Consider the following 57,671-nt stretch of genomic DNA (forward strand, 5'->3'; position numbering starts at 1 on the left):
GTGCTGTGGTCAGAACGCGCCGCGTATTGCTCGATCCCCGGTCGCCATAAAGCCTCATGCTGGCCCCCCTGAAAACGTTGTGTGCGCCAGCTCGAGCCGGCAGTTGGTGAGTCATGCGGCAGGATGCTTTAGCTTGAACGCCACGCACCCGTTATTTCGCTAGCTTGACGGACCGACTGGTAAACCGCATTGACCATCGGTGCCGCCAGGTAGGAGGCGATGCCCGCAGTCCAGATACGTTCGGGCTCGCTCGCTTCGGGCAGCCAGACGCGAAGGTCCTGCGATACGCGTGGCGCCGTGACAGGCAACAGAGGGTCCCCCGTCAACTCGAGCGAATCGTATGTCGCATGGAAACGCTGTTTCTGAAAACCCGTCGCGCAGATCACGGCGTCGAAGCTGTCAAGTGTGCCGCTGCTCCACTGGACGCGCCAAAGCTCATCCCGACGCAAGCGCTCGGGCACGGCCGGCATCACCTGCAATCGGCCCTCGTTCATGTAACTCAGAAGCTTCTCTGCGGTTTCGAGCGGCAATGCAAACAGATACCGACCGACCGCGGTGGCGCAGTTGGCGAGCGCCAGGGTTCGCGCCCCGGGCGTGCCAGCGCGCAACAACTGCTCGGCAAGGTCCATGTAGCGCACCAGGAGGTTCTGCCAGTCGGTCGCGCCACGCCGGGCCAAACCGGCTTCTCGTGCGAGCCGTTCCGGCGCATAGGTGGAACGGTCGATCTGGGTGCGCAACGGCCGTCCGGCGACCGCCTCGGCCGACCGTGCAACCTGTCGCAGCAGACGGCGGTAAAGCAATGGGCTCGATAAATCGAGCCGCGCAAATGCTGCTTCGTCGATCGCGACGGGACATTGTCGCGGCGTTGCGGTGCGTACAGCGGGTAACCGGCCCGATGGCGACGCCATCACCACGGAATGCCCCGCCCCGCACGCGAGCAGTGCCGCGTCGACCGCCGACAGCCGGCTGCCCACGACCAGAACGCGGGACGGCGTCGCCAGGTACTCAATCACGCGCCGCTCCGGGTACAGACATTCGAAGAGTGCCGGCGCGCCGGTATGCGATCGCAGCGCGTCCGGCAGGAACGGTGCACCGCTACCAGTGCAGATCAGGACTTCGCTCGCTTCGAGCGAAGTGCCGTCGTCGAGCAACACGCGATACCCGCCCGTGGGCTGCTTCTCGATCGTACGCGCCGTCGCCCGCAAATGACGATGCCCGACACCGACGTCGCGCGCCAGCATCCGATAGTGCGCATAGCGGTCGGCAAGGTAGCGTGAAACGTGAAAGCGCGGAACAAATGCGTCAGGCGAAACGGTGATTGCCTGCGCGCGAAGGTAGCGCAGAAAATCGTCTGGATCGTCGGCGAGCAAGGACATCGTCTCGACGGACGTATTACACAGCAGCGCGGGATCGGTCGTGGCAAACGCGATCCCATTGCCGATACCGCGCGGATCGACGATATCGATGCGCGATACGCTCCGGTTGCTGACTGCGCTGACAAAGGCCGCGATTCCCGCTACGCCCCCTCCTACGATGACCACCTTGCGCTTGCCAGTCGCATTGACCATGGCCTTCCTTTTACCCGAACGGATAATTACCTCAGTGCATCGGCGGGCAGCGCATTTACACCCGCGCTGAATGCGCTCAGATTGCGCTCGCGTTGCTGCGTGCGAGCGCAGGCGTCAACAGCCGCACGCCGTACCACCCCCAATAGACGCGATGGCATTGAATCAGGCCGTGTCCAATCTCCATCATCTCCATGAGATCGACCTGCTCGCCTTTCGGTACCTGGCGTGGGTACTCCCACGTCAATTGCTGACCATTTGCGAAAAACACACCGGTTCGATACCACTGTGCAAGGTCGCTGGGGAATTTGCGAAGACTGTCTTCGAAGAATGTCTTGATCGCGATGCGTCCACGGATCAGGCCCGACTGACGTTCTGGATAGACGACCAGCGCTAGCGGTGTTTCGAGGAGGGCGTCTTTTGCATAGAGCGCGGCAGTGCCGGCCAGATCCTTCTTGCGCACTGTGTCGTGCCAAGCCTCATAAATGTGGGAGATGGAGGGATCGATAGTCTGGTTCATGGCACATCCGCGCTCAAATATATCAGGGCGCCACACAATGTTATTCGCTGCACGCCGACGCCAACTATAAAGGCACCCCGTCGGCCAATGTTTCGATGCGTATCGAAGTGTGCTGGAACCGAGTGAGAGCGAATTTTGGTTTCTGGCAAGAATTGCGGGAACGCCGTTCACAGGCGATGTTCCTGGTCCACGTATCACAATGGTCCACCAAGGGCGCTGTACGATGATATGGAGGTAAGTTGGACTGGACTAGACTGGACGGCCAGAAAAGCTGGGAGGGGATTGACGAAGAGTTGTCTTTGACAGCGACGATAACTTCATTGGGTAAAGTAACATTGGTCGTAAGAACGGGCGCTGATGATGGCGATTACACCGCTGGCAGCGGTGCTAAGACTCGAAGCGGGTCGTCACGCTCGCATCGCGGACGACATTCGCTCCTTGTTCTCGACTTGACCGCCTGGATGCCCGTGCCAATACGTTTCGGCGCGACGAGCGATCGGCAGGCTTTCTGCTGCGTACAAGTTAGAGGCTGCGGGGCAATCGTTGACGATCCAGGCCAATCGGCTGAACGGCCGATATGGCCGGACAGCGCACTTGGGTCAACGATCTCCCCACTCCGGCGGTTGCCGGAAGCACGAATAGGAGCGCAGCTCAGATTGCAGATGGCCGTTTCGCCTGCTCCGTGGGCACTACCACTCCGACCCATCCGGCGAACGCTGCACCGGGCTCCGGTTCAAGCGGTCGGCCACTCCGGCAAAACGGTCGGAGGGGCTCTCTGTGCAAAGCGCATGTCCTTAATCCATCGGTCGAGTGTTCGAGTCACTCACGCCCCACCAATGAAGTCAATAAAGATTCAACGGGCTAAAGGGGCCTTCTCCCCGGTCAGCGGGTGCAACAGCGTCGCCCCTAGCTCCCGCGATAAGTCGCACGCCAGCGAAGGAGCGCTGCGTCAGCAGACGTCTAAACGTCACTCCCTCTCGAAAACAGTCTGCATTAGTCTGCGGTTGACGACGACCTGCCTCAAACCCCAGGGTACCCGTCAGCGATCGGCACGGCTTGATGCTATAATTGATGCTTAAATGCATCAAGCAAGGAGCCGCCCGCCATGAGAACCACTGTTACGATCGACGACGCGCTCTATCTGGAGGCGCTGGAGCTCGCCGACCCTGGCACGGACAAGACCGACCTCTTCCGGACGGCGATACAGACGTTCGTCCGCGTCCAGGCAGCCAAGCGCCTCGCCGCGCTCGGCGGTACCGTCCCCGAAATGGCGGATGTCCCACGGCGTCGACCCGAGGCAAACAGACGGTGAACGTGCTTATCGATACCTCGGTGTGGGTCGACCATTTTCGCCGACGCAACGAGCCCCTCGTTCATCTGATCACCACCGATCAGGCACTTATCCATCCACTTGTGCTTGTTGAACTCGCGTGTGGGACCCCGCCGGCGCCGCGGGCACGCGCCCTCCACGATATCGGTCTGTTGCGCCATGCACAGCAGGCGACATGGAACGAGGTCATGCAGTTCATCGAAACCGAGCAACTGTATGGCCAGGGTTGCGGCGGAGTCGACCTGACCTTGCTGGCCTCGACGTTGATGACCCCTGGCGCTCAGATCTGGACGCTGGACAACCGGCTCGCCACGCTGGCGCGCCGACTCGGCGTTGACTACCCGCGCGACGCACATTGAATACTCACCCAACCCCCTTCGCACCATCCTGACAACGCGCCTGTCGACGCCGTCTTTTTGCGCCGGAAAGTGCCATAGCAGGCTGTTGAATTTGGATCCCGTGTAAACGGGGTTTGAGGGACGGGCGTTATGGATATCGTGTTCATGATCTTTGGCAGCGGATACGATGCGCGGAATGGATGAGATGCAGGAGCCCCTGTTCACGACAGTCAAGCAGGAAGACTTCGTCCCGACAGATCACCCGCTGCGACCGATCCGGTTGCTGGTGAATGATGCGTTGAAACGGCTCAACGGGCTGTTTAGCATCATCTACGCGGACACCAGCCGGACCTCTTGTGCCCGAGAAGCTGATGCAGGTGTTCTACTCGGTGCGCAGCGAGCGCATGCTGGTGGAGCAGATGCGCTACAACCTGCTGTTCCACTGGTTCGTCGGGCTGGCGATTGAGGACGCCGTGTGGGACCACTTGGTGTTCTCGAAGAACCGCGACCGGTTGCTGGAGCATAAAGTCGTGGAAGCGTTCTTCATCGAAGTCATGAGCCCGGCGGACAGGCGGGGCTTGCTGTCGAGAGACCATTTCCCGGTGGACGACACGCTGATTCAGGCATGGGCCAGTCACAAGAGCTTCCGCCGCAAGGACGGCCCGGACAATGGCCTGCCGGCCGGCGGTGGCCGCAACGCCGACACTGACTGGAAAGGCGAGCGACGTAGCAATGCCACGCACGAGTCGACTACTGATCCGGAGGCACGATTGTTCAAGAAGAGCCGCAAGAGCCCGGCCATCCTGTGCTATCACGGGCACATCCTGATGGAGAACCGCTCGGGGCCGGTGGTCGATGCCGTGGTCAGTCACGCAGATGGTTTCGCCGAGCGGGCCAACGCGTTGCGATTGCTCGATTGCGTGCCAGGCGCTCATGCGAAGACAGTCAGTGCCGACAAGGCCTATGACACCCGCGACTTCGTGAACGATTGCCGCGCTCGCAACGTGACACCGCATGTCGCGCGCAACGGTGATCGCCAAGGTGGTAGCGCGATCGACGGTCGCACTTCGCGGCATGCGGGCTACAGGATCAGCCAGATCATCCGCAAACGTATCGAAGAGCATTTCGGCTGGGGCAAAACGGTCGGCCGGATACGTCAAACCGTCTATCGCGGCATCCAGCGCGTCGACCAGCACTTCAAGCTGGCGATGGTTGCGAGCAATCTGACCCGCATGGCGCGAATGCCAGGGGTAGTGCCGCAAGGAGCGACGCGATGAGCCGCCACGGCGTGAAGACTTCACGGCACAAGGGCTGCATGCGTGCGCATGCCCCGCGCAGATCGTGCGGCGAACCGGCAACTCAGCGGGAAATCGCACGCGCAAGCCTCCTGAACACAGCTTTGGTCGTCATGACGGGCGCTTTTCAACAGCCTGCTAGAGCCCGTCGACTACACCTGGCTTATTGCAAACGACTGCGCATATCGTCGAGCAACTTGCCGACATCCGCAGGCGAGGCCGCCGTGCCGAAAACGTAATGATCCGGCCTGACCAGCGCGGCCACACAGTCGTTCGCTTTCATCCAGCGGGCTACGACGCCGTCAACTTCTTGCAAACCACGATCGAGTTGCACGATCGTCACCCCCTCAACGACGGGCGAATCTTCCAGAGCTGTCGCTACCAGTCGCCAGCCACTACCAGCCACGTCGTCGAGTCGTACGCGTTTGCTGTCCCCCCGGATGACCCACGGCTGCGGAAATAAAGTGCCTCGTGCGGTACCTGGCTGATCCGAGAGCAACCCGCGATCCAGGCCGGGCAGCACGGCCTGGCGCGGTTGGTCCTTGACGGTCCCGGCTTGCTCGGCCAGCAATTGTGCGTCGCGAGCTCGAGCGCGCGTCGGATCACGCTCGCAGATAACCGCGCCGATCTGCTTGATGCGCGTGGTCAGTTCGCGGACGTGCTCCTTGCGTTCCTCCCCGTAACTGTCGAGCAGACGCTCGACCGCCAGCCCCGTCACTTCGCCGTTCAGGACGGCGGCCAGTTTCCAGCTCAAGTTCGCAACGTCGCGCAGCCCCTGGCACATACCCTGTCCGAGAAACGGGGGCTGCTGATGGGCCGCATCCCCAGCGATGAAAATGCGACCATTACGCCAGCGGTTGGCCACCAACGCGTGGAAGCGATAGCTCGCCTGCCGCCAAAGTTCTCCATCCTCCGGGCCGATCCAGCGAGAAAGTAGCTCCCACGTGCGTGCTGGTGTGGCGGCTTCAATCGGATCTTCGTCGTCATGCAACGAAATCTCCCACCGCCGGTGATTTCCCGGACCGATGACGAATGTGCATGGACGATTCGGGTCGCAATACTGAACGCTTGTGGCTGGTAGCTTCCCGAGTCCCTTCTCGTTGACGACGACGTCAACCACGAGCCAAGGCTCGTCAAATTCGAGATCTTCAAGCTGGATACCCGCAAATTCCCGTACGGCACTCCTCGCACCATCACAGCCAATGACATAGCGCGCGGCGACTTCCGATTTGCTACCGTCTTCGAGCTTGATATGAAGTACGGCGTATGCATCATCCTGCGCGACATTCACTACTTCGACACCGAGGTTCACGTGTGCGTTTGGCATGCTGAGCACGTGCCGACGCAGCACCGCCTCAATGGCCGGTTGCGTAAACACATTCGATGGTGTGTAACCGAGTGGATAAGGTGGCTCCACCATGGCCAACCGCTTGATCAGTTGCCCATCGACACCGTAATACTCCGAGGGCGTGAACGGCTCAACGTATGGCAATACCTCGTCAATCACGCCCAGTTGCTGGAAAACACGCAAGATTTCGTGATCCAGAGCAATCGCACGCGGCTTGTCGTAGATATCGTGGGCCTGATCTCCCACCCAAACCTTGAGCCCGTGCTGCGCTAGCAATGCCGCGGCAACGGCACCCGACGGGCCGAAGCCGACAATGGCGACGTCATACATCTCCGGTTGCAGCGACACCTCCATATCAAGCCTCGTCAACGATAGTGTTGGCAAGAACGCCAATGTCGCCGATTTCGACTTCAACCCGGTCCCCGGCTTTCATCCAGACGGGAGGCGTGCGACTCTGACCGACTCCCGCCGGAGTACCCATCACGATCACGTCGCCCGGCTCCAGCGTCAGGCATTCGGTCAGCAACGAGATCGTCTCGGCAACGCTCCAGATCATGTCTTTCGTGTTGGCATCCTGCATAACCCGGCCATTCAAACGGCACTGAATCGGCAATCCAATTGCACCGGCCGGCAACACATCTGCGGTCACAAGCACGGGACCAAAGCCACCGGTAGCATCGAAATTCTTTCCGATCGTCCATTGCGGCGTGCGTTTCTGGTAATCACGCACCGAAATATCGTTGAAACAGGTATAGCCGAATACCAGGTCAAGGGCTGCATCCTGCGAAACATGCTTGCCGCGCTTGCCAATCACGACGGCCAACTCGGCCTCATAGTCGAACCGTTCTGATACCTTGGGGCGCAGCGCTTCCTTGCCGTGCGCCAGCAATGAGCTCGCGCCACGGAAGAAGAACCAGGGATATTCGGGCTTCTCGCGACCGCTTTCCTGGGCATGATCGTAATAGTTCAGGCCCAGACAAACGATCTTGCCTGGTTCCGGCACCAGCGGCGCGAATTCGGCCCGGGCGACGGGCACGCGCGGAGCATCAGAGCGCAACGCCGCATCAGCAGCAGCGGCCAGATCGACACCGTCGAGCAACGCCTTCCGCAAATCCGTCGGCACCTGAGGTGAAGCGTCGGCCAGGTCGATGAGCGCGTCACCGTCGACGACGGCCAGGCGGGCGGCACCATTTCGAATGTAGGTAGCAAACTTCATTTGGTTATCTCTGGTTGGAATTGGACGGCGCGTTGTGCGTCTTTCAGGCTCGTGCCGGGAATCTGTGAAATGCCCCACTGGTCAATTCGTCCAGGCGGCCATTTCCAGTCGTCGGGACCTCCTGCCTGATAGCTATCATCGATCTGCTGGACTTCGGCCGTGTACTCGATCACGACGCCATCAGGGCCAACGAAATAGTTAAACGCATTGTTGCCGGGGCCGTGGCGGCCTGGGCCCCACTCGATCACGTAGCCCGCATCGCGCATGCGGCCGCCACCACGCATGACCGATTCGAGATCGGGCATCAGGAATGCGATGTGGTTGAGCGCATCGTTGTCGGTGTCCCCGATCGCCACGCTGTGGTGGTCGTTATTGCAATTCATGAAAGCCATGATCCGGGTGCGGTCCGACAGCCGGAAACCGAGTGCCTGTTCGAAAAAATGCTGCGTGGCGGCGACATCGTGACTGTTCAGCACGACGTGCGCGAGGCGGATGGGAGAATCGTCCGTTACGTATGCGTCGCTATGGCGCTGGTCGCCATGCACAACGCGGAACACACGCCCCATCGGATCACGAAGCGTGACGCCGACGCCACCGCCGGGTTCATCAATTGCGCCAGGGGATGTGTCGATCCGGCCACCTGCGGCGACCGTAGCATGCGCAATCTCCTGGAGAGCGTCGGCGCTACGGGCCGTAAATGTGACGTCGCGCAGGGCGACGCTGTCACCGGGATGCAGCGATAGAACATGGTGCGCATCGCCAGTGGCGCGCAGATAGACAGAGGTCTCGCTTCTCGCAGCGACAGTGAGATGCCAGGTGTCGATATAGAAGCGCGTGGACGCTTCGACGTCCGGAACGATTAGTGCAACGCTGCGCAGCGCCGCAATCCAGGGTGAACTCATCGTCAGGTCTCCAGGCCGAGGAAACGCTCGGCATTGTGGTAGATCAGCGCGTCGACAACATCGGCACCGAGGCCGGCAGAGGCGATGCGCTGGATCGGCGTACGATCGTGGAAGTTGAACGGATAGTCCGTCCCGACCATTAGCTGTGACGCGCCCAAACTGGCTACGAGGTGGCGCAGCGTCAGGGCGTCAAAAACAAGCGTGTCGTAATACAGCTTGCGTGCCTGCTCGGCCGGTGATGGCCTGACTGAGTCCTTTAACGCCGGAAAAGTCTGCCAGCCCTGCTCCAGGCGCGGGAGCAGCGTGGCAAGCGTGCCACCACCATGGCTGAACGCGATGCGCAGACGGGGAAAGCGCACCATCAGGTTGGTCGTGATGCAGGACGCTGCGGCCAGGCCCACATCAGTGGGATAGGCGAGCACCTGTTGCAGCGGCGCAGGACCCACGAGGCGGTCCATGCCGGTCGGCTTGAGCGCATGCACGAAAACGGCTGCGCCTAACGCTTCGCATGCCTCGAAAAACGGATCGAAGCGCCAGTCGCCGATTGGCACGCCGTTAACGTTGCTGCCGATCTCCACGCCCGCAAACGACAGTGAATCCATCACATAGCGTAGTTCGTCAATGGCGGCGTCGACATCCTGCAGCGGCACTGCGCCGAGTCCCACCAGCCTGCCGCTTGACTCTGCGGACATCCGCGCAATCTCCTCGTTCAGGTAGCGAATCAGCGGACCTGCTTGCGACGCCGACATCCAGTACGAGAGCAGTTCCGGCATGGGTGACAGCGCCTGCGCACGCAGCCCCATTTCGCCCAGATCGGCTAGCCGTTCAGCGACGTCCCAGCACTTCTGTGAGACCGTCCGGTAGACCTTGCCGTCGATCATTACGTGGCAATGACAGGCATGGGCGGGAGCCATCGACGGCCAGGCAGGCGGTGTTGCGCCAGCCCCGAGCCAGGCAGGAAACGTAGACGGTACGACGTGCGCATGGACGTCGATACCGAGAGATTGAGGGTGGGTATCCAGTTGCATGGCTGCAAGTATCAAAGTATCCTCAACATCCATCAATGCAATGCCACGGATAAACAGTATTTGTTTGCTGGATATAATGGTTTGAGAGAGTAAGCAGCCAAATGGACTTGCGCAGTGTTGACCTGAACCTGCTGGTCGTGTTCGAAGCAATGGCTGAACACGGCAGCGTGACCCGCACCTCTGAGGCAATCGGCCTGAGCCAGCCGGCTACGAGCGCGGCGCTGTCGCGGCTGCGCAAGCTGCTAGGCGATCCCCTGTTCGTAAAAGTGGGCGCGGAAATGCGGCCGACGCCACGTGCGGAAGCGTTGATTGAGCCGGTAAGGCGAGTACTGGCCGCGGTCAAGGAGGAGATCCTGCCCCGCGGCGATTTTGATCCGGGAACAACCACACGCACCTTCACGGTGATGACGCCGGACATCGGCGAGATCAACCTGATTCCAAAGCTTTATGCGAGGCTCGTGAAGGACGCACCCGGCGTGAACCTGAAGGCAATGTCAATGCCGCGCAATGCGGCATCCGAAGCGCTCGAATCAGGCGTAGTCGATCTGGCGCTCGGCTACTATCCCGACCTGCAGAAGGCCAACGTTTTCCAGCAACGGCTGTTTCGCAACAAATACGTGGTCGTCGTGCGCGACCACCATCCGGCGATCGGGACCTCCCTCACGATGGATGAGTTTCTGGCGGCCGATCACGTGATCGTGCGCCCCGACGGTCGGGCGCACCTGTTCGAACAGTTTCTCCTGACCGAAGGCATTGAGCGCAAGGTAAGGCTCGAGGTGTCGCACTTCATGGCTTTGTTGCCCAGCATCTCGTCGACCGATCTGATCGCCACCGTGCCGCTCGATCTCGCAGACGTGATGCGGCAGTACGGCAAGATTCGCTCGCTGCCAACTCCGATGGAGTCACCGATCATCGATCTGCATCAGTTCTGGCATCGCCGGTTCCATCACGATCCGGCGCATATGTGGTTACGCAAAGTCGTATCGGACCTGTTCGGCCCGACCTGATACGTCGCCAGGACACCACCATGCAGGCATCTATAGCGTCCGGCGCGACGACTCCGGCGAGAGCAAAATGACGACAAACGCACACACGGCGATGGCCTCGAAATACCAGACTACCGATGTGAGGCTGCCACCATGCCCCATCAACGCCGTCGCGACCAGCGGTGCGCACCCGCCACCGAGCACGATACCGAGTTGCTTGCCAAGCGAGCCCCCGCTGCTACGGACCTCGGTCGGAAACTGTTCGGCAGTGAACGCTGCTTCCGGCGCAAACATCAACGCATGAACGAGTCCGATCGACACAACCATGCCCGCAATCAATAGTGGGATATTGCGCGCGTCTACAATGTGCAGGAACACCGGAAACCAGAATGCGGCGACGGCGATGCCAAGAAGGATCAAAGGCCGGCGTCCCCACTTGTCGCTCGTCATCGCCAGTAGCGGTACCGCAATGAATTCAACAACGTTGGCCAATGTCGTGCCGGTTGTGATGCCTGCGGCCGACATGCCGAGTTGCTTCACCGCATATCCCAATACGAACACCGTGCACAGGTACTGGAACGAGCTGTGGACCATATTGATCAGGACAGCCCGGAACGTGGCGATCTTCCACGAACGCATGACGTCGAGCATCGGTATGCGAGCGACCTGCTTACTGGCCTGAAGCTGGCGAAACAGCGTGGACTCATCCACTTGAGAACGTACGTACGTTCCGATCACCACCATCACGATGCTAAGCAGAAACGGCAGGCGCCAGCCCCACTCCTGGAATGCCTGATTGCCGAACACCCCGGTCAGCATGGCGATCAGGCCTGATGCCGCGATAATGCCGGCTGGCCCGGACGCGTTGATCGCCGAAGCGAACAAACCTCTGCGTTGGGTCGGTGCGCCTTCCAGCATGAGAGTAACGGCGTTCATGTACTCACCACCGAACGCGAATCCTTGCAGAAAGCGAAGCAGCACCAGTAAGGCCGGCGCCCAGAGTCCCGCACTGGCGTATGTCGGCAGGCAACCGATCAGGAAGCTCGCGCCCCCCATTAGTAGCAGCGTTAGCAGCAGCACGAACTTCCGACCGATACGGTCACCGAAGTGTCCAAAGACCATCCCACCCAATGGGCGCGCAATGAATCCGATGGCGAACGTCGTATAAACGGCGAGTGTGCCCGTGAGGGAATCCATGCGCGGGAAAAACGCTACGCCGAATACAACTGGCGCCACAAAAGCGTAGCAAAAGAAGTCGTAGTGCTCGATCGCCGTGCCGATGGACGCAGCAGCCAGCAATCGTTTAGTACCACCGCGCTCGTGTGATTCGGCCGAGGCAGAAATCACGTCGACGGGAGCAACCGGCGGTTGTCTCATGGCATTTGTCTCCAGGTATTTTTGTCATTCGCGCCTCGGCCTGCAGGCCGCATGCGGCGGTCACGTCTGCGGCATACCGGTTAAGTAAGACCCAGCTTAACTGGGGCGCGGCGTGTGACAAATCCTAGGGGCCGCCGGGCTATCCGTCCACATTATTGAACGAATAATCCGAATCCATGAAATGGATACAGCCGCTTGCCTTCCCGCGGTGCCAACTATTTCGTCTGCCCTCCCTTTCGCGCCTATTTTTATTTGTTTGGTGGATTTAATGTATCCAGCCAATCGAATTGACGAATGAAAAACCAGCCCCGAGAATCCGCTCGTAGTCGAGTTGCCACCGAGGCAACCATCGGATCGTAAGTTATCCGATAGAAAAGGAGATGGATCCTTGAGTAATAACAAAGGCCGTATCGTGGCCAACAGGGGACAATAATGAAACTCAAATACGCACCGTTCCCGGTGCTCGGAATCGCTGTGGCATTGACCGTACCTTCGGCAGCCTTTGCTCAGAGTTCGATCACGCTGTACGGGATCATCGATGCGGCCGTGCAGTACGGCAATACCGGTGGACGCACCACGATCCGGGAAGATTCCAGTGCGGTTGCGCCTTCGCGCTGGGGGTTGACGGGCAAGGAGGACCTGGGCGGCGGTTACGCGGCGGTGTTCAAGCTGGAGGACGGTTTCAACGTCAACAGCGGCGCCATTGCTGGCAATGGCGCACTCTTCAACCGGGAAGCCTGGGTCGGGATCAAGGGACCCTTCGGTCAGGTTCAACTGGGCAACAATTACACGCCCGTCTTCACTACCTATGTGACCTATTCACAGGGGGAGCTGAATACGCTTGGCTGGGGTAACGCGGCCAACAACTACGTATTCATACCGGTGGCCCGCACCGCCAACTCCATCCGCTACGTATCGTCCCCTGTCGCCGGCTTCACGCTGCGAGCTTTATATGCCCGCGGCACCAATGGGACAAGTGGAATGCCCGGCACGCTAGGCGACACACTTTCGGCAGGCGTCAATTTCAAGGTTGGCCAATTCTCCGCTGATGCCGACTACCTGCAACAACGCTTCGCGAATACAGCCACTATCACATCACAAACAGAAGTTCAGACAGGCAAATACTACGTGTTCGGTGCGTCCTACGATTTCGGATTCGTCAAGCCTGCCGTGCTCTATCAGATCCATCGGAACGCGGCGGGCGTCGACACTTCAATCTCAAGCGCCTATGCATCGCCAGACCACGACTTCTACGAGGTAAATGCACTGATTCCCAATATTGTTGGCGGCACCGTGCTTGTAAGTTTCGGCCAGTACCTGCTCAAATCCAATGGAAGCGGCGACTCGACATCATACGCTGTCCGATATGACTATCACCTCTCGAAACGCACTGGTGTGTATGTTGGAATCTCGGAAGTCCGCAATCACAGTAGCGCTTCCTTCAGTGTCAGTGATGCAGCCGGACCTGGCATTCCCGTCGCGGCCGGGAAAAATCTGACCGCCGGGATTGTGGGTATGGTCCACAAGTTTTAGTTGCGCCGCCCCTCTACGATGCTCAAAAACATTCGCATTCCCACCGCTCTGACGTTGTCCACTGCGATGGGCGCGTGCGGCGTCGTGATGGTCTCGATTCTCGCAGGCACTTACGCCTGTCTGACTGCTGATATGCTGGCGTACGCTAGCGCAGCGGCGCGCCGGGTGCATGACTTTCCGGAGCTCACGCGAATCGACGAACTGACGCACGTCCTGCGTCTTATTGATGCAGGCCTCGCTGTGTCGATTGTCGGCGGCGTCAGTGGGGCCGTTGTCATGCGTCGCTGGCTCGGCTTCAAGGTGGTGCGCCCGCTTGACGCGGCGATGCGCACGGTCAGTGCCATCGCTGACGGCCAGCTTCGAGACCCGGTCATCGTCAACGAGAAAACCCAGGCGCGACGGCTGTTTACCTCTCTGGCAGAGTTACAACGTGAACTCGCGCAGACAGTCTCGACCGCCAAGACGGCAGCGCTTGCCATCAACGCAAGCGCAGGCGAGCTGGCCCGGGAAAATTTCGAACTTTCTGCCAGGACGGAGCAGCAGGCCGCAGCCATCCAGGAAACGGCGGCTACGACCCAGCAGATTGCCGAAACAGTGCAGCGCAATGCTCGTCTTGCGGAGCAAACCAGTGGTGTGGCGGCCGACACTTCAGCGCTCATCGCGCAAGGCAGTGCCCTCGTGCAGCAAGTGGTCGAGGCGATGGCGTCAATCAACAATGATTCGAGCAGAATCAGCGAAGTGGTCGCCATTGTCGACGATCTCGCCTTCCAGACCAACATTCTCGCGCTGAACGCGGCCGTGGAAGCGGCACGTGCCGGCCAGGAAGGCAAAGGGTTCGCGGTGGTGGCCGCGGAAGTGCGCAGCCTCGCCCAACGCAGCGCGGGTGCTGCGCACGAAATCGGGACGCTGGTGAAGAAGGCAGGCAGGTCGGTCCATGAGGGTGCGCGGCTCAGCTCGGAGGTGGGGGTCACGATCACCGGCCTGGTTGATTCGGTGCAACAGGTCGTCACGCTAAGCGGTGAGATGAGCCAGTCCGCCAATGAGCAAAATCAGGCTGTTCGTGAACTCAACGACGTGATGCGGCAGATCGACGACGTGACCCAGCAGAACGCGCGGATGGTGCAGAGCTTTATCGAAGCCACCGACAAAATGGGCGGCCGCTCCAACGCGCTCACCGATGCGATGGAGGCGTGGAAGCTGCCGCTGGGTTCGGCTTAGTACCTTAGTACTACAGCCGTAGATATGCCGGAGGCACGCCGCTGCCGGCTTATCTGACGGAGAAAACCATCATGGCCAACCGCATCCGCATGACCGTGCTCGCCACCCATGCCGAAGGCTCGCCGGACCTCTACCTGACTTTCGTCGAGGCGACTGACCTCCAATACGACGAAGGGCGACACTACGACATGGCGCTCGCCCGCGCCGAAGACGAAGGCTACCGCGCACCGACGATTGCCTTCGACCAGAACGACGCGGCAGCAGACATGCTCCGCCACGCCGCCGGGTTCGTGGAAGGCGAGACCGATAAGGTGCAGGCTGACCGGGCAGACGGCGAACCGTCTGCCCGCGCAGAATAGGTGCTCGCCCACCAACCCGCCAGCCCGCCAACGCCCACCGCCAGCATCATCACCACCAGCCCGCCGATTGCCAGCCCGTAGCACACCCTAACGAAACGGCGCGCAGCAACCCGTTCATACGACGCCACGGCTGCATCGAGCCGTTGCCGCTGATCGCGTGCCGCGATAGCCATCGCACCCACAAGGCGGTTGCCTGCTGCATGGGCAATCCGGTTCGCGGCCCGCTCCGACAGCAACATCAACGCCTCGCTGTTCAATTCCGCGAGCGCGGCCCGATAGCGCGTTTCGTGCTCGCTGATCATCCGTTCGGCCAGTTCAATCGTCGCCTTGCAGCGCGCGAGCGCGTCGTGATGCTGCGTCATCAGCGCATCCGCCGCCGTGCGCGTCTCGGCCCGCACCGCATCGAGACTGCCGGCGCCCGCCTGCCGGATGCGTTCCGGCATCGCCTCATAGAGCCGCCCGTAGTATTCGAGCATGACCAGCACAGACCACAGCGCATCGTTGTCGCGCAGGTTCAGTGCCCCCGACACCCGCCGCATCCGCAAGATACTGGCGTCGTCGGGTAATTCGCCCGTGACGTCGAGAAACAGGCGGGCAAGTGCGTCCGGCGGTCTGCCCCGCCTGTTAGCCATCGACCATCACCCCGGCAAACATCGTTTCGCACAGCGCGCGCCATCGCAGCAGCTCCGCCCGTTCGCCGATATGCATCGTCTCCACAGCCTTGCGTATCGACAGACGCTGACCGCGCAGTTCGTCGGCAACCCGATCCGCGAGTTCGGGAAAATCAAGCGACTTGCCCTTCGTCTCGATCGTTTTGCGAAGCGCCGACGTCTGATACAGCGTGAACTTGTCCGGCGAGCCGAAGTACCCGTTGCGTACAACGTGCGTTACCGCATCGGGGAAGGTCCGGCTGAAACCATGCAGCAGTTCCAGACTGTCGCGCTGCCGGTTAATCACCCACAGGACGACAAGCCGGCGCTCAAGCTCGCCCAGCGTACCGGCCAGCATCGCACCAAATCGCGCAACACCCGCCTGGTTGCGTGCCGCTGTGTTGACGATCACTGCCGCGTCACGATGTCCATCGCAGAAGTTGACGAGACCAATCCAGCCGTCTGCATCGTCCAGACTATAGGCCACGCAATGAATCTCGTCCTGAACCGCCTTCATGACGTCCGGATTCGCGGTATCGGTTTCCACCAGCGCGGCATGCCTGTCCTGCCGCTGGAGATAATCGGCCAGCGCAAGCGATACAAAGCTCTTGCCCACACCGCCCTTGCTGCCGCCAACCAGATAGATGGGGGGAATCGTCGTGTCCATTTAAGCCCTCTACAAGTTTTCAACATCGGGCGTGATCTCGAACGAGAACGCGTCCCGAATCACCATTGATCCCTGCTGACTGACTGCCCTTCCCCCGTCCTGCGTTTTCCCGGCAGGCTTGTTGCCAGCATCTGATGACCGTTCCTGACTACCCTTCTTCGCGCGTGTTGCCGTTATCGTCCTGTGCACTGCGGTCGCTTCCGCCTGCGCAGGTCGATTCTCTTTCGCCGCGCGCCGCATCGCGTATCTCAACGTGCTTGCGCTGATTTCGACGCCCTCCTGGGCAAGCTGATGAACGATCTCTTCCAGCGTGTACCCCTTTTTCTGGGCGCTGCTGATCTGGGTTTGCATCGACCTGATTGCATCCCGGACATTGACGCGATGCTCATGGGCGGGCTTTGCCGGCAGCGTATCGAGACGGCGCGAGGCGGCGTCCCATTGCGCCTGGGTAAAGCGCTTCACCATCGGCATGATTCGCTCCGGTGTACGGCCTGAATGCCATCTTGCAAACGGTTCCCGGCGATCGTCAAGACTCGGAATCCTGCTTGAAGCAAGGCACGGGAACACGGCGGAACACAGAGGAACGGGCCGGAACAGCAAATTTTTTTGCGGCGTTGTGCATGGGCAACGCGCAGGGATTCGTGCGAGAAGGCACGACCGTCCAGGCTAACCAGTGGTGGCAATCAACGGTTGCGCGCCGATACAGGTTTGACTGACAGGAACATTGCTCACCACAGGAAGCTGCGGTCGCGCACGTTGCGCCGGGCAATCGCAGGATTCGATTTAATCCGCTTCGCCATGCAGGTTTTTCCTGCGCTGCGCGTCAACACCGTGCATCTGCAAGTTGCGAAAGAGGCTGCCTTCTCGCGTAGAAATCCAACAGGTCATCTGGATTTTACTGCGCGGAGCACCGAACCCTGCGCTCTCCATATTGCGCCAGCGCCTACGGGTTTCGTTCTCCAGACTGGTCGGTCAATTTGCGCGAGCAGGGAAATCTACCCGCAGGATGTCACACACCTTCCCCCGCGAGAGGTTCAATTTGTTGCGTACCGCAGATGGTTTTTCTGCGACAGTCGATCGCTTTTCTTGCGCTGGGCAACCGCTCTTTTTGCGCGGCAGCGGCTAGCCCGCTCACGGGATCTGCGGACGACAACATGGACAACGAAAAAACAAGGGATGGAATATCAGGGACTTTCGCCCCGGTACTGACATGCGCAAACGGGCGCACCATGTGCCGTCTTCTCCTGAACGAAGAGGTGAACCCCATGAACAGCCCCATCACGGTTGGCATCGATCTGGCCAAGGAAGTCTTCGCGATCTGCGTACTCGACGAACGCGGTGCCGTCCGCGAACGGCGGGTGTTGCGCCGCGCAGCATTCGAGCGCTGGGCCGCGCAGGTATCCGAGGGCATCATAGCGATGGAATCGTGCAGTTCCGCTCATCACTGGGGCCGCTGGTTTGCAGCTCGCGGCCATACCGTTCACCTGATCGCACCCGAATTCGTCGCTCCATTTCGCAAAGGCGGAAAAAACGATGCGGCAGACGCCGAAGCCATCGCCGTGGCGGCCCGCCAACCAACGATGCGGTTCGTCACCGTCAAGACGGTCGAGCAGCAGGCCATCCTGAGCTGGCACCGCGCCCGCCTCGGATGGATCGAGGAGCGTACCGCGCTGATCAATCGCCTGCGAGGGTTACTCGCCGAATTTGGCATCGCGCTCAGCCGCTCCCGCACGACGTTGCAAGCTGCATTGCCCCGACTCGCCGACGACGAGCGACTACCCGCGCCGATCCGGGCGCTCCTGCTGGAAGCGCGCGAGCAATTCGTCGCTCTTGAAGCGCGTGTCACGCGCTGTGATGCCGAAATTGCGGCACATCTTGCTGGTAACGGTCCCGCCCGGCGCTTGCGGGAACTGCTCGGCATCGGACCGCTTACCGCCAGCGCGCTGGTAGCCACCGTTTCCAATGCATCCAGCTTCAGGAACGGCCGGCAGTTTGGCGCCTGGCTCGGCCTGACGCCCCAGCAGCATAGCTCCGGCGGCAAGTCCCGACTGGGCAAGGTGACCCGGCACGGTGATGGCTATCTACGCAGCCTGCTGGTACAGGGTGCGCGCAGTGCCCTGCAGTCAGCCTTGCGCTGTCCACCTGACAAGCTCTCCCGCCTCGGGCGCTGGATCGTCGACCTGTTCCACCGCAAGGGCTATCACAAGACGCTCGTCGCAATCGCCAACAAGCACGCCCGCATGTTGTGGGCAATGCTGGCTCACGACGAAGCCTACGATCCGCTCGCCTGGCAGCGCTATCGCGCGCCGGCGGCGACCGTGTAGTACCAGGCACTTCCCCCACGCTGCAACGTGCAATAGCAACATGAGGTCAGACCGAACGGGAGCAAACCCCGGCTATCCTGCTGGCCAGCCCCATTGCGCGGCGGTTGATCCCCGTCGCGCAGGCTGCGTCTCGGATGGAATTGGGAGTTCCCGTGCGGCTTCGATATGGTGGCCCGCGCCAGCAGTTCCGGCGTGACAAGGCCGGTTACAGGGATGCAGTCTGTTACCTCCAGGGCTAGGCACACGCACAGCATCTACCGCTTCGCGGCAAAGGAATCGCAAATCACGCGAACATTAAAAACCAGGTCATACACCGTACCGGGCAGACGTCGTGCGCAGAGGTTCACTCCTCCGCGCAAATCCCGTGTGCGCCTGTGAAGTCGGCAGGTAGCGGCCCGCGCAAATACGACGAGCATCGAACGCACATGGTATCCACGTGCTGCGCAGAAAAAACGTGTCACGCGGACAGCAACCCTGCGTAACCAGGAAGATGAAGGCGCAAATAGATTGAGTAACCCGTGTGCATCAAGACACAAACAGAGACGATCACCTAAGGCCCATAAACCGTAGTTGACATACAGCGAAAGTCCTTACAGCAGGATAGGTTACCGCCGGTTTTGGGCGCCATGTGCAATGCAGTCCTTCCCCATAACCTTGATCGAGGCCTCAGCCATGAAGCCTTCAGCACGTGTGAGATCAGCATCACGGCATCGACTGTCTCGCTGTAAATCTACATGTACAGCACCGCAAACGCTCACCACGCCCACCGCCTTGAACGCATTCGCCCAGTTCAACTGCTCGGTCACTGTCGGGATAAAAACCGGTGTAAGCCTATGGTCCCTGAGCTGCTTTAGGTTCTCAATGGCGACGTCGACAGAACCTCTTCATAGTGCCTTTTTTGTCGTTGTGCCCAATCTGCATTCAATGCGGACAAGATCGATATCGCTTTCGCGAAAGCCACGCTGCGCGGATCGACCGCACGTGGCATCTGATTCATCTCGAATTCGAAAGCCATTGCAGACGCCACGTTGCGGAATAATTCGAACATGAGATCGTCACGAGACTTCGTCGTCGTCCTGTACTGCTCGGCCCCTTTCTCGACAACGATCAAGTGGTATCCATCGGCATCGACTTCGACATGCGGTCGTCCCATGTCCTCCGATGATCCAAAGGTCGGCAGTAGACTCGACGGTGCTGATATGCGAACCGCCATTTGTTCGACCATCGTTTTGATCTGGTCAAGCTCGACCTGAAACTGGTTGGACATGGGTGCTTTACTTTAACGGAGGCTTTGGCAAGGAAACAGGAGCCAGAATACGCTGCTCCAACAAACTGTTTACGCTCTGGGGCAACTGGAATTGCATACCTGTCGTAGAGCCAAACCACGACATCACGTAACTCTGCTGAACCGTGACGGGAGAGGCCACTTGGTAGGCGTTATAAGGAGTGTCATAGGCTCCAGCGGGCAACCCTCGGGTATTGAACGGTGCTCCTGCAGCTGCAGTATAGGTACCCATCGGATTCCCAAATCGATCAATCAGGGTCCCCGGTTGCAACGTAATCGATTCGGCCACGCCCCAAACCCCGCCGTTCGGCGGCCACTGTAATGTGGCAAGCGCGGTCGACTGGCTAGTCCCACCTGCACTGTTTGTGGCAACAAGGCTACGTCCTCAATCTGGGCCTGTTGATCAGATCAAGTAATCTCTCCAGCTCTAGCCCGTACTCGTTGGGTTCGAAGGTCGGCAATACACCTTCCATCATGAACTCTGCGTTTATCAGCCCGCAAATCTCATCAATCTCAGCGAAGGTCATTTCCCCCGCGTCAAGGCTATCGAACGTCGACGTGTTTTTCCCTGCGTCTTTGACACGAAGGTTGCTCACGATTTGCTTTTGACGATCAGTTAGTGCCAGTTTCATTTTCCGACTCCCGCTGCACTTGTTCCCCATGTAGTGACCACATTGCCCTGTGGATTGACCACTACGGTTGCATTCTGTCCGATGTATTTAAATGTCGGACCGTACGCACTTGGAACATATTGGATGGCCGTCCGATTCGCAAACGCATCATCAACCGCCGCTTGGCTAACGCCGATTCCACCGTCTCGGCCCGCAATCTGTTGAAGGGCGTGGTTTGAATAACTGGAGATCGATGTCGGTGCTTGAGCTCCAGCCGCCTCCTCTGCCGAAAGCTGCATCCCGATGCCTAGCACCGTTTACTGAATTCGCGGTTCCCTCCGCCGTGTTTGTGGCTACTCGATGTCAAGCGTGTGGCCGCCTTTAGCGAAGTCAGCTTTTATATCGTCCAATATGAGTTGCTTCTCTGTCGGCGAAATCGGAATGGCCTGATCTGGCGGGCTCCAGAAACTGATGGTATCCGAGTAGACGACAAAACCGAGTTTGTCGTTTCCGGGGAAGAACATCTCCCCACCCACTGTTGCAACTCGGTCCAAGATTTTCACCTTGATGTGACCTCGCGATACCTCAAGAATCATTGCTTGCCTCGCGTAAAGATAACTTTGCTTGCACCCGTTGCAGGGTCGATAGTGGTGATTTTGGTAACATTGGGATTATTCATCAACGCCGGCAATTCTGCAGTTTCCCAAACGTTGCCGAGCCTGAGATTCGAGCCGATAACCGCGCGCACTGATCCCGATGCTCCTGCCGCATACTGAGCGGAAATGTTTTGCCAAGCTTGCACCACTGCAGGATTCGATGCGTCCCACGCTGGCATCTGAATTCCGTTTTGCGCGATCAATGTTTCGAGCGTCGTGCCGTTGTTCAACTGAGCGATTTGGGCTGCAATCTCTTGGCCGCCAAGTCCATTGGTTCGGCCTGACCAAAAGAATGCCGTATTTGGTTCCGTCGCAACTGGGTTGCTGTTTGTGGCTCCGGACGAACCAAATCCAAGCAGGGAACCAACCTTGCCCCACACCTGGGACAGTCCATCGGCCACCCCTCCACCGCCACTTCCACCCGCTGGCTTAAGTACGACAATCGGATTGCCTTCCGGATCGTCGCCCTCAATCTCGGTTCCCGACAGGCCGGCGTGCGCATCGAACTGCGACATCTCCTTCTTGTTTTCGTCCACAGCTTCGTGAACGCTGTTGTGGATCGCCTCTGAGTTGTTCAGGGCTTCATTTTCGGCTGACGTCGCCCCGCCTGTCGCGTTCTGCCCCAGCAGCCCGGCTGCCGTTCCGCCAGATAGCATCGCAATCGCGGTAATCATCGCCCGGTCGGCATCCGTCAGATTCGCGGCTCCGCCCGCCTGGTCAACCAGAAATGGCGAGATCAGCGCACTCGTTGCCCCACCAATGGCACCACCGGCACACCCGGTCCCGAGAACCGCGGAACTGGCACAACCCAACGCCGCATGCGCCGCGATGTATTCAAACTCGTTGAGGTCAGGCTGCGCATCACCAATCGCATACGCCCCCGATGCCGCAAGTTCCCCTGTCAACGCATTCGTGAACGCATTGGCAAGACTTCCGCCTTCGATCGTCGTGCCAACTCCGGCCGTGATACCCGCCTCCGCGAGAATCGCAAGGCCTCGCTGCTCGAGCGTCGAAGCCGTAGAAGCGGTCGCCTGGTTCGCGTTGTTGCCTATCGCAGGATTAACCCCCGCAAGACTCGCGAGAGAGTTTGTCCCCTGGCCGAGCATTAGAGGCTGAGTCGTGAAGTCGAGCCCCGAACTGCTGTTGTATGTGATGCCATTCGTGAGCCCGGCCGAAATTGCCGCCACGCCCGCCGCCTCGAACGCATTCGCCCAGTTCAACTGCCCGGTCATCGTGAGCTGTGACGCAATGCTCGATGTAAATCCGGCAAAACCGGCAGAGAGCGCCAGATTGCCGAGCCCAGCTGTCACAGCGGGCATCGCTACGCCTTCGGCAGTTGTCGTCGCGGCCGTCGCAGCGACAAACGTGCCACCTTCCGCGCCCGCCGCCGCACCGATAGCTGCGCTCGCCGCGCCGAACGACATGATCGATACGACAACCGCAAACGCGAGCCCGACGATCTCTGATAACCCGAACCCACCCATCGCGGTGAAGCTCGTATCGAGGTGGTCGCTAACTGCCGTCTGCATGAAGTTCGTGCCAAGTTGCTGCTGCAAATCGGCAATCAACTGCTGTGTGCCGGCCTGGTCGACCGTACCATCGTTCCCCAGCACCTGCAGCGCGCCACCGATCTGGTTGAGCGTCTGCACGTTCAGGTTCATGTCAGCCGCGCTCATGAACCCGCCCGGCTGGACCGTTGTGCCGCTCGTTTTTTCGTATCCGGTCGCGGCAATGTATTGCCAGATATCTCCCACGTTGACCTGGTTCGCCTGATTGGTCAGCGTACCGGTATTGACGGTCAGCGTATTCGACGCAGCAATGTTGCCGGTGTTGAGAATGCTGCCCTGCCCGTCCTGGTTGAAGTTGAGCGTGACGTCTTGACCGGCGATGTTGCCGCCCGCCGACATCGCGCTCCAGTCAGGTGGCAAGTAGACTTGCGGCATTAGCGCAGTAACGGTCGGACACGTCACCACACCCGTCGAGATGCAACCCGGATCAGGCACCGACTGCTGCACGTACCACAACATCGGCTGGGTCAACGCGTTGACCTGTGTTTGCGATAGCGCATCGCCAAGCTGCAGATTGTTCTGCTCTGCGTAGTTGATGGCGTTCTGATACAGGATCGCCTTTTCCTGATCGGTGACCGACAGGCTCGTTTTGCTGTCGTAAGTCAGCCCGCTTAGGAAGCTGGCCTGGCCCGTCTGCTGAAGCGCCGCTTGCTGCAACATCAGGTCTTCGGCCTGCGGGTTGTAGTAGAAGAGTGTCGAAGACGGCTGCAGGCTCGACGGCAGGTTGTCCAGCAACGTTTGCGGGCCGAGCGCGCCCAGTGTCGAGCCGCTGAGCGAGCCGGTAATGTACGACGCCGTGCCCGCCACTGAAGCGGGCAGCGGCGCGCCTACCGAACGCGGGGTCGAGAGGGTCAGCCCCGGTAGATTCACCATGCTCAATGAAATGACCTGTGACGGCGCATTCACGCGTGGCGTATAGGTGTTCGCGGTGGTGATGCCGTTGATGAGCTTCTGCCCCGTCAACGAGACGGACGTGCCGATCACGTTGCCGACATTCTGAATCTCTCCGTTCGATGTAATCGACAGGTTCGGCGCCTGGATCGTCGCGGCGATGTTGCCCACCGGTGTTGGCGGATCTATCGTACCTCCCGCACTTGTGTATGCACTCCCGTACAGCGCCGTGCATTCAGCCGCGGAACCACAGGCCCAGACGTCGTGACGCTTGTCGGGGCTGAAGTCACCAGTCTCCTGCACCCAGTGCGAGTGCCAGTAAGCGTTCAGCGTCTGGGCTTCGTTCACCACCGGACCGGCGACATTGATCGACGCATTCGCACCGGCTGAGATCAGACTGCCGATGTTGGTGAGGCTTCCCGCGTTGATCTGCAGGTTGTTGCCCGCGCTGATCACCGACGAGTTACCCGATTGCTGGTCGACGTAACCTTCGCAGTAGCTTTCCTTGTATCCGCCAGCTGTCATGCAACCGCTGTACTGCTCCGTTGCTCCGTAGTTCTGGTGAACCGGCACGGGTGGCGGCAGGTTATTCGTGATTGCGCCCGATACATTGAGCGTGATGTTGTTGCCCGCGACAATGTTGCCCGACGTGTTGTTCAGGCTGCCAGCGGGTGTAGTGGAACTCGCTGTGGTTCCGACTCCGCCGATAACAATGTTGTGACCTGCAAGCAGGCTGCCATATGTATTGTCGATTTGCCCCGCGGCTATCACCAGATCGTTACCGGCGAACACCGTGGCGCTCTGCTGGGCATAGGAAAATGTCGTCGTATTCGGATTGCCACCGCGCATGGCATTGCCGGGCTGCGTCGTTGAGACCGAGTTGTACTGCCCCTGGTTGCTGAACGACTGTGCTGCACTGGCGTTGAAGTTGTTGCCGGCGTAGAGCAGGCCACCGTTAACCAGATTTCCGCCCGACAACGTCATGTTCCGGCCGGCTACGATCTGCCCTTGCGACCCGAACGTCGTGATTGTACTGACTGAGCTGGGAGGCACATTCACCGTGGTATCGAATGTAACGGTGTGCTCCGGAAGCACAGTTCCCGATATGCCAATGCCGACGGTGCCGTAAATCCCTACACCTCCCAGCGCATTCATCTGCGCCATGAACGCATCGAGCTGCGCCTTGTCGACGGTATCGACAATCGTCGCGGTTCCGCTGTTCAATGGCGCGTTGTTAAGCGACTGCAAGTTCAGGTTGACATCGAGACCGGCCGAAATGGTGCTGCCGGCGTTGGACAACGTACCAGCCGAGATATTGACACTGCCGCCAGCGGCAATTACACCCGGCGACACCGATCCCGGCGTCGTAATGGTCCGATCGATCCCAGGCAGGGAAATATACTGGTGTTGTCCCGGTTGAGAATTCCCGACTTCTACGTTTTGACACGCGCTGGGATCGCCATAGCACGTGCTCCCGCCGGTATTGACATCGACGTACCCGTTGGTGACATCCGGCTCTAGCGAGGCAATCGTGGCGGAAGACGAAAATGCTGCCGGGTAGCAGTCACCATGGCTCAACGTCGTACAGCTCCAGTAAGTGAGCGTCCCCACGACGATCTGGGTCACAAGATCGGGATCTGCCGATGCACCGACCAGTTGTGTCGACGTTTGAGTCAGCCCCTGCAGCGCGTCATTAATCACAGCGCCTGCATTAATGCTGATATTGCCGCCAGCTATAATCGACCCAACCGTGTTGTACACATTCGCACCGGTATTGAGCGCGATGTTGCCGTTTGCCTGGGTCAGGCCGTACTGATTGTCGTAATTTCCACCACCGTTGAACGCGAGGTTCCCAGCACTTTCAATCGTTCCCCGATTGGTCACACTGCCGTTTAGCGTTAGCAAATCGCTGGCATGCATCACCGCCCCGGCAACGTTACTCAACGTCCCGTTGAACGCCACGTCGTTACCCGTGACCTGCCCGAAGTTCGTGAAAGTGCCGTTCGTGGAGAGCGTCAGCGCCGCCGTCCCCGTCATCGTTCCATAGTTATTGATCCCGTTCAGCCCCGTCAACGTCACACCCTGGCCGCCGTAATTCCACGTCCCGGTATTAGTGATCGACGCCGCGGTAATCGAAAGCTGCCCACCCTGGCTAATCGTCCCCTGCGACGGATCGAACGCCGCATTGACGGCGCTGACGCCCATATTGCGCTGCGCGAGCAGCTGGCCGCCAGCATTGTAGAAGGCGCTACCGCCTCCGTTGACCGTGAGCGAAACATCGCCTGTCACGGGCCCGCTGGGCGTATTCGGATTGCCCGCGAAGATGATCCCGTTCTGGTTGTTCAGCGAACCCGTGTTGATCGTCAGGCCGTTCACCGCCATCAACGACCCACCCGTATTGTTTAAACCACCTGCAACGGTCACATTAGTCGTCGAGCCATTCACCAGGCCCGCATTAGTGAAGTTCGTCGCATTGATCGTCGTGGTGGTCGTCGATGCCAGCGACGCATTCGCCGCATTGGTCACGTTCGGCGCCGACACGTAAAGCGCACCGCCCGATAGCACCTGGCTGGCGTTATAGAAGCCATTGCCGGCAGTCAACGTCGCGGCCCCTACCGCGTCCACCGCTGCCCCCATCAGCGACAGCTGACTGGTAGCCGTTGCCGTCAACGTCCCACCGACAATCGCCGTTCCCAGCGTCACATTCGTGCCGCTGAACTGCATGTTCCCCGTCGACACCATCAACGCCTGACTCGCATCGAGCGTGCCCTGCGCGGTCACGGTCAGATTTTTCGAACCGCCTTGCGAGCCACTCAACGTGACGTTGCCGCCGCTCAGCGCGAACTGCCCAGCCACCGTGCTCGTGCCGCTCAAGGTGAACGTTTGCCCGGCGCTCATCGTCGTATCGCCGTTCGACGACACGCCCGCCACGGCCACATTGCCCTGGGTCCCGGTGACATTCACCGTCCCCATCGACGACACTGCACCCGTCACCGTCGCATTACGTGCAGCCTGAATCGCCACGTTACCGCCAGACTGCAGGTCCCCGCCAAAGCTCACGCTGCCACTGGTGGAGCGTGCCGTCACATCACCCACCGCCGTCGTCGCACCGAACGACATATCTCCGTTCGACACAGCCGTGAACAACCCCGCGCCCTGAATCCCGCCAAGCGCAATGCCGCCCCCCGCGCCGATCGTAATGTCCTTGCCGAACGTCAGCGAGCCACCGCCGTTCACCGAGCCGCCCGCGTTGATGGTCGCAAGACCAAGGCCGAGGAATGCGCCGGTCAGCGTCGCGGTGGCACCAGAATTAATCGTCGTATCGTCGTTGACCAGTTCGCCGTTCAGCGCCAGCGTACCGCCTGAAGTGACCTTCAGATTGCCCTGGCTGGTCACGGCACCGCCGACGCCCAGGTTGCCGCCGGTTGCGCTCAGCGTCACGTCGGCGTTCGCACCGACCGTGCCGCCTGTCGTGAGGTTACGGCCCGCCGTTACGGTGAGCACGTCTATCGCCGAAGCATTCCCGCCGACCATCGCGTCACGCGCGGCCATCACGCTGAGCGCGCCGCCCGATGCGAGCACGCCGCCCACGGACACGTCACCCGCGCCGTTGTGCCCCTGTGCCTGCAACGCGATCGCGCCGCCGGCCTGCGCGGAACCCATCGACAGATCGTTGCCCGCCGTCGCATTCAGTGCGCCATTGGTCGCGACGCCACCCGTCACGTCGATACTGCCGCCTGCGTTCAGTGTGGCCTGCTGGCCAAACGCGACGGAACCCGCATTGATCGAACCACCGGACGTCAGCGTGCCCACGTTCTGCGCGCCAATGCCACCAGTCAGCGTCATGTCGCCGCCGGACGTGAGCTGTGCGTTGCCGCCCACCGTCGTCACGCCGGAGAAGGTCAGCGCCTGGCCCGCGCCTGAAATCAGATTCCCTTGCGTCGTGACATTCGCCGCACTCGCATTGCCGCTGGTCGCCGTCAGCGTCAGATCGCCGACGGAATTGACGTCGGTGAGCGCGATATTGCGTGCGGCGTCGATCGTCGTCGTGCCGCCCGTGTTGATCGCACCGTTCACGCCGACATCACGCGACGCCTGCAGCATCAACGTGCCGAGCGCGGTCGCCGTGCCACCGAGCGTCACGTCACCACCGCCCGCGTTGCCGCTCGCAGTCACGGCGAGGTTGCCGGTCACCGCCTGCACGCTGCCGAGTCCGGCGTTGTTGCCGCCCGTCACCGTGACGCTCGCGCCTTGCAACGCGCCGGTCAACGCGAGATCGTGCGCTGCACTCAGCGTCGCGGCCTGAGCAAACGCCGCCGTGCCCGCGCCGTCGATATCGTGCGATGCCGTCAGCGTGCCGCCGAGCTGGCCGGCAAGCGCGCCGGTCAACTGGATGTCGCGGCCCGCCTGCACGGTCACGTCTTTGGCCGCGTTGATCGTGCCACCGAGTTGTGTGCCGAGCGCGGACGTCAGGTTCAACGCGCCGGACGTGATCGTGGTGCCGGTCAGCGCGATGCTGCCCGTCGTCGCCCTGGCAGTCAGATCGCCGGCCGTGGTTTGCACAGTGCCGCTCGCCGACACGTTGCGAAGCGCCGCAAGCGTCAACGCATCACCGGTGGTCAACGAGCCGCTGACGAGCACATCGCGCGCGCCGCTCAAGGTTACGACGCCAGGCGCCGTGGCAGTGCCGGTGATAGCCGCATCGCCGCCGCCCGCGTTGCCGTTCGCGGTGAGCATCAACGTCGTCGCCGAATTGACGTCGTGCAGCGCGACGTTATTGCCACCCACTGCGTCGATGACGTTCGCCTGCACACCGCCGGTCAGCGCGATGTCGCGTTGCGCCGTGTAGTTCGCCGCCTGCGTAAACGCTTGCGTACCGGCGCCGCCGATGTCGCGTCCTGCCGTCACAACACCGTTCGCCTGCCCGATCAGCAAGCCGTTCAACAGCGCATCCCGCCCCGCGTTCAACGTCGCGTCACCCACCGCACTCGTGCTCGCGCCAAGCGACAGATCGAGACCCGTCGTGATATCGAGCTTCCCAGCGCTGTTGATACCGCCCGTCGCATTCAGACTGCCTTGCCGCGCATTGAGCACGGCATCGCCAACCGACTCCACCGCACCCGCGACGTTGATATCGTGCTGCGCATTGATGCCGACCGTCGCACCGCTCGCGATCTTGCCTGTCGAACTCACGGTCACATCGTTCTGTGCCGTCGCTGTTACAGCACCCGCCGCCGCAACGGAACCGTTGACCGTGAGGTTACCAGGACCATTAGCCGTGTTGGTACCATTTGCATTCAACGCAATCGTGCCAGCCGACTCGACGTTATCGACACCGATGTTGCCCGCGGCCGTCACCTGAACCGCCTGGCCCTGGATCAAACCGCCTTGCGTCACATCGCGGCCCGCATCAAGCGTGGCCGCCTGCGTGAAAGTCATCGTGCCTGCGCCACCGATATCGCGCCCCGCCGTGACGATGCCCTGCCCTTGCCCCGCGAGCATGCCGGTCACGTTGACGTCGCGCGCCGCGTTGAGGATCGTGTCGAGCGCCGCGGTGGTCGTGCCGCCGAGATTGACGTCGGAGCCTGCCTGCACGTTGAATGCGCCATTGCTGGCGATCGTGCCCGTCGACCCAACGCTGCCGTTCCGCGCGCCCAGCACGGTATCGCTGGCCGACTGGATCGAGCCGCTGATCCCGATGTCCTGGCCGGCATTCAGCGTGACCCCGGCACCGCCCGTCACCGCACCGGTAATATTCAGGTTCTGAGTAGCCGTCAGCGCGAGGCTGGACGCCGCCTGCACGTCATGCAACGTCGCCGAACCACCCGCGTTCGTCTGCACGGTGCCACCGCGCAGCGAACCGGTCAGGTTCGTATCGCCGCCGGAGCTGACGCTCACCGCGAGACCGAACGCGCTGGTCGCCGCACCGGCAATCGTGCCGCCAGCGGTCAACGTGCCGTTGCCCTGTGCGACCACCGAGCCGTTCATGGTCAGATTCTGACCGGCGTTGACCGTCAGATCGCCGAGCGCGGATGTGCCTTGCGTACCGAGGTCGACGGACTGTGCGGCGTCGATCAGCAGGTTGCCGCCGGACTGGATATTGCCGGTGCTCGTCAGTGAGCCAGCCGCGTTCTTCAACGTGACGTCGCCATTCGATGCGACGCTGCCCGCAATCGACGTATTGCCGCCGCTCGTCACGCTCAACGTGTTCGCGCTCTGCAACGCACCGCTAATCGACGTATCGCCGCTCGACGTCAGCGTCGCAGTCGACAACGATGCGACGAGGCCATTGACCGCCAGCGTGCCGCCGTTCGCCGCGACCTGCAGCGCCGAGTTCGCCTGTACGTTGTTCAACGCGACCGAGCCGCCTGCGGTCAGCGAAACGCCCGCGCCTTGCAGCGCACCGGTCACTGACAGATCGTTCGCTGCGGTAACGTTCGCATCCTTGACGAAGCCGCTGCTGCCGCCCGCAAGCACATCGTGTCCAGCGTTGAGCGTCGCCGCGCCCTGACCGGCGAGCGTACCGCCGATGGTCAGATCGTGACCTGCGGTTAGCGTGGTATCACCGGTCACGCTCGTCGCGCCGGTCAGTGCCACATCCTGCGCGCCGTTGACGGCAAGATTCGCCGCGCCGTTCAACGTGCCGCTCGAATTCACGCTGCCGCCCATCGCCGCGATCGACAGATCGCCAACCGCCTGCACCGTGCTCGCCGTGGCCACGGTGACATTGCGCTGCGCCGTCAGCGCCACCTTCGAGCCGCCCGCCAGCGCACCGTTGACGACGACATCGCGCGCAGCCTGCACGTTCGTCGCTCCGACTGCCGCCGCGTTGCCGTTGAAGGTCACGTCACCGCCGCCGGCCGCGCCGTTAGCCGCGACGTTGAACGCACCACCCGCCTGCACGTCAGCGAGACTCACGTTGTTGCCCGCCGTCACTTGCAGCGCATTGGCCAGCAGCTTGCCGGTGAACGCTACGTCCTGCCCTGTGGTCAGCATGCCGCTCTGGCCGAAGGCCACCGAACCGCTACCCGTGATATCGTTCTGCGCGCTGATCGTGCCGTCCTGCTGCACGATCACCACGCCGGGCACGTCGAGGTTGCGTCCCGCGCTCACCTGTGCGTCGGTGCCCACGAGCAACGAGCCGGCTACCGAAATATCGCGCGCGGCATCGGCGGCAAGCGTCGTGCCGCTGGCGAGCGATCCGTTCACCGAAAAATCCTGACCCGCGCTCACCGTGACCGCTTTTTGCGCGGTGGCCTGCGCGGTCACGCTCGTGTTCTGGCCCGACGTCAGCGCGAGGTTATTGCCGCTCTTGACGGTCGCGTCGACCGACACACTGCCTTGCGTCGCCGTCAGCGCGAGATCGCCCGACGTTTGCAACGCCGCATTCACGTTGACGTTGCGCTGCGCAGTAGTCTGCAGCGTGCTGCCATTGGTCTGCCCGTTCACGTTGACGTCACGCGCGGCCTGCAGGCTCGTCGCGCCGCTCATCACGGATGTGCCGTTCAGGTTGATGTCGCCCGCGCCGTCGTTGCCTTGCGCATTCACACCGAGCGCGCCGCCAGTCTGCACGTCGCCAAGCGTAACGTTCGCGCCACCCGTGATCGCGGTGTCGCTGTTCGATTGAACGCTCGCCACGTTGATGTTGCCGCCCGCCGTCACCGCGAGCTTGCCGCCCGACTGGATCGTGCCGGTCGACGTGACGTCGCCGTTCGCATTGATCGTGTAGCCGCTGATGCCGACGTGCGCGCCGGTCATCGACAGATTGCCGCTGGCTTGCAGCGTGGCCTGCTGTTGCGCGGCCGAGCCGTTCACCGTCAGATCGCCGTTCGACGACAGCAGGAGATCACCGGTATTCGCCGCCATCTGCGCATCGGTACGCACGCCCATGCCGGCCGCCGTGCCGATCACCTGGATCTGGCCGGCGGTCATCGCACCGAACGCAGTGGCGTCGATTGCGAGGCCGTTGTTGGCGCGACCGTTCGCGTTGTTGATCGCGGTGGCCGTGTTGTCCGAACCGTTCGCCGACGTCGTATAGCGGGTGCCGCTACTGCTCACCGCCGACGGCAGCACGAACTGCCGTCCGGCAATCGCATTGATCCGCGAGCCGGCATACAAAGGCGCATTGATGCCAATGGTCTCGCCGATCAGATCGATTGTGCCGACCGTGCCTTCGATACCCGCACCGGGACCGTTCACGCCCGCGTTGCCTTCGATCTGGATGTGACCGCCGCTCACGCTATAACCGATCGCCTGCGCGTTGTTGAAGTCGGTGACGCTGCCGTTCAGGTCACTCAGGAATTGCGGCGTACCGGTCGACAACGTGACGCCGATCGTATTCGTGAAGCCCGTGCCGCTGGTCGTGATGCCGTTCGGGTTCGCGATGATGACGGTCGCGGGCGCACCGAACACTTCGAGCGGTCCGTTGAGCAAGCTCGCATATGCGGCGCCCGTCGACGTCACCTGATTGACGATCACGCTCGCCGTACGCCCCGCGAGATTCGGGTTCGCCTGCAGATCGCCGCCGGTGAGCGAGGTGCCGGCCATCAGGCTGTTGTTCAAAATCAGCCCGACCGGATCGATATTGAAGCGCTGATACTGGTTGAGCGAAATCCCTGCCGCATTCGGCGCCGTGATGTTGACGACAGGCACGCCACCGCTCGCGCCAGTGGTCTGCGTGATCTTCGGCTGGAACGAGATCGGCGCGGTCGGATCGACAATCAGCGCGGCCTGCGCCGTTCGCATCGCAAAGCGGACATGCACCGCGCCCAGATCGATGATGCGTTGCCATGCCTCGTCATCCAGACGGTGACTGCCGGCGGCCAGCACGCCTGCCGCGTCGCGGCTTTGCTCGAACGTGATCGAGAGCGGCCCGGCGAACAGCGTCAACGCGACAAGCGCCGATACCGCACGCTGCCACGCGCGATACGCACGCGCGGACATGGGCATCGACCAGTGCCGCTGCCCGTCGTGTACCTGACGGTTTTGCCCGAGTTGTCGTAACGCGTTGCGCGTGGACGTGTTCATGGTGCTCTCTTCTTCTGGTTTTTCTTGTATTTCTGGCACTTCTTCTGCGCCGCTCCGGGCGACCAACCCGAAACGGCACGGCAGCAGTTGAATCCCGTGCGCTGCGCCCCGTGGGAAAAGAGGTCCTTATTGCTGCTGAATTCGCGCGTTCTTCATCAGGTCGACCACGACCTGCGCAGTGGCCTTCTCCAGCGCAACCTGCTCGAGCTGCTTGCGCAAGGCATCCTTGATCTGGTCGTACTGCGGAATCTGCGTCGGACGCTTTTCGTCGACGCGCAGAATCCAGTACACGTCGCCAACCTGCACCGGCGCGCTCGACACGCCGCCTTGCGGCAGCTTCACGAGCGCTTCGGCAAGCGGCTGCGGCCAGTTCTGCGTATTGCCAGGCTGGATCGGCGTCTTGAACGAAATCCAGTTCAATGCACCGCCTTGTGCCGCGCCCGGGCCCTGGCTGTACTGTTTCGCGAGTTGTGAAAAGTCCGTACCCTTCTTCAGTTGCGTCAAAACCGTTTGGGCGGTGTCCGCATCTTTCACGGCAATCGCACTCGGCTTGTATTCGCTCTCGCCCAGCGTCCCGACGATGGCGTCGTACTTCGACTTCACATCGGCATCGGTGACGGGCACGGGCTTGACCTGGTCGCGCAGATACGCCGCCGTCATCGCCGCAGTCTTCGCCTGCTCGATGGCGGCCACGACTTGCGGACGCGATTCGTAATGCTGCTTCTCCGCGGCCTGACGGAAGAGTTCACGCGCGATCAGCTGATTCTTTATCGACGTTCGTAGCGCAGGCGTGTCCGGCGCGTTCGTCGCGCGCATGGCCTGGTCGAGCTGGTCCTGCGTAATCACCACGTTGTTGACGCGTGCCACTCCGTTGGCGGGCAGCGCGCCGCCGATAGCCTCCGCGACCTTGTCCGTGGAATGCTTCGTCGCGGGTCTGTTGGCCGCGTGCGCGGCAGGCAGGACGCCGGCCACCAGACCGGCTGTGACGAGCGTGGCAACCAGCGTGGCGTAGCGAACCCTGACGACGAGCGGACGGTATGTCATATGAACCCCTTTAGAGTGACCAGTTGAGTGTAGCGAGCAGCACGGTGGCTTTCTTTCCAAGTGCGGCCGGTTGAAGCAAGGCCTGTCCGAGCAGCACCTCGCTGGTGACGGTTTGCGTTTTGTAGCGCCATTGCGCCCGTGCGCCGACGCCGGTGCCTATCAGCGTCGGCCAGCCACCTTGTGCGACCAGATGCGACTTGCCGCCGTCCAGAAACACGTAAGGTTCCAGACGCGCGTCGTGCCAGACCGGCACGTTCTGCCACGCGGCCTCGTTGCGCAGATAGAAACCGCTATCGCCGGCAATGCCGCCTTCGGTAAAGCCGCGCACGGAATCCATGCCGCCGAGGAAAATCTGCTCATTGCCGAACATCGCGACGCGGCTGTACTGGCCGCGCAACGTGCCGCGATAGGTCCACTGGGTGCCGGCGAGCGTGCCGAGCGCGACCTGCAGCGTGGCGGTCGCATCGAGTTTGGTGAACTGGCTGTGTGCGTCGACTTCTTCGATATCGGGGCCGTCGTGACTCGCGCAGAGCCACGGCAAACCCTGCGACACACCTACGTCCCACGTCGCGGCTGCCGCCTGCTCGTGTGCCACGAAACGGCGCAAGCCATTCAGGCCGGCGCGCAACACCGTGAGATCCTGTGTCGCCAGATCGATACCGTTCAGCGTGCGCTCCGTGCGCATCTTCGTGAGCGTGACGTCGACGCTGGTGCGACCTGCGCGCGAGCGGGTCAGCACGTCGTTCCAGCCGAGAATCTGGCTGAACGTGCGCCCCTGCAGCAGTGCGACGTCGCTGATGGTCTGCTGGTATTCGGACAGCGACGTCGTATAGCTGAAGGTCTGATAGCCGTAGGGCGCCGCCGCCGAAAACACGACCGCGTTGCTGTCCTGTGTGCCGACGTAGTTAAACGACAGCGACTCCTGCAGGCCAATCAGGTTGTCCGCTTCGACGCCGGCGCGATAGCGCAGCGTGCCGGTTTGCGAGCTGCCGTAATTGTCGATGCCGAGGTCGTAGAAGACGCGGTCGCCATAGCGGTTGGTAACGGCCACCACGGAATCACCTGGCGTCTCACCCGGCATGATCTGGATCTCGGCCTGATTGCGGCGCAGCCGGTTGATCTGGTCCACGCCCTGTTCGAGATCGGGCAGGCGCAGCACGTCACCGCGACTATCGCCGAAGGCCCACGCGGTGCCCGCGTCGGTCAGCAGGCCGCCACCGTGCGTTGTGTACCACGGCTCGTTCCGATCGCGCGGACGCAGCGGCTTGCCGTTCAACGTGAAGGCCGACACTTTGCCGTCGACGATGTTGATTTTCAGCGTGCCGGAGGCAAGATTCTGCGCGCCGAGGTAGGCGCGCGTCGTGATGTAGCCGTGCGAGATGAACGCTTCGGTCACGCGGCGCAGCAGCAGGTTGATGCGATTGCGGCCGAGTTGCTTGCCGACGAACGGCGCGGCGATCTCGTCGAGCGCGCTCGCGCCGAGCACGGTGTCGCCGATGAAATCGATGTGATCGATCTTGAAGAGCGGTTCGACGTCGGGCAGCGTTTCGACATCCGCGCCTTCGGGCAGATTGACCACCGTCGGCTGCGGCACCTCGATCTGCGCCGGCGGCTGCTGGATCTCGTCACGACGCTGACGGTCGCGCTGCTCTTGCAACAGCCGTTGAGCGGGGTCCTGTTCGGCGCGTGCGGGCACACCGAAAGGCACGCCACCCAATGCCGCAGCGTTCGCCAAACCCGGCGGCGTCTGTGCAAATCCGCGCACCGCTGCCGTGCCGGCAAGTATCGCCAGCATGCAACGCGCGAGCCGTGGCGTGCGGTATGTTATCGCCCGCTTTAGGATCCGCTTCATAGCCCGAACCACGACACGAGTCCGAGATGGTTGTGATTGCCGATCGTCACCGGTGCGTGGTACGGCACGCGAATCGTGTTCACACCGCCCGCTGCCTTGACGCCGCCGGGCGCGCTAAACGAACCGCCCTCGATATCCGCCTCCCCGGTCAGCTCGACCTGGCCGCTGCCGCCGCCAAACACGCCGCCCGTGTCGCTTGCGAAGATCGCAGACCATGAATTGCCGAACCACGCCTTCAGGTCATGCGTGCGATTGATCGCGCTATAGCCGGGGACGGCCTGGGCAAGCGTCTTCGGCGCGTCGAGTGTCAGCGCGTTGAGGGCCAGCACCGTGCCACCCGTATTCGTGATCTGCATGCCGGCTTTCAGCGCAATGTCCTGCGAGGCTTCGATCACGCCGCCGAAGGCTTGCACCGAGCTTGACGAGGTGGAACTGCAGAAGAAGAAGCACGTCTGCCGATACGAAGCCTGCCCGGTAAACACGCCCTGTGTGAGCAACTGCTCGCGCGCCGTAATCGCAATGGAACCGCTGTTCGCGAGAATCGATCCACCAACGTTCGTTACGTTGCGGCCTGAGATGCTCACGTTGCCGTCGTCGGCGGTGATATAGGACAGCTTTGACGGATCGGCGATCGCGCCGTAGTCGACGTCAAAGCCGTTCTCGCGATGCTCAACGAAGATCAGCCGCCAGCTGCGATCCGAATAGCCGACTGCCGCGCCGCCATTCGTACCGCTCGAATGATCGATGATGTTGTTGACGTCGCCGTCCGCGGTGATCGTCACCCCCTTGTTCGACAATATGCGGGCGTTCTGATTGGTGATCGAGCCACCAGCGCTCATCGACACATCGCCGTCCACGCCGAACAGAACAGCAAGCTGGCTATCAGGCGTCGACTGGTTCAGCACATTGCCCGCAGCCTTCAGCGTGACCGCGCCTTGCGACGCAGAGTCGAGCGTATTTTTTTGCTGGCCTTGTATCAGCGAGCCCACGTTGGTGATGTCACCAGTACTGGTCAATACCACGCCGCTGGTCGACGAGGCGATCACCGATTGCGCCGCGGCATCCTGCGTCAGCGCAATGGCCGCACCGCTCACGTTGATGCCGGCGTTGGCGAGCAGACTGCTGCCTGCCAGGCTGACATTGCCGCTCGCGGTCAAAGTCGCGGAGCCGCTGGTCGCCTTCAGCGTCGTATCCGAGAACGCGATGCTGTCCTGTGCCTGCAGGTCGAGATTGTTTTGCGCCGTCAGCGTCGTGTTCGCAAACTGCACCGAGCCGTTCGACGACAGCGTGAAATCACCAAGTGTCGCATTCATCGGCCCGGCGCTGCGCACACCCGGGCCTTTGTCGGTGACGATCAATTGCACGCGACCGCTCGTCAGGCTGCCGACGGCGGTGATGTCGATCGCGAAAGAACTCGCGGTGGCCGCGCTCGCGGACGGGTTCAGTGCGAGCCAGTCGTTGCTGTTGTCGTTCGGCGAAACCGACGTGTTCAACGTGACGTTGCTGCTGCCCGCCACCGCGCGCACGTTGGCCGTCTGGGACGTGAAGGTGTTGGTGAGCGGTCCGTTGACCAGCACGTTCTTCGCAATCAGGTCGAGTCCGATCAACGCGCTCGCCAGTCCCTGAGGACCGACGATGATTGTTCCGGTACTGGTGTCGAGCACGATGTCCCGTTCGGGAATCCCGGCGGCCGGCACGGTGTCCCTGAAGCTGACCTGGCCGGTGGTCAGCGCCACGCGGCCGGTATTAACAAACGAACCGCCGTTCACCGTAATACCATTCGGATTGGCCAGTACCACATTCGCACGCGAGCCGATTACATCGATCCGTCCGCTGATAATACTGGGATTGGTACTGGTTACCTGATTGACAATCGTTCGCGCATTAATGCCGACGTTATTCAGCGAAGCACCGGCGGCGCCTACATTGAAACTGCTATAGGTATTGTTCGAAACACCGGCAACGGTCGGTGCGATATTGACGGTCTGATGACCGCTTGCGGCGGTTGAGACCGTGGTTGCAGTTCCGCCATCAACTGCAATGCCAATTGCATATGTATTGCAAGGCACGGCAGCCAGCACGGCAACAATCAGCCTGATTTGAAACCGGTGCAGACACGGGCTTCCGTGGCTTGCGCTGCTCCCCCCTGTGCTGCCAGACATTCCTGTTTTCACGCAACTGTTCGTTGCGGGTTCTCTTCGTGGATTCGCTTAATACGCGCGACTTTTACGGCCGCAGCATTCGTACGATAAATAACGGCCCTAACCAGAAGTTTCTTTAGGAATGTTTGGAAAGATTTTTATTACGTTTAGCCTTCATCGCCCAGCCTGTGATAACACGGCCGACGCGATGGGAATTTTCTCGAAGCCACTCGCAATGGCGCGTAGCAACGTTCTTTCAATCACCCGATCGATTTGAACCGGCCCGATCCCTCCTAATGATTGATGGACTACGCCATCAGCCGCCATATGCTGCGGACTGCACTGGCGACCGGCCCATGACGACCCTTTTCTGCCGGTCGAGCTATCAGATCAGGAAGGGCAGGTATCCAAGTGCAACGGTCGTTCAACACCGTCACTGAAAGACAAGTTAGCGACGGTGCGCCACGAGAGTGTGCCGTTTTTCTTCGGATTTCTCTGTGATGAACACAGGCGTATCAAAGGACACTAGTCGGCAGCGCGGCTTGACTATCTGTCTGCTTCGATATCGGGCGACCCGCTGCAGACAGGTAGCCAAGCACGAGCGGGGCGAGGAAGAAGAACCAGAAGAGCACGAGGATCAGCGGTATGCAGCGCATCAAGGCCACATACACGCTCACTATCTTGCCCACCACTGGAACATTCGGTTGCCTGATAACCGCAGGGGGCGCCGCCTGTACACCACAGCGACGGTCACTGATTCGCCTCCTTGAACTGGTCCAGTTGGAGCTTGTATTCGTACTCGGTGTAGAAGTCCCGAGTCGGCGTAATCATCTGCCTCGTTCGCAAGAACTCCTGACCGAGGGTTTCGTTGTCCGCGGTGCGTTCAAGCAGAAGGAGTAGCTGATAGATGGAGATGCTCCACGATTTGGAAAAAGGCGTTCTTCCATAGAAATCGCCATCACCCGCCCGCATCGCGGCTCCTCTCAATTTCTCGAACCACACATGTAGGTCATTTAGCTTGCTTTGCTTCTCTGGATCCAAAGTGTTAAACGTCGAAACACATCCTGCTCGCAAGAAGTGCTGCAGGAACGGTCGATCGTGCAGGCTTCCAAGCTCGCCACGTGTAATCGAAACTTTGAGAACTTCCCGGCCGTTCAGCTCAATCGTCGAATTCGATGAATCGCCTTCCAGCGAAATCGCACCATGTTCTTGAAGCACAGCGTGCCTCTCCATGGCCTGAGCTTGTGGTCGGACCAGAGCCTGCGCAAGGTCTCCCAAAGCGGTGACATCATTGCCCGCGCGCGCAGCCCTAGTAAACATCTTGCTCTTCAATTCGAAGAAGCAAACTAAGGTCGCCGTTTCCACGACCGCATCGCATTCGCCACTCGACTGTCCGGCTTTGTACTCTCCGTGCAGTACGTTGACACCGCGCTCTTCCATCTTGGCACGCACAAATCGCTCGAACAGCGGTCCCATCGCTTCGTCGTCGAACCGTTTGTTTGGCCAGTTGTTCTTGCACCAGTCGAGTGCTGCGTTCGCGATGGCTCTCGACGCCATGGGCGGTGGCTGCATCACGAACGTTTGGTCGTCGGCTACGAGAGGCCGGAAAGCCGCGTCTATGTCGTTATCACTCGGTGGATATACGAGTTTTCGGTTGACGTCTTTTGGGTGACAGAAGACCTCGCGTAGCAATTCTGCTGCTGGTTTGAGATCGAGATTCGAAGCGAACGCGGCATCTTGCACGGCAAATATGGAGAAGTCATGCGGCGCAACTCGCTCGCACGCACGTAACATTTTCAGGGCGACCGCGAGAATCTGGTCAGCCGTTCTCCCACGCTTGTCTTCCAGCTTGGCGAGCGCCTCCTGAGACATAATCCACTGAATGTATTCGCGGGCATGCGACGGCTTCGCTTGAGCCACGAGAAAGACGGAATCGTAGACTGCCGATTTCTGCATGATGCCTACGATGTCCGACGGTCGTGCGAATATCAATTCGAAGGTACTTACGGACAGGTCAAGCAATGCCGTTGCCCATGTCACGAGGTCGACGAGTCGCGCGAGTGTTTCTTCTGGTTTGGAGGCAGTCGGTTGATGCGCGAAATAGCGAAGGCCCAGATGGTAAAGATAGGCAAGCGGCCTTTCCGGTGGTGCGTCGATCTGTATTGTTTGCCCGACGCGCCCGAGTCTGAATCGCCCCGTCATCTTACTGTAATGGGGTCCCATTGCACCGGCTGCACTCGATGCCAACGCGCGCCCCAAAGAGGCGGACAAACCGGCTATCTCGTCCGCCAATCGTTGCACCTCGGAATCCGGGACATTCACGCCGCCGCTGGCCGGCAGGTCGATCTGATAACCAAGCCCCCTCAAACTGCGAATCGCCTTGGAGAGGGAAGTTACCCGTGTATCCGCAATCCACTGTTGGTCGGCGGGTAGCCCCGTGCGGAATCTAGCTGCGTGCGTGAACGCGAGTTGGACCGCGTAGGTCCAATTGCTCGTCGGCTCTGCCGAGTGCCCCCGCTCTTTGAGCGCGTCCTGGAGGGCAAATGCAACATCGCGGTAGGGATCCGGAGAGGATTGGTCGCACATGAAGCGAAGTCCGAGGTCAGCAATGAATCCGCGGACCTCCATGCGCGCCTTGTCGCTGTCTTCGACTCGGAAACAACCCCGTATTTCCGCAAGCGATTCGTTAGCTTTAAGCTTCGCCAGATCCGCTGACGACGGGGTGGGGCATGAATCAACAAGTGCTTTAAACAAGCTTAGGTCCACATATCCTCCTCGAACAACGCTTAGTGCGGAGCACGGTGACGTGCCGCGCTCGGCGCGATATCTTAGCGTAGCTGCCTCATCAAAGTCGTCACCTCAATGACGGATTTGGCCGACGATGAAACGCGCATCACAGGTGCTCGAATGGCCGTTGACGGATGCGAAGTGGTCGCTCGAATGCCCAATCGATCGCAGCAACGAGTGACTCTTCTTGGCCGGACAGCGACCGACCGCCGTCCGGCATGCCTGGTTCAGACTTCAGTCTGTTCGGCCATCTCAAGTGCATCGTCGACCTCAATGCCGAGATATCGGACTGTGCTTTCAAGCTTGGAATGGCCAAGTAACAGCTGGACCGCCCTCAGGTTCCTTGTGCGCCGGTAGATAAGCGATGCCTTTGTCCGACGCATGGTATGGGTTCCGTACGCCGTGTCGTCGAGGCCAATCGATGCGATCCAACGATGCACGAGTCGAGCGTACTGACGCGTTGAAAGGTGCGGCGACCCGTGGATCCGGCTCGGGAACACAAAGTCCGACTGCGACAGTCCGGCGGTCCTGATCCACGCTTCCGCGCTATCCCGGGTCTGCTCGGTAAGCTCGAACTGGACCGGACGCTGCGTTTTCTGCTGCATGACCGTTGCCCGGGATATGACATGTTGGCCGTGGCAAATATCACGCACTCGTAGCTTGGTCAGATCGCATGCTCTCAACTTGCTGTCGATGGCCAGGTTGAAAATCGCGAGATCACGTGTCCGCGCTGAAAGTTGCAGGCGAATCCGGATGGCCCAGATCTCCTTCAGTTTCAACGGCGGCTTCTGTCCTGTGAACTTGCCCTTGTTCCACGGGACACGCCCCGGTGCATTGATCGCGGTCGTTTCCATGACGTTCTCCTTTCGAAGGAAGGGAACGTTAGTCTGCACCGGCTGCCGGTGGTCGCTGCCCGACCCATTGCCGCCATCCGCCGTCGGCAAGATTGTGTCCGCTCTTGCTGGGAATTCTGCCAGCCGTTCGATACGGGACAGTCGTGTTGACGATGACTATGACGTGACTGCGATAGGCCGTCTTCGTTGCATAGTCATTCGTAATGCGCTCAGCGCTACGGCCTCCGAATTGATTCGGTCGATCGCGCGAAGCATCCCATGTGGACGGCGACGGGCTTTTCAATCGTGTGCGCTGGTGCCTTTGGTGCATGCTCAGGGGGGAGAAATGCAGACGTTCTTTCCGTGCAGCAATCCGGCGTGCGACGAGGGATTGGAAACGCTCAAACATGAGTTTGGCACTGCCTGCCAGCAGTGCGCGTGGTGCCGCGGGACGGGTGGCGACCGGCGCGACAGCGCCGAGGACGACGACGCCTGTCTTTGACGGCGGGGATCAGCCGTTCAGTTGCGACTCGACGTTGAGGACGATCCGGGCGACCGGGTTGTTGTCGGCGGAATCCGGAGCGAACTTGATCTGGGCGAACGTGACAGCAGCGAAAGCGACGACGACGAGGGCAGTAGATGCGGCGATGCGGGGAATGTATTTCACAGGGACTTCCTTTCGAGGTGTAGGCAGAAACTGGCGAAGCTGACAGGGGGCCGAATCACTTCGGCGCCATGACTGTCGACAACCGGCAAGACCGCACACGGGGTCCGATCGTGCCTGGCGATCTGGACCGCACTGCAAAAAGAGGGGCGACCCAAACCCAGCCACTATAAAGGTTTTACCCGTGTGTGCAGTGCGACACCCGGTCGCCAGTGGGTGCTTAATTTTTGAGCAACGTTTCGTGATTGAAAGGTCCATGTAGGCCGCAACGAGCAGTGCGGCACTGTGCTTTAGACCACCATCGGCAATGTGTTAAAAATAGGCTTAACATGGGATACGCACGCCACCAATGGCGCGTAGGAGATTCCATGGACCATTACATTGTGCTAGCCGTGATTCTGCTAGTCGCTTCGATCGCGTTTGCGTCGGTGCTTTATACGGGCACGCACAAACGCCATTGAAGGCCAGTGGTGAGACTTTGCCGCTGGTTCAGGCGGCACGCGAAATCGGACGACCACCAGCCCGCCACGTAAGGCTCCCGGCGGGAACCCGCAAGACCTCCAGGCTAATTGCGCAGCTTGGAGGAGCGTTCCGCCTTCTTCGCAAGGAAGCGCTGGTAGTGCGCCCCCAGGTAGACAGCCTGTTCTGCCGTGGGTGTCTTGCGCAGGCGCGTATGGCCCCCCCGCCAGACGGGCACGTTCTGCCTCGTCGATCGCATCGGAGAAGAGCAGCTCGCCAGTCTCGGGATGGACAGACATAAGGTAGCCGTCGTAGACCTTGTCCAAAGTGCCCGCGAGCAGCAAGCCATTGCTCGTGTCCAGTTTCTCTACATCGGTGCTGTCCGTCCATGGCTTGGCATGACTCGCGACCAGCGCTCTCAAGGTGTAAGCGCCGGTCACTGCGCACTGGCCTTCCCACAGTTCGATCATGTGCTTGCGGCGCCGTTACGTCGCACCTGGCGCTGAGCATGAAGTTTATTGTCTGGCGGCTCGCCCGAACCACCGCCCGAAAGCGATTCCACCGTTTGACAAACTCCGGCGCAAAGCGCCGCACCATGCAGGATCTTCGTGTGCGTGAGCGAGAGACTCCGTTCACCATCGTTTCGACCCGTAGAACTGAATGATTTTGTCACCAGCGCGGCCTTGTGGGGTTGCGATCGGAGCCGTGCATATAGACACATTTAATGTGCTCTACGGCCGGCGCCGACGGCAACGCGAGCCTGTAAGCGAAGTACGGGACCTTCTTGAGGTCCGCGCCTGCTCAAGTGTCGGTGGCAACGAAACCGTTACCGCCCGGCACCCCTCCCTGTGTCGGCTCCGTGCTCGCAGAGCAGCTTTGCATGCGCCAGAGCTAGCAACGTCTCAATTCGCCCCCCTCGCATGGTCGCCCTCGGGCTGGCAGAGTTGATAGGACGACGAGCTTTTAAACTTTCGGCGTATCGCGGTTATGTTTGCAGTAGCTCAGGGCAGGAGGCCGGAGCACAGTAGCGCATCTCCATCGAATGACTGGACTCGGCGGCGCCTGCGTCGTTCGAAGCGGCATGGTGGCTGTCTCTTGATGGCCGGGTAGCGCCCGACGACCGAGCGCGGCGATGGGCTCGGGCGGGCGCTCGATGCAAAGGGCACAAAGCGGCCCGAAGCGGCCGGTCGACCCAGCGCGACATTTGGGGCGGCTTTCAAGGTACAACGGCCGCTCGTCGAATGGCATAGGGAGAGGGGAGTTCGGCCATCGCTGACGAACGCGTGGTCTCGCTTCGTGCGATTCCTCCCAGAGCAGTTGCAACGTCACGCCCTTGCGGCGCAGTTCCCGGTGGATCACGTTGCAATCTGGCTCGACCCGCTTCGCCGGCGCCGGCGACGAAGCCGGCGACAGGATGCGCCGCTCAAGCTCATCCTCTTCCAGTAGCTCGACCGCAGCCCAATCGAGGCCTGCGGCAGTGGCGAGCTGAAGGTATTGCGTGATCGTCCCGAGGCCGACGCCGAGCGCGCCCTGTACCTGTCGGTGCGTGAGATTGCATGCCCACTTCAGGCGGAGCACTTCCTTGATTCTGCGCATAGTTGTCCGGTGAGCCGGCATCGTCGATAACTCCCAAAGGGAGCTACCTTAATGTCGGCAGATTGGTCCATACGCAGCACCGCCATGATGAAGCCGACGATCCGTTTCGGTTTGCTGCGCAACTTTCCTGGGCTTTGCGGCAACACAATACCGAACTCGGACAGCAAGCTGAATCCGCATACCTTGAGGTGCGACAGGTCTGTACATGATGTCGACCACCTAAACCAGCTTGACATGGTAAGGAATACTCCTTACCATTCGAGAATGCTTCAGGAGAATGCCATGTCCACCCTGCACGAGTTTGCGACGATCACATCCAAGGGACAGATCACACTGCCCAAGCCCATCCGCCAAGCCCTTGGGGTCGATACGGGCGGCAAGGTCGCATTCGACCTGCACGATGATGGACACATTACCGTCAGCCGTGCAGATGCCGAGCATGAAGACCCGGCTATCAGCGCGTTTCTGGCGCTGCTGGCCCAGGACATCCAGCATGGTCGCCACGTCCAGGGGCTACCTGATGATCTAGCCAAGGCCATGCTGCGGCATGCAGAATTCGCCGATCTGAGCGAGGACATAGCCGGCGACGTGGTCATCTGATGCAGCAACATGGTTGGACGCTGCTGTTCCACGATTGCATCATTGGGCAGCTACAGGCATTGCATGCTGCCGTTCAGCGTGCGGAGCAAAGCGACCCGACGGGGTTCGAGTCCAATGCGAACGTCAAATTGTTTCGTGTCCTGAGCCAGTTGATTACCGACATCGTTCCAGGCGATCCTTCTCGCGACGAGTACCGGCAGGGCAACACCTTGGGCACCGCTTACCGACATTGGCGGCGGGCCAAGGTCGGAAGGCGGTTTCGCTTGTTCTTTCGCTACGACTCGAAAGCGCACATCATCATCTACGCTTGGGTAAATGATGCGGAAACCTTGCGGTCGTCCGGCAGTAAGTCTGACCCGTACGCCGTATTCGAGAAAATGCTGGGCCGTGGCAACCCGCCCGACGATTGGGATGCCTTGATGGCGAGTGCATCGGCGACTTGGCAATCATCGAAGTCGACCTTGACCAAAACTTGACCAAAGTAGACAGAAATCGCCCTCAAAAGGCCTAAAAGTGCAGTTGACCAGTGGATGGCTACCGCTGCAAGTCTTTGATTATACTGCACTTTTATTTCTGCCTATTTGCAGAGTGCGGGACTTTTAATCCGTTGGTCACAGGTTCGAATCCCGTACGGCCTACCAAAAGATTCAAGGGCTTGCACGCGTTTGCGTCGCAAGCCCTTTTCTTTTTCGCTGCGGTGTAACCGCTGCATCGCTGGGTCGCTGGGTCGCTTGCGCCGTCGGCGCAAGCTCTCCTCATGCCAGCAACCTAAAACGTATGCACAATCCCGATTGCGACCGCTAGCTGATTTGCCCCTGTCGCCACCGGCGTAGTAGACCCTGTCGCGCTCAGTGCAGACCGGGCGCTGTTTATCACGTACGTCACATCGGTATACAGTGCCGTCCGTTTGGAAAGCCAGTAGTCAGCATTGACACCGGAACTCAGCGCATGGGCCGATACCATGCGATACGAGTGATAGTACGTCGCCGCGGAGAGATGAAGTTGGGACGTCACCTTGTAACGCACCCCGCCAAATGCCATGTACTGTGGCGGCGATGCCTGCAGGGTGGCCACCACGTCATTAAGCAGGAGTTCGTAGCCGCCATAAAGCGTCGCGCTGCCGATTTCCCATGATCCGCCAGCCACATACCGACGCTCGCTATCATTCGCCGATGCCGCGCTCGTGCCTTGTCGCTGTTCGTAGGCGAACGTCAGGTTGAAAGGACCTTGCCGATAGCGCGCACCGATGTCGTACTCCTTGCCAACCCGGAACTCCCCTGGAACCTGCGCCCCATTGGTGATCGTGGCATCGTAGCCAAAGCTGTAAAGCGCATTCACCTCGAACGGTCCGGCATGGCCCAGGTACCCAACGGCATTATCGGCTCGCCCAACGAATTGCGAGTCCTGGGCAGAGAGCCCGTAGCTCGAATAATTCAGCGGATCGAGTGAAAGGAAATACCGGTACATCGGCGTCATCTGACGGCCAGCCATCAGGGAGCCATATCGATCCGACTCGAGACCGACAAATGCCTGGCGACCGAACAGCCGGCCACCCTGCTGCAGCGTGCCGTTATTCATGGCGATACCCGACTCGAGCGTGAAGATCGACCGCAGGCCGTCACCGAGATTTTCCTTTCCTGTCACCCCCCAGCGCGAGTTGATACGGTTGCCCGTGTTCAGCCTGAACAGATCCCCCGATCCAGTTTTGGACGCATGACTCACGTATTCGACACCGGAATCGACGATGCCATAGAGGGTCACTGAAGATTGTGCGTGCGCACCGACGCACAGACTCCCTGCAAACCCGCACGTGAGCAGGAGCTTCAACGAATGTTTCGCGCTATTCGACTTCACTGTATGTCTCCATTAGATATCGAATTGTTTAATTTCGTTATGCGAAGTTATTCATATATTGAAAACTGGAACAGGAAAGCGCCCCCGCCACTCATTCCAGTGTTTCCCTACCCTCACTCCCGGGCGATGTGTTTGCTGACGAAGAACATGGCAACCGCGCCCACCAGCGGTCCAACAGCAAGGGTTAGCAGCGCGAGCATGAACGAATGGGTGCCGCCATAGACATGCCCCACCGCGAGAGGAGAAACGGCGCTTCCCATCTGCCAGATAGCATTGGTCCATCCGGCGCTGGCGCCGGCCAGGCGCTTGCCCGATGCATCGCTGATCTGGGCCATCAGCACGGGAAGATAGCCGAACGAGAATGCGCCAAGTATTGGGGCAACAAGATAGAACTGCGCTGTCGTCGAACAACTTCCAAAAACCAGCAGCGTGACCGTGAACGCCAGCAGACACAGAATCGAGATCAACTTGCGCGACACACCGGGCAGATCCGAAATCCAGCCGAGTGTCGGCTTTGCGATGACGGCGCCTATTCCGAACGAAGCGATGATCGAGCCAGCCACGACGGGTGAGATGCCGTACTGCCGCGTCATTAGCGCGTTGCCCCAGGCGCCGAACCCCACGGTCGCCCAAAGGCCCCCGCATCCCGCAATGGCCAGCACGATCAGGTTACGGTTACGCAGCAGCCCGAGCATCTCTTTCGCGCTGTTTCGCACGGGCGGCTGGTCCTTGGCCGGCTGATTCTTCAACAACAGTAGCGCGACGATGCCCCACACAAACGTCACAATGCCGAGCATCCGGAAAGCGTTGGACCAACCGTGTTGCGCGGAAAATGAGGGAACGAAAGCATTCGCGATGACCACGGCGAGCGAGGTCGCGGTCGTGTAGATTCCCATCGCGCGTCCACGGTCTCGCGTAAACCAGGCGGGAATGATCTTCATGCCAGCCGAGTAGTCTGCTCCCGCGGCGAAACCCATCGCAAGCTGGATCACAATGCCGGCCACGAGCGATTCCGTATAGCCGAAACAGAACGTGAAGACGCCGAGCGGCAGCAGCGCCAACGTGAGCATTAGCCGTCCGCCGAGCAGATCGGTCAGTATGCCGCCGACCACATTGGCGAGGACGTAGCCCACATAGAAGGCCGTCACGAACGCACCCAGCATGGCGACCTTGAGCCCAAGCGAGGCACCGACGGGCGCCGCGACCGTACTCCACGCTACCCGGTCGACGTAGCTGAGCAGGAACGCCGCCCAGACGATGAACAGCGCAACCCACCGGTAACTACTCGCCTCTGTGTCTGCAAGGGGTTTCGCAGACCAGACGCCGCTAGATGCGTCGCCAGACGACGTCATATTTTTTTCCATGACTCCTCCAATGCAAGACGTGCATAAAGCCGCCCTTTTTGTGTTTTGATTCTTGACCCAGCCTGTCGAGGCTGGCTGACACGCGTTCCACTGCTATAAATCGAGCACGAGCATCCGCGACTTCGCACGTGAGCAACAGGGCAGGAACTGATCGTTGCGAGCCTGCTCGTCGGGTGACAGGTACAGATCTCGATGATCGGGCTCACCGTCCAGCACACGCGTGAGGCACGTGCCGCAAATGCCCTGCCCGCACGACACCGGCACCTCGACGCCCGCCGCGGCCAGTGCCTGCGTAACGGTCTGGTCTGCCTGCACCGGAACGACCCGACCGGAGCGCGCAAGCCGGATGTCGAAAGACGCCTCGTCGACGTTCGCTGCCAGAGCAGGTGCCGCCGCAAAATATTCGTAGTGCAAGCGATCGGCAGGCCAGCCCAGCGAACGAGCCTTGTCGAGCACTGCGTTCATGAAGCCCTGCGGTCCGCATACATAGAGATGCAGATCGGGTTGCGGGTCGGCCAGTAGTGCGTCGAGATCGATACGTTGTGCCTGACCCGCATCATCGAAGTGACACCGTACCTGGTCCGCCCAGCGTGAACCGGCGATGCGCTCGACGAAGGCCGCGCGGGCCGACGATCGGGCGCAGTAGTGAAGACTGAACGCCGCGCCTTCGCGACTCAGTTGCTCGGCCATGCAAAGTAGCGGTGTCAGGCCGATACCTCCAGCGAACAGCAGATGCCGGACATGCCCTTGCGCAATAGCAAAATGATTGCGTGGCGCGCTGATCTGTATTTCGTCGCCCTCATGCACGGCGTCGTGCATGCCTGCTGAGCCGCCACGCGAGGCATCGTCGCGCAAAACGGCGATCTGATACCGATGACGCTCCATCGGCGGATTGCACAGCGAGTACTGCCGGACGAGGCCGCCGGGTATATGCACGTCGATATGGGCGCCCGCCTCGAACGCCGGCAGCTCGCCTCCATCGACGCTGACGAGTTCGAAGCTGACGATGCCCTCGGCCTCGGTGTGCCGGCGCGCAACGCGCGCCGTGACAAGTCTGGAATGATTCATGGCGACCGCCCTTACATGATCGACAGGCCGCCGTCGACCATCAGCGTCGTTCCGGTGATGAACGATGCCTCGTCGCTTGCGAGCCAGAGGATCGGCCAGGCGATTTCCCCGGGCGTGGCCCATCGTCCGATCAACGACGTATCCTGCCGCTGCGTCTTGAGCGCTTCCACATTGTTCCCCGCGGCGCGCGCGCGGTCGACGTGGAAGTCAGTCAAGGTGGAACCCGGACACACCGCGTTCACGCGCACCCCTTGTGCGGCTTCTTCAAATGCCAGCGTGCGCGTCATGGCGAGCATGCCGGCCTTGGTCGCGTCGTAAAGGCCCATGCCCTTGCGACCGGTCACGGCATAGCAGGACGACACGTTGACGATGCTGGCCGCACCCATTCGACGCAGCAGGGGAAGCGCCGCCTTGCAGTAATTCGACGTGCCGATCAGGTTGACAGACACCATCGCCTGCCACTCCGCCGGTGTGGCGTTCGCGAGCGTGCTGTAGTTACGCATTGCCGCGTTGTTGACCAGCACGTCGAGCCGGTCGAAAGTCTCAACCACAAGCTCCGCCGCGCGCGCCGCATCGTCCGGACTGGAGACGTCGGCCGCAAAAGTCTTGACCCGGGCAGAGGGATTGAGCCGGATCAGCTCGTCGGCGGTATGCGCCAGTGCTTCCGGATTCGCATCGACCAGCACGACCGCGGCACCTTCCGCGCAAAATACGCGAGCCGTCGCGGCGCCAATGCCACCACCGCCTCCCGTGATCAATGCGACCTTGCCGTGAAGTCTTGTTCCTTGCTGCATTTCATGCCGGCGCGGCGCCGGCCTCCTTGTTGCTGAAGCGGTATTCGGGGAAGCCGGACGCATGCCCGGCTCGCGCTCAGATCGAGTAGATTGGCTGTCCCTTGCCGTCGGCAAGGTGGATCACCGCCCATTCCTGCGGCTTCTGATCACGGGGCAACAGGGCACCCGCCGCGCGCACGCGCTGCTGATCCGCGGCGACCGCCGGCGGATCGGTATCGGGAAGCAAAGCGGTGGCTGCTTCGTAGAGCATGCGACGCGCCATCACGATCGCGCGGTCAGTCGGCAGCAGCTTTTCCTTGCTGTGATCCTGGATCGGTCCCATGCTTTCCTGCAGCGAGGCATCCTGCATGGCAAAGCCGAATACCCCCGAATAGGCGCGCTTTTCTTTCTGCGCCTGGCGGTCGATCAGGTAGTCGTTGTCCTTGTTGGCCTTCGGACGGAACGTGCCCGGTTCATATTCGCAGTGGATCCCCTTGCCCGCCTCGAGGTCGCTCAACTCCTGCTCGTTCAACGGGCGATCCGGACGGAAGTTGATACTCCAGGCCCAGCAGCTTTCGTCGTCAATGGGAACCCACACGTGGCCCGCGAGCGAGTGATCGCCAAACGGCGGGATGAGCGTGTACCACGGAAACAGCCACTGCGTGACACGCCAGTAGTACGAATCCGGTTCGCCGTTGCGGCGGCCGAAGAGCGTCAGGCCAAACTGCGTCTTCTCGATTTCGAAGATCACGTTGCCATCCGCCTTGATGTAGTCGAGGGCCTTGGTGCCCTGGTGCATCGGGTCTTCATCGACCTCGTAGCGATGCACATACGACACGTGGCTGGTATCGATCCCGCCTTCCATCGCCTGCAGATAGTTCGATTCCTGGAGTCGTTTGGAAACGAACACATGACTTGCCGGGAGATTGCACCATTCGAGATCCGGCGGAGCGGGCTGACGGTCCTTCGGACCCATATAGGCCCAGACCAACCCCGCGCGCTCGATGCACGGATACGCGGTGATGTTCATGTGTTTGCACGCCTGGGGCGCGGACGGCACCTCGACACAGTTGCCGTCGCGATCGAATTTCAAGCCGTGATACGCGCAACGGATGCCATTTTCTTCGTTGCGACCGAAATACAGCGACACGCCGCGATGCGAGCAGAACTCGTCGATCAGCGCGGGGTTGCCGCTGGAGTCGCGAAACGCCAGTAGCTTTTCGCCAAGAATCTGCACGCGTACCGGCGGGCAATCCGGTTCGGCAATTTCGCCCGTCAACAGTACCGGCACCCAGTAGCGCCGCATCAGGTCGCCCATTGCCGTTCCTGGACCGGTGCGCACCAAGGTTTCTGACATGTTCCTGTCCATGTTTTTCTCCGAATCAGGTTTTTGCGTTGTCCGCTGTGTGAGAATTGTGTTTCATTCTACGGACAGTTTGATTCAAGTCAAGCCGTCGGACCCCAGGACTTTCACTACAATGCGCAATCAGGAATGGGCAGCGAAAACAGGAAATTTCAAATGGAAGAGAAAAAATCGCACGAAAGTGTGCGTTCCGTGGAAAGAGCACTGGAAATTCTCCTTGCTTTCCGACCAGGCGATAAGGAGCTGTCGGTCGCGGAGCTGCTCACACGCGTGGACCTGAGCCGGCCCACGTTGTATCGGCTGCTCAACACGCTGGAGCAACAGGGTTTTCTCGTCTCGTCGGGCGAGCCGCAGCGGTTTCGCCTTGGCAGCGCCGTCGCACATCTGGCTCATGTCTGGATGACGAGCCACAGCATCGCGCAGCTCGCCCAGCCGATGCTGCGCACGCTTTGGGAAGAGACGACGGAAACGGTGGCCCTGTTCGTGCCCGACGGCGTGTACCGGCTGTGTGTGGCGGAGATGGAAAGTCCGCAGCCGCTGAGCTTCCGGCGCGGTGTCGGCTATCGTGAAAAACTGGTGCTGGGCGCGAGTGGCCGGTCAATCCTGTCGCAGATGCAGCTTCCCGCCGAAGAACTGGGCCGCTACCTGTCCGATCCGAACCAGGATGTCGCACGCCTGTTCAGCGAACTGGAAACGATCCGCACGCAAGGTTTTGCAATGAGCCACCATGAACTGATTGAAGGTGCGGTCGCGGTCGCGGCACCATTCTTCAATGGTGCGGATCAGGTAGCGGGTTCGCTTTGTATATTCGGCCCCAGCGTGCGCGTCACCGACAAGCGGGTCGCGCAGTTTGCCGAGCTGACCCGACGTGAGGCAGGAAACCTGTCGCGAGTGCTGGGACAGCAGACGAGGCAGGTTCACGTCGCCGCCGGCTCACGCAAATGAAGGAACGCCGCGATGTGAGGCCGGTGCTCCGGCCGGCGACTTGCCAGCCGCTGTCGCGAAACCGGTCACGGCGATTCCTGTAAAAAGTCGGGCGATCAGGGACCGCTTTGTATCGTGCCCGGGTTGAGTCACGCAGAAAATACCTTCCCGCTATCGAAGGTCCGGCCTCACCGGCATTCCGCGAAGACGGACGACGCCGGGCTCACATTCCTGCGCTCGCAACTCAATCGACATCGCGCACGTAGCGTTTTTCCTTCGTGAGCTGGCTGACATACCCGGCCGCCCTGTCGTCGGACATACCGCCGTGTTTCGCAATGACCGCCTGGGCGGCGCTGTCCATCGTTTTCTCTTGCCCCAAAAACAAAACGGCGTCCCGCGAAAGAAGCCGGATCGCCGTTTCGGGGGAACCGCCGTTGCACAGGAAGCCCATATTCGAGCGATACAGTGTGCGGTGCGGATGGACCGGCATCGATCTCCATCGAAGCTTCGATGCGCAACTGCATGCGCGAGTCCCGCAAAGCCGCAGCCGCGTGGCTGGCAGCAGCGCCGGGGCAGCTCGATCGTTCTTCGCCTGCGCGAAGTACCACGGCACATCCTGATACACCGCAGCACTCTCGTCGTGCGCCCGATGCACGGCTGCGAACCGGACTCGATCACCCGGGCGCCATCCAATACGACAACTCATCTGCATTTCCCTGGTCGAGATCAAGTTCCGCCTACGCGCTCTTTCGTAGAATCCGGCGGCATACGCACCTGAGTGCGTGGGTTGCGGGTCGCGAAGTTACGGCGAATTCCGCAAGGGCTCAATGAAAAGCAGGCGAATATGATGAACAAGGGAGTCCTTAAAACCAGGGTGCTGATACCCCTCTGGGGTGCACTGGCCACTTGTCTTTCCGGGTGTAGCAAGCTCGACGTGCTCAACCCGAAAGGCAGCATCGGGCTAGCGGAAAAATCACTGATCAGCACGGCGACGTTCACGATGTTGATCGTCGTCGTGCCCGTCATCCTGATGACACTATGGTTTTCGTGGCGCTACCGTGCGAGTAACCGCCGGGCGAAGTACGCGCCGAAGTGGGCGCACTCCACGGCGATCGAAGTCGTCATCTGGACGGTGCCGTCCATCATCATCCTGTGTCTCGGGGTGCTGACCTGGAAGACAACGCACGAACTCGATCCCTACCGGCCGATCGAGTCGGAGGTCAAGCCGATCAACGTCGAAGTGGTCGCGCTCGACTGGAAATGGCTCTTCATTTACCCGGATCTCGGCATTGCATCGATCAATCAGCTGGCCTTTCCGGTCGGCACACCGGTGCATTTCATGATCACGTCCGATTCCGTCATGAACTCGTTCTTCATCCCGCAACTGGGCAGCCAGATCTACGCGATGGCGGGGATGCAAACGCAACTGCACCTGGTTGCGGACGAAGCCGGCGACTACGCCGGCGTGTCGGCCAATTACAGCGGCAGGGGCTTCTCGGACATGAAGTTCCGCGCGCTCGCCACCAGCCCCGAGCAGTTCAACGCGTGGGTGCAAACGGTCAAGGCGTCGCCGGGCCGGCTCGACATGAACGAATACAACGCGGTCGCACAACCGGGCGAGAAGGAGCCGGTGCGCTACTTCTCCACGATCGACCCGAAACTGTTCCACAACATCATCGCGAAATACAACAACGGCAACGTTCTCGATTTGCAGAACAGCAATTGCAGTACGAAGGGGTAACACATGTTCGGAAAACTGACACTTTCGGCGATTCCGTTCGATCAGCCCATCATCATGGGCGCGGGCGCCCTGATGGCGATCCTCGTCATTGCCACGCTGGGAGCGTTGACGTGGTTCGGCAAGTGGAAATGGCTGTGGGGCGAGTGGATCACCAGCGTCGATCACAAGAAGATCGGCGTGATGTACATCGTGGTCGCCGTGCTGATGCTCGTGCGCGGCTTTGTCGACGCGGTGATGATGCGCCTGCAGCTGGCGCTCGCCTACAACTCGCCGGGCTACCTGCCGCCGCATCACTACGACCAGATCTTCACGGCGCACGGCGTCATCATGATCTTCTTCATGGCGATGGCGCTGATGGTCGGACTCTTCAACCTGATCGTGCCGCTGCAGATCGGCGCCCGTGACGTGGCCTTCCCGTTCCTGAACTCGCTGTCCTTCTGGATGACGGCGATCAGCGCGATCCTGATGAACCTGTCGCTCGTGATCGGCGAGTTCGCACAGGTCGGCTGGCTCGCGTACCCACCGTTGTCGGAGCTGCAGTTCAGTCCTGGCGTGGGGGTCGACTACTACATCTGGAGCCTGCAACTGTCGGGCGTCGGCACGCTGATCACGGCGATCAACTTCTTCGTGACGATCATCCGCATGCGCGCACCGGGCATGTCGCTGATGAAAATGCCCGTGTTCACGTGGACCGCGCTGTGTTCGAACGTGCTCATCATGGCGACGTTCCCGATTCTCACCGTTGCGCTGGCGCTGCTCGGCCTCGACCGCTACCTCGGCATGCACTTCTTCACGAACGATGCCGGCGGCAACGCGATGATGTATCTGAACCTGATCTGGGCATGGGGTCACCCCGAGGTCTACATCCTGGTTTTGCCGGCGTTCGGCATCTATTCCGAAGTCATCGCAACGTTCGCGAAGAAGCCGCTGTTCGGCTACCGGACGATGGTGTACGCATCCTGCGTGATCACGGTGCTCGCGTTCCTCGTGTGGCTGCATCACTTCTTCACGATGGGCTCCGGCGCGGACGTCAACGCGTTCTTCGGCATTATGACGATGATCATCGCCATTCCGACCGGCGTGAAAGTATTCAACTGGCTGTTCACGATCTATCGCGGCCGCCTCGAATTTTCTGCTCCGGTACTGTGGACGATCGGCTTCATGATCACGTTCACGATCGGCGGCATGACGGGCGTGATGATGGCGATTCCGGGCGCGGACTTCGTGTTGCACAACAGCCTGTTCCTGATCGCCCACTTCCATAACGCGATCATCGGCGGCGTGGTGTTCGGCTATCTGGCGGGGGTCCACTACTGGTTCCCGAAAGCGTTCGGCTTCAAGCTGAACGAGAAGCTCGGCAAGTGCGCATTCTGGTTCTGGTTCGTCGGCTTCTATGTGTCCTTCATGCCGCTCTATGTACTCGGCTTCATGGGCATGACGCGGCGTCTGAATCACTATGACAACCCGGCATGGCAGCCGTGGCTGATCGTCGCCGCGTGCGGCGTGGTGTTGATCGCGCTCGGCGTGGTGTGCCAGGTCGCCCAGGTGGTTGTGAGCGTGCGTAACCGCAAACTGCCGGAATACCGCGACCTGACGGGCGATCCGTGGGGCGGCCGTACGCTCGAATGGGCCACGTCGTCACCGCCGCCCGTCTACAACTTCGCGACCATTCCCGTGGTGCATGAACTCGACGCGTTCGCACACATGAAGGAGCGCGGGCAGGGTCTCGGCAAGGATGCGGCGTACCGTGCGATTCATATGCCGTCCAACACCAGCGCAGGATTCCTGATCGGCATGTTCAGCCTTGTGCTGGGTTTTGCCGGTGTGTGGCACATCACGTGGCTTGCGGTCGTTGCGCTCGTTGCCATCATGGCGACGGTAATCGGTCGCAGCTTCGGCGATAACGACGGCTACACCATTTCCGCCGAAACGGTCAGGACGATCGAAGAGAAACAAGGAGCGGCAATGCACGGGAAACGTGAAAGCGCGCGCGCTGCCGCGGAGGTCATCTGATGCTGCAAAAAACCAATCTCGCCACGCTGGCCGAGCTGGAAAGCGAACACGCCCCGTCTCATTCGGTGTTTGGCTTCTGGCTGTACCTCATGACCGACTGCGTGCTGTTCGCGTCGCTGTTCGCGGTGTTCGCCGTGATGGCGCATCAATTCGCAGGCGGTCCATCCGGCAAGGATCTGTTCGACATTCCTGGCGTCGCCCTGGAAACCGCGGTTCTGCTGCTGAGCAGCATCACCTACGGTTTCGCGATGCTCGGCGCTCACAGGCGCAAGTCGGGCGTCGTGCTGGGGTGGCTCGCCGTTACGTTCGTGCTGGGTCTCGCGTTTCTCTGGTTCGAACTGAACGAGTTTGCACACCTGATCGCCGAAGGCGCCGGTCCCGGCCGCAGTGCGTTTCTTTCGTCGTTCTTCACGCTGGTCGGCACGCACGGCCTGCATGTGACGGTGGGCCTCATCTGGATGGTCGTGCTGGCCGCGCAGATCGTCATCAAACCCGAACTGTCGGAGCGCGAAATAACGCGGCTCACGTGCCTGAGTCTCTTCTGGCACTTTCTCGACATCGTGTGGATCTGTGTCTTTTCATTTGTCTATCTTGGGAGCGTGCTCTAAATGGCGCATACGCAATCGCTGCATGAAGAAGAAGGGCACGGTAGCCTCTCTGGCTATATCACCGGGTTCGTGATCGCGGTGCTGCTGACGGCGGCGTCGTTCGGACTGGTCATGCGCGGCGTCCTGCCGCCGCAGTCGGCGATGCTGGTGCTTGCCGTGCTCGCACTCGCGCAGATCGTCGTTCATCTGGTGTTTTTCCTGCACCTGAACACGTCGTCGGGTCAACGCTGGAACGTGATGGCGCTGTGCTATACCGCAGTGGCCTCGATCATCCTGATCGGCGGCACGGTATGGGTGATGCACAACGTCAGCATGAACATGATGTCCCGCTGACGCCGCGCGCCCGACGGCCTCTGTATGTCTGCTTTCGCACGGAGCGGCCCCGCCGGCATCTCTACCATGGGTGGCTTGAAACCGGACGACCGTCCGCTGTGGGCACGTTCGTTCCCCGCGTTTGAAGCGACCGCGTAACAGGCGTAGCGGACCCCTCCGGCGCCGCTGACGTCGGAAACCGCAAAGGTGCGTCACATGGAAAATCTGATCGCGTCGAGGCCGCTCTATCGATCGAGAATCGACTACGCCGCGATCGCCCTGCCGGTCCTGATCTGGGCGATCGCCGTCGCCGTGGCCAATCCGCTTGGCAACTTTCCGCTGCAGGACGACTGGTCGTTCTCGCTCACCGTCCGTCATCTGCTCGAGACCGGCGAGTTCCGTCCGCTCGGCTGGACCGCGATGTCGCTGTTCGGCCAGACCGTGTGGGGCGCGTTGTTCTGCCTGCCGTTCGGCTTTTCATTCAACGCGCTGAGAGCCTCGACGCTCGTGGCCGGCGCGCTGACGCTCGCCGCTCTCGCGATACTGCTTCAACTGGCTGGATGCGAGCGCCGCAAGACGGTTGTCGCCACGCTCATCCTCGCCTTCAATCCGATCTTCTTCGAACTCAACAACACGTTCATGACGGACGTGGCCTTCACGGCGTTCAGCGCAATCTCGACGCTGTTCTTCTGCCGCTATCTTTCGACGCGCAATACCGTCACGCTGGTGATCGCGATCCTGTCCGGATGCTGGGCGATCATGATCAGGCAACTCGGTCTTTTCCTGCCGCTCGCCATGGTGCTGACGCTGCTGCTGGAGAACCGCCGCGACTGGCGGGCCATTACCCTGTCAGTCGTGGCCGTCCTTGCGGGCATCGGGTTGCTCAAGGGTTTGAGCATCTGGCTCACGGCACGCGACACGATGCCCGTCATGTACCTGGGCAAGACGTCGATATGGGCGCACGTGTTTCCCGCTTCGACG

General features: G+C 60.7%; 42 protein-coding genes and 4 pseudogenes (2 of these 46 running past the window's edge). 15 read left to right on the forward strand and 31 right to left on the reverse strand.

Annotation, left to right across the window (positions count from 1 at the left end; genetic code table 11):
* The 3 genes from BLV45_RS10360 to BLV45_RS10370 all read right to left on the reverse strand — a co-directional run.
* Positions 1 to 115, reverse strand: partial view of a glutathione S-transferase family protein gene (locus BLV45_RS10360; protein WP_218133539.1) — the beginning only. Its footprint begins 626 nt before the window's first position; the window shows 115 of its 741 coding nt (coding positions 1-115); it begins with the start codon at positions 113 to 115; its stop codon lies beyond the left edge, outside the window.
* A 13-nt stretch (positions 116 to 128) separates the two neighbouring features.
* Positions 129 to 1,568, reverse strand: a complete 1,440-nt coding sequence (locus BLV45_RS10365; protein WP_090532408.1) for an FAD/NAD(P)-binding protein — start codon at positions 1,566 to 1,568, stop codon at positions 129 to 131.
* Between the two features lie 76 nt (positions 1,569 to 1,644).
* A complete protein-coding gene (locus BLV45_RS10370; RefSeq protein WP_090532411.1) occupies positions 1,645 to 2,085 on the reverse strand; it encodes a nuclear transport factor 2 family protein in 441 nt (146 codons plus the stop codon).
* A gap of 1,105 nt (positions 2,086 to 3,190) precedes the next feature.
* On the opposite strand from BLV45_RS10370, the gene BLV45_RS10375 reads away from it, so the two are divergent.
* The 3 genes and pseudogenes from BLV45_RS10375 (at position 3,191) to BLV45_RS10385 (ending at position 5,030) form a co-directional block, all read left to right on the forward strand.
* Entirely contained in the window at positions 3,191 to 3,397 is a 207-nt protein-coding gene (locus BLV45_RS10375; RefSeq protein WP_090532413.1) for a type II toxin-antitoxin system VapB family antitoxin, read from the forward strand.
* Positions 3,394 to 3,774, forward strand: coding sequence for a type II toxin-antitoxin system VapC family toxin (locus BLV45_RS10380; protein ID WP_090532415.1), 381 nt, complete (start codon positions 3,394 to 3,396; stop codon positions 3,772 to 3,774). Before BLV45_RS10375 ends, BLV45_RS10380 begins: the two co-directional genes overlap by 4 nt.
* Before the next feature lie 166 nt (positions 3,775 to 3,940).
* Positions 3,941 to 5,030 (forward strand): annotated as a pseudogene (locus tag BLV45_RS10385) (IS5 family transposase).
* Positions 5,031 to 5,211: 181 nt separating this feature from the next.
* Here BLV45_RS10385 and mhpA read toward each other — a convergent pair.
* From mhpA to BLV45_RS10410, 4 genes are read right to left on the reverse strand one after another with little or no spacing between them, the layout of a single operon-like run.
* Positions 5,212 to 6,750: a bifunctional 3-(3-hydroxy-phenyl)propionate/3-hydroxycinnamic acid hydroxylase MhpA gene (gene mhpA, locus BLV45_RS10395; protein ID WP_245753183.1), complete on the reverse strand. Its 1,539-nt coding sequence runs from the start codon at positions 6,748 to 6,750 to the stop codon at positions 5,212 to 5,214.
* 1 nt (position 6,751) lies between these two features.
* The gene (locus BLV45_RS10400) at positions 6,752 to 7,612 is read right to left on the reverse strand and encodes a fumarylacetoacetate hydrolase family protein (RefSeq protein ID WP_090532419.1); all 861 of its coding nucleotides are present in this window, start codon (positions 7,610 to 7,612) and stop codon (positions 6,752 to 6,754) included.
* A complete protein-coding gene (locus tag BLV45_RS10405; protein WP_090532421.1) occupies positions 7,609 to 8,514 on the reverse strand; it encodes a VOC family protein in 906 nt (301 codons plus the stop codon). Before BLV45_RS10405 ends, BLV45_RS10400 begins: the two co-directional genes overlap by 4 nt.
* Positions 8,515 to 8,516: 2 nt before the next feature.
* Entirely contained in the window at positions 8,517 to 9,575 is a 1,059-nt protein-coding gene (locus BLV45_RS10410; RefSeq protein WP_322788609.1) for an amidohydrolase family protein, read from the reverse strand.
* A gap of 68 nt (positions 9,576 to 9,643) precedes the next feature.
* On the opposite strand from BLV45_RS10410, the gene BLV45_RS10415 reads away from it, so the two are divergent.
* Entirely contained in the window at positions 9,644 to 10,549 is a 906-nt protein-coding gene (locus BLV45_RS10415) for a LysR family transcriptional regulator (protein WP_090532425.1), read from the forward strand.
* Positions 10,550 to 10,579: 30 nt separating this feature from the next.
* On the opposite strand, the gene BLV45_RS10420 is transcribed toward BLV45_RS10415, so the two are convergent.
* The gene (locus tag BLV45_RS10420; protein WP_090532427.1) at positions 10,580 to 11,905 is read right to left on the reverse strand and encodes an MFS transporter; all 1,326 of its coding nucleotides are present in this window, start codon (positions 11,903 to 11,905) and stop codon (positions 10,580 to 10,582) included.
* Between the two features lie 432 nt (positions 11,906 to 12,337).
* Between BLV45_RS10420 and BLV45_RS10425 the strand changes: the two genes are divergently transcribed.
* Both BLV45_RS10425 and BLV45_RS10430 read left to right on the forward strand, forming a co-directional pair.
* Positions 12,338 to 13,438 carry a porin gene (locus BLV45_RS10425; RefSeq protein WP_090532429.1) on the forward strand — a complete coding sequence of 367 codons (1,101 nt, stop codon included), beginning with the start codon at positions 12,338 to 12,340 and terminating at the stop codon, positions 13,436 to 13,438.
* An 18-nt stretch (positions 13,439 to 13,456) separates the two neighbouring features.
* Positions 13,457 to 14,656, forward strand: a complete 1,200-nt coding sequence (locus BLV45_RS10430) for a methyl-accepting chemotaxis protein (RefSeq protein ID WP_090532431.1) — start codon at positions 13,457 to 13,459, stop codon at positions 14,654 to 14,656.
* Between the two features lie 217 nt (positions 14,657 to 14,873).
* Here the strand turns inward: BLV45_RS10430 and BLV45_RS10440 are convergent, their stop codons facing one another.
* Genes BLV45_RS10440 through BLV45_RS10450 form a run of 3 tightly spaced genes read right to left on the reverse strand, consistent with a single transcriptional unit; the run spans position 14,874 to position 16,803 of the window.
* Positions 14,874 to 15,647 (reverse strand): hypothetical protein, encoded by a 774-nt coding sequence (locus tag BLV45_RS10440; protein WP_176954118.1) that lies wholly within the window; start codon positions 15,645 to 15,647, stop codon positions 14,874 to 14,876.
* Complete coding sequence (locus BLV45_RS10445) at positions 15,640 to 16,332, reverse strand: nucleotide-binding protein (protein ID WP_090532435.1); 693 nt, start codon at positions 16,330 to 16,332, stop codon at positions 15,640 to 15,642. Before BLV45_RS10445 ends, BLV45_RS10440 begins: the two co-directional genes overlap by 8 nt.
* Positions 16,333 to 16,341: 9 nt before the next feature.
* On the reverse strand, positions 16,342 to 16,803 hold the full coding sequence (locus tag BLV45_RS10450; protein ID WP_090532437.1) for a hypothetical protein: 462 nt from the start codon (positions 16,801 to 16,803) through the stop codon (positions 16,342 to 16,344).
* A gap of 794 nt (positions 16,804 to 17,597) precedes the next feature.
* On the opposite strand from BLV45_RS10450, the gene BLV45_RS10455 reads away from it, so the two are divergent.
* Positions 17,598 to 18,656, forward strand: a complete 1,059-nt coding sequence (locus BLV45_RS10455) for an IS110 family RNA-guided transposase (RefSeq protein ID WP_090532439.1) — start codon at positions 17,598 to 17,600, stop codon at positions 18,654 to 18,656.
* A gap of 850 nt (positions 18,657 to 19,506) precedes the next feature.
* Here the strand turns inward: BLV45_RS10455 and BLV45_RS10460 are convergent.
* The 14 genes and pseudogenes from BLV45_RS10460 to BLV45_RS27835 form a co-directional block, all read right to left on the reverse strand.
* Positions 19,507 to 19,923, reverse strand: coding sequence for an Imm63 family immunity protein (locus tag BLV45_RS10460; RefSeq protein WP_090532441.1), 417 nt, complete (start codon positions 19,921 to 19,923; stop codon positions 19,507 to 19,509).
* A gap of 7 nt (positions 19,924 to 19,930) precedes the next feature.
* Positions 19,931 to 20,230, reverse strand: a complete 300-nt coding sequence (locus BLV45_RS28225; RefSeq protein WP_143130411.1) for a TNT domain-containing protein — start codon at positions 20,228 to 20,230, stop codon at positions 19,931 to 19,933.
* Positions 20,231 to 20,318: 88 nt separating this feature from the next.
* Entirely contained in the window at positions 20,319 to 20,573 is a 255-nt protein-coding gene (locus tag BLV45_RS10470; RefSeq protein ID WP_090532445.1) for a hypothetical protein, read from the reverse strand.
* Between the two features lie 332 nt (positions 20,574 to 20,905).
* Positions 20,906 to 21,148 carry an Imm74 family immunity protein gene (locus tag BLV45_RS10475; RefSeq protein ID WP_090532446.1) on the reverse strand — a complete coding sequence of 81 codons (243 nt, stop codon included), beginning with the start codon at positions 21,146 to 21,148 and terminating at the stop codon, positions 20,906 to 20,908.
* On the reverse strand, positions 21,145 to 32,694 hold the full coding sequence (locus tag BLV45_RS10480) for a two-partner secretion domain-containing protein (protein ID WP_090532448.1): 11,550 nt from the start codon (positions 32,692 to 32,694) through the stop codon (positions 21,145 to 21,147). Before BLV45_RS10480 ends, BLV45_RS10475 begins: the two co-directional genes overlap by 4 nt.
* Before the next feature lie 126 nt (positions 32,695 to 32,820).
* Entirely contained in the window at positions 32,821 to 33,738 is a 918-nt protein-coding gene (locus BLV45_RS10485) for a peptidylprolyl isomerase (protein ID WP_090532451.1), read from the reverse strand.
* A 10-nt stretch (positions 33,739 to 33,748) separates the two neighbouring features.
* Complete coding sequence (locus tag BLV45_RS10490) at positions 33,749 to 35,533, reverse strand: ShlB/FhaC/HecB family hemolysin secretion/activation protein (protein WP_245753184.1); 1,785 nt, start codon at positions 35,531 to 35,533, stop codon at positions 33,749 to 33,751.
* A 53-nt stretch (positions 35,534 to 35,586) separates the two neighbouring features.
* The gene (locus tag BLV45_RS10495; RefSeq protein WP_090532455.1) at positions 35,587 to 37,752 is read right to left on the reverse strand and encodes a two-partner secretion domain-containing protein; all 2,166 of its coding nucleotides are present in this window, start codon (positions 37,750 to 37,752) and stop codon (positions 35,587 to 35,589) included.
* Between the two features lie 729 nt (positions 37,753 to 38,481).
* On the reverse strand, positions 38,482 to 40,485 hold the full coding sequence (locus tag BLV45_RS10500) for a hypothetical protein (protein WP_143130412.1): 2,004 nt from the start codon (positions 40,483 to 40,485) through the stop codon (positions 38,482 to 38,484).
* 260 nt (positions 40,486 to 40,745) lie between these two features.
* On the reverse strand, positions 40,746 to 41,372 hold the full coding sequence (locus tag BLV45_RS10505) for a tyrosine-type recombinase/integrase (protein ID WP_090532459.1): 627 nt from the start codon (positions 41,370 to 41,372) through the stop codon (positions 40,746 to 40,748).
* Positions 41,373 to 41,862: 490 nt separating this feature from the next.
* Positions 41,863 to 42,018 (reverse strand): hypothetical protein, encoded by a 156-nt coding sequence (locus tag BLV45_RS27485; protein ID WP_176954120.1) that lies wholly within the window; start codon positions 42,016 to 42,018, stop codon positions 41,863 to 41,865.
* 758 nt (positions 42,019 to 42,776) lie between these two features.
* Positions 42,777 to 42,944, reverse strand: a pseudogene (locus BLV45_RS28230) (HNH endonuclease); the annotation flags it as partial.
* A gap of 1 nt (position 42,945) precedes the next feature.
* A pseudogene (locus BLV45_RS28320) lies at positions 42,946 to 43,108 on the reverse strand (IS6 family transposase); the annotation flags it as partial.
* A gap of 644 nt (positions 43,109 to 43,752) precedes the next feature.
* Positions 43,753 to 44,091 (reverse strand): annotated as a pseudogene (locus BLV45_RS27835) (IS21 family transposase); the annotation flags it as partial.
* A gap of 261 nt (positions 44,092 to 44,352) precedes the next feature.
* Between BLV45_RS27835 and BLV45_RS10515 the strand changes: the two are divergent.
* A complete protein-coding gene (locus BLV45_RS10515; protein ID WP_090532890.1) occupies positions 44,353 to 44,670 on the forward strand; it encodes a type II toxin-antitoxin system PrlF family antitoxin in 318 nt (105 codons plus the stop codon).
* Entirely contained in the window at positions 44,670 to 45,146 is a 477-nt protein-coding gene (locus tag BLV45_RS10520) for a type II toxin-antitoxin system YhaV family toxin (protein ID WP_090532461.1), read from the forward strand. The genes BLV45_RS10515 and BLV45_RS10520 overlap by 1 nt, the downstream gene beginning before the upstream one ends.
* A gap of 292 nt (positions 45,147 to 45,438) precedes the next feature.
* Here the strand turns inward: BLV45_RS10520 and BLV45_RS10525 are convergent, their stop codons facing one another.
* The 5 genes from BLV45_RS10525 to BLV45_RS10545 all read right to left on the reverse strand — a co-directional run bounded on the left by BLV45_RS10525 (position 45,439) and on the right by BLV45_RS10545 (position 51,098).
* Complete coding sequence (locus tag BLV45_RS10525; RefSeq protein WP_090532462.1) at positions 45,439 to 46,524, reverse strand: porin; 1,086 nt, start codon at positions 46,522 to 46,524, stop codon at positions 45,439 to 45,441.
* A 113-nt stretch (positions 46,525 to 46,637) separates the two neighbouring features.
* Positions 46,638 to 47,888 (reverse strand): MFS transporter, encoded by a 1,251-nt coding sequence (locus tag BLV45_RS10530; RefSeq protein WP_090532464.1) that lies wholly within the window; start codon positions 47,886 to 47,888, stop codon positions 46,638 to 46,640.
* 93 nt (positions 47,889 to 47,981) lie between these two features.
* The gene (locus tag BLV45_RS10535; protein WP_090532465.1) at positions 47,982 to 48,956 is read right to left on the reverse strand and encodes a PDR/VanB family oxidoreductase; all 975 of its coding nucleotides are present in this window, start codon (positions 48,954 to 48,956) and stop codon (positions 47,982 to 47,984) included.
* An 11-nt stretch (positions 48,957 to 48,967) separates the two neighbouring features.
* A complete protein-coding gene (locus tag BLV45_RS10540; RefSeq protein ID WP_090532467.1) occupies positions 48,968 to 49,750 on the reverse strand; it encodes an SDR family NAD(P)-dependent oxidoreductase in 783 nt (260 codons plus the stop codon).
* Between the two features lie 76 nt (positions 49,751 to 49,826).
* A complete protein-coding gene (locus BLV45_RS10545) occupies positions 49,827 to 51,098 on the reverse strand; it encodes an aromatic ring-hydroxylating dioxygenase subunit alpha (RefSeq protein WP_090532469.1) in 1,272 nt (423 codons plus the stop codon).
* 150 nt (positions 51,099 to 51,248) lie between these two features.
* On the opposite strand from BLV45_RS10545, the gene BLV45_RS10550 reads away from it, so the two are divergent.
* The gene (locus tag BLV45_RS10550) at positions 51,249 to 52,037 is read left to right on the forward strand and encodes an IclR family transcriptional regulator (protein ID WP_090532471.1); all 789 of its coding nucleotides are present in this window, start codon (positions 51,249 to 51,251) and stop codon (positions 52,035 to 52,037) included.
* Between the two features lie 223 nt (positions 52,038 to 52,260).
* On the opposite strand, the gene BLV45_RS10555 is transcribed toward BLV45_RS10550, so the two are convergent.
* Positions 52,261 to 52,506, reverse strand: a complete 246-nt coding sequence (locus BLV45_RS10555; protein WP_090532472.1) for a hypothetical protein — start codon at positions 52,504 to 52,506, stop codon at positions 52,261 to 52,263.
* 357 nt (positions 52,507 to 52,863) lie between these two features.
* Between BLV45_RS10555 and cyoA the strand changes: the two genes are divergently transcribed.
* The 5 genes from cyoA to BLV45_RS10580 all read left to right on the forward strand — a co-directional run.
* Entirely contained in the window at positions 52,864 to 53,757 is an 894-nt protein-coding gene (gene cyoA / locus BLV45_RS10560) for a ubiquinol oxidase subunit II (RefSeq protein ID WP_407670993.1), read from the forward strand.
* A 3-nt stretch (positions 53,758 to 53,760) separates the two neighbouring features.
* On the forward strand, positions 53,761 to 55,770 hold the full coding sequence (gene cyoB / locus BLV45_RS10565) for a cytochrome o ubiquinol oxidase subunit I (RefSeq protein ID WP_090532476.1): 2,010 nt from the start codon (positions 53,761 to 53,763) through the stop codon (positions 55,768 to 55,770).
* A complete protein-coding gene (gene cyoC, locus BLV45_RS10570; RefSeq protein WP_090532478.1) occupies positions 55,770 to 56,378 on the forward strand; it encodes a cytochrome o ubiquinol oxidase subunit III in 609 nt (202 codons plus the stop codon). Before cyoB ends, cyoC begins: the two co-directional genes overlap by 1 nt.
* The gene (gene cyoD / locus BLV45_RS10575; RefSeq protein WP_090532480.1) at positions 56,379 to 56,711 is read left to right on the forward strand and encodes a cytochrome o ubiquinol oxidase subunit IV; all 333 of its coding nucleotides are present in this window, start codon (positions 56,379 to 56,381) and stop codon (positions 56,709 to 56,711) included.
* 195 nt (positions 56,712 to 56,906) lie between these two features.
* A protein-coding gene (locus tag BLV45_RS10580) for a glycosyltransferase family 39 protein (RefSeq protein WP_090532482.1) crosses the window boundary here: on the forward strand, positions 56,907 to 57,671 show its start. Its footprint extends 1,005 nt past the window's final position; 765 of the gene's 1,770 nt are visible here — the first part of the coding sequence; it begins with the start codon at positions 56,907 to 56,909; its stop codon lies beyond the right edge, outside the window.

The sequence above is a fragment of the Paraburkholderia sartisoli genome (genome assembly GCF_900107685.1).
Classification (GTDB): Bacteria; Pseudomonadota; Gammaproteobacteria; order Burkholderiales; family Burkholderiaceae; genus Paraburkholderia; species Paraburkholderia sartisoli.

Coding starts and splice junctions, on each gene's coding strand:
- BLV45_RS10420 (WP_090532427.1), bottom strand. CDS start 11,905: ATGAGACAACCGCCGGTTGCTCCCGTCGACGTGATTTCTGCCTCGGCC.
- cyoC (WP_090532478.1), top strand. CDS start 55,770: ATGCTGCAAAAAACCAATCTCGCCACGCTGGCCGAGCTGGAAAGCGAA.
- BLV45_RS10375 (WP_090532413.1), top strand. CDS start 3,191: ATGAGAACCACTGTTACGATCGACGACGCGCTCTATCTGGAGGCGCTG.
- BLV45_RS10515 (WP_090532890.1), top strand. CDS start 44,353: ATGTCCACCCTGCACGAGTTTGCGACGATCACATCCAAGGGACAGATC.
- BLV45_RS10450 (WP_090532437.1), bottom strand. CDS start 16,803: ATGCCGATGGTGAAGCGCTTTACCCAGGCGCAATGGGACGCCGCCTCG.
- BLV45_RS10365 (WP_090532408.1), bottom strand. CDS start 1,568: ATGGTCAATGCGACTGGCAAGCGCAAGGTGGTCATCGTAGGAGGGGGC.
- BLV45_RS10490 (WP_245753184.1), bottom strand. CDS start 35,533: ATGCTGGCGATACTTGCCGGCACGGCAGCGGTGCGCGGATTTGCACAG.
- BLV45_RS10550 (WP_090532471.1), top strand. CDS start 51,249: ATGGAAGAGAAAAAATCGCACGAAAGTGTGCGTTCCGTGGAAAGAGCA.
- BLV45_RS10455 (WP_090532439.1), top strand. CDS start 17,598: ATGAACAGCCCCATCACGGTTGGCATCGATCTGGCCAAGGAAGTCTTC.
- BLV45_RS10540 (WP_090532467.1), bottom strand. CDS start 49,750: ATGCAGCAAGGAACAAGACTTCACGGCAAGGTCGCATTGATCACGGGA.
- BLV45_RS10545 (WP_090532469.1), bottom strand. CDS start 51,098: ATGGACAGGAACATGTCAGAAACCTTGGTGCGCACCGGTCCAGGAACG.
- BLV45_RS10535 (WP_090532465.1), bottom strand. CDS start 48,956: ATGAATCATTCCAGACTTGTCACGGCGCGCGTTGCGCGCCGGCACACC.
- BLV45_RS10520 (WP_090532461.1), top strand. CDS start 44,670: ATGCAGCAACATGGTTGGACGCTGCTGTTCCACGATTGCATCATTGGG.
- BLV45_RS10460 (WP_090532441.1), bottom strand. CDS start 19,923: ATGTCCAACCAGTTTCAGGTCGAGCTTGACCAGATCAAAACGATGGTC.
- BLV45_RS10410 (WP_322788609.1), bottom strand. CDS start 9,575: ATGGATGTTGAGGATACTTTGATACTTGCAGCCATGCAACTGGATACC.
- BLV45_RS10530 (WP_090532464.1), bottom strand. CDS start 47,888: ATGGAAAAAAATATGACGTCGTCTGGCGACGCATCTAGCGGCGTCTGG.
- cyoA (WP_407670993.1), top strand. CDS start 52,864: ATGAACAAGGGAGTCCTTAAAACCAGGGTGCTGATACCCCTCTGGGGT.
- BLV45_RS10400 (WP_090532419.1), bottom strand. CDS start 7,612: ATGAAGTTTGCTACCTACATTCGAAATGGTGCCGCCCGCCTGGCCGTC.
- BLV45_RS10430 (WP_090532431.1), top strand. CDS start 13,457: ATGCTCAAAAACATTCGCATTCCCACCGCTCTGACGTTGTCCACTGCG.
- mhpA (WP_245753183.1), bottom strand. CDS start 6,750: ATGGAGGTGTCGCTGCAACCGGAGATGTATGACGTCGCCATTGTCGGC.
- cyoB (WP_090532476.1), top strand. CDS start 53,761: ATGTTCGGAAAACTGACACTTTCGGCGATTCCGTTCGATCAGCCCATC.
- BLV45_RS10505 (WP_090532459.1), bottom strand. CDS start 41,372: ATGGAAACGACCGCGATCAATGCACCGGGGCGTGTCCCGTGGAACAAG.
- BLV45_RS10440 (WP_176954118.1), bottom strand. CDS start 15,647: ATGGCTAACAGGCGGGGCAGACCGCCGGACGCACTTGCCCGCCTGTTT.
- BLV45_RS10415 (WP_090532425.1), top strand. CDS start 9,644: ATGGACTTGCGCAGTGTTGACCTGAACCTGCTGGTCGTGTTCGAAGCA.
- BLV45_RS10480 (WP_090532448.1), bottom strand. CDS start 32,694: ATGAACACGTCCACGCGCAACGCGTTACGACAACTCGGGCAAAACCGT.
- BLV45_RS10495 (WP_090532455.1), bottom strand. CDS start 37,752: ATGTCTGGCAGCACAGGGGGGAGCAGCGCAAGCCACGGAAGCCCGTGT.
- BLV45_RS10405 (WP_090532421.1), bottom strand. CDS start 8,514: ATGAGTTCACCCTGGATTGCGGCGCTGCGCAGCGTTGCACTAATCGTT.
- BLV45_RS10445 (WP_090532435.1), bottom strand. CDS start 16,332: ATGGACACGACGATTCCCCCCATCTATCTGGTTGGCGGCAGCAAGGGC.
- BLV45_RS10555 (WP_090532472.1), bottom strand. CDS start 52,506: ATGCCGGTCCATCCGCACCGCACACTGTATCGCTCGAATATGGGCTTC.
- cyoD (WP_090532480.1), top strand. CDS start 56,379: ATGGCGCATACGCAATCGCTGCATGAAGAAGAAGGGCACGGTAGCCTC.
- BLV45_RS10485 (WP_090532451.1), bottom strand. CDS start 33,738: ATGACATACCGTCCGCTCGTCGTCAGGGTTCGCTACGCCACGCTGGTT.
- BLV45_RS10425 (WP_090532429.1), top strand. CDS start 12,338: ATGAAACTCAAATACGCACCGTTCCCGGTGCTCGGAATCGCTGTGGCA.
- BLV45_RS10475 (WP_090532446.1), bottom strand. CDS start 21,148: ATGATTCTTGAGGTATCGCGAGGTCACATCAAGGTGAAAATCTTGGAC.
- BLV45_RS10370 (WP_090532411.1), bottom strand. CDS start 2,085: ATGAACCAGACTATCGATCCCTCCATCTCCCACATTTATGAGGCTTGG.
- BLV45_RS10470 (WP_090532445.1), bottom strand. CDS start 20,573: ATGAAACTGGCACTAACTGATCGTCAAAAGCAAATCGTGAGCAACCTT.